Raw genomic sequence first — 56,851 nt, 5'->3', positions numbered from 1 at the left:
GTCGTCGTCGAAGGGAGTACGACCATGCGGTACCGGATCGTGGAGAAGGAGTCGTTCCGGGTCGTCGGCAGGAAGGCCCGGGTCCCGCTCGTGCACGAGGGAGTCAACTCGGCCGCCACGGCGCACGCGGAAGGCCTGGACGAGCAGGCGATCGTACGGATGAAGGAGCTGGCCGGCCGGGAGCCGGAGGGGATCCTGTCGGCCGTGGTGCACCTGACCGACAGCCGGAAGGAGGGTGCCGAGGTGGACTACTGGATCGGCGTGGCGACCGGTCCCGACGCGGCCGCCGGGCAGCTCGACGCCCTCGACGTGCCGGCCGGGACCTGGGCGGTCTTCGACAACCACGGGCCCTATCCGAGCGCCGTCCAGGAGCTGTGGCGGGACGTGTTCACGCAGTGGTTCCCCTCGAACCCGTACGCGAGCCGGCCAGGTCCGGAGCTGCTGCGGACGCAGCCGGTGGAGATCGGCGCGGACACCGGCTCCCAGCTGTGGATCCCGGTCGAGCGGGGCAGCGGGAGCGCCGGGGCGTGAACACCGGTACCTGCCCCCGGAGGCCTGGCTCGGACAGTCCCGTCGGTCCGGGGCACGGTCGTGTCGGTCGCGCCCCGGACCGACGCCGGAGAGCGTCCCGTGCTACGAGACCGTCACGGGCGGTCCTGGGGGCCATCCGCCGGGTACGGTGACGCAGGCACCGCCGCCTCGTGGTAGGCCTTCCAGATCAGCGGCGGGAAGGCGCTGCCCCGCTCGGTATCCGGGCCGCCCACATCCTGCATGGGCAGCAGTTGTGGGACGTCGGGCTTCGTACGGAACATCGCGACGGAAGTGCTCAGGTCGGGCGTCGCGCCGATGAACCAGGCCGAGTTCATGCGGTCGTTCGGGCCGGTCTTGCCTGCCCAGGACGGGGCGGCCGGCTGGCCCTTCGGCGGTCCGACGGTGCTCCCGCTCACCTGGCGGAGCGCCGCGCCGACGGTCGAGGCTGCCTCGGAGCTCATGGCCCGGCGCGGTTTGGGCCGGCTCAAGCCGCCCACCACGACGCCGTCCCGCTCGACCTTGGACACCGAGTAGGGTTCGGTGGCCCGGCCCTCGTTGACGAAGGTCGTATAGGCGCTGGCCAGCCGGACGGCGCTGGGGGTCGAGGTACCGATGGAGAAGGTCGGCTCCAGCTTGGCCATGCTCTCCTCACGCAGTCCCGACGCGACCGCGAGCTCTTTGACCTTCTTCAGCCCGATCTTCTTGCCGATCTCCACGAACGGCGTGTGGTCGGAGTCCACCAGGGCCGAGTGGAGGTTCGTGGATGCCGCGGGCGCCCCTGTCGGCGCGGGTTTCGGGGGGTTCGGGTCAGTGCCCCCGGCGGAGCGGTCCTTGTCTTCGAGCTCCTTCTCCAGGGCGGCGGCGTACACGAAGGGTTTGAACGCCGAGGCCGCAGGGACGCCTGAGGTATCCGCGTTGTTGGTGAAGTGTTCGATCGCATCGGAGCCGCCGTATACCGCGACGACCGCTCCGTCCTTGGGGCGTATCGAGGCGGCGCCGACCTGCACGTGTTCGTCGTCCGGGCGCTTCTTCGGGTCCAGTCGGTCCGCACGTACCTGTTCGACGGCCTTGGTCAGCGCGAGCACCTTGTCCTTCTCGAAGGTGGTGTGAACGCTGTAGCCGCCACCGGCCAGATCCTTGCCCGTGATTCCGCTGCGGCTCTTGAGGTACTTGTTGGCGATGTCGACGAGGTAGCCGATCTGCCCGGCCTGGCTGGTCGGCTTGGCGGGAGGCTTCGGCTCGGGGAACTTCGTGTACTTCGCGCGTTCCTCGGCGCTCATCGAACCCGTGCTGACCTGACGGTCCAGAATCCAGCTCCAGCGGTCCTCGGCGCGTTGGCGGTTGTCTGCGCTGAGGGACGGGTCAAAGCTTTCCGCGCCTTTGAGGACGGCGGCCAGCAGAGCGCCCTGACTGGGGTTCAGCTCCTTGGCGGGGATGCCGTAGTACGCGTACGCGGCTGCCTGGACGCCGTACGCGTCGCGGCCGAACCAAGAAGTGTTGAGATACCCCTCGAGAATCTCCGTCTTGGACTGCTGGTTGCTGACCTTCAGGGAGAGGAAGAATTCCTTGACCTTCCGCTGGACGGTTTGGTCCTGGCTCAGATAGGTGTTCTTCACGTACTGCTGGGTGATCGTCGAGCCGCCCTGGGTCTCCTCGCCCTTGACGATGTTGACAGCGGCGCGGCCGATGCCCGTCACGGAGACGCCCGAGTCTTTGTAGAAATCCGCGTTCTCCGCCGCGATGACGGCACGCTGGACGAAATCGGGCACCTCGGAGAGCTTCACGTCCTGCCGGTTCACATCGCCGACGCTCACCATGCGGCTGCCGTCCGCCCAGTAGTAGACGGTGGCCTGGCGGCGCGCGGAGTCGTGCGGGTCCGGGATCTCGACCTGTATGTAGACGGCGGCCAAGAGGCCGGCGAGGGCGCCGGCGAAGAGCAGGAACAAACCGGAGGTCAGTTTCCAGGAGGGCATCCAGCGCCGCCAGCCCCGCCGGCCGCGCCTGGGGAAGTCGATGAGGGGGCGACGGGCCTTGCGGGCGGCTCTCCTACGGCGCTTCGCTCGGCCCGCAGGGCGCCGTGTGCGCTTCTGACCTTCCTCCCGCTCCGGTCCTCCGATGTCGTCCGGACTACCGGTGCGATCCGTGCGGCGTTTGCGGGGCGGGCTCATGGGGACGCAAACCTCCTCGATCACGAGCCGTCACCTCGGGGGCGGTGACGGACTCGGCCGAGAAGATGATCAGATCGCGTTCAAGGTTGGGCCATTCATGAAATTTTCATACACGGCAAGAGGCTTGGAGGTCGTTTTTCGTCCGACGCGGCGAACAGCACCGCTATGACGTTCACTTCGCCGGAGGCCGGGGGCGGGGGCGGGGCGGCGGAGCCGTGGTGTCGGCGGCGTGTCGGGGGCTGTCGGTCCGATGTCGGTGAAGTCCTGCACCTTTTGAAGGGCCGGGTGACCGTCCGGTTGCGGGTCTGCCGCTCTCTCTCCTCGTCGACGTTCAAGGAGCACACGTGACGATCAGTGTCCGACCGGGAAGCACCGTGCTGTTCGCCGGTGATTCGATCACCGACTGCCAACGGCTGGAGAGCGAGGACGGTCTCGGGTTCGGCTACCCGCTGCGCGTTGCGGGCGAGTGGGGACTCCGGCACCCGGACCGGCCCGTGACCTGGCTGAACACCGCACACGGGGGCGACAAGGTGAGGGACCTCCAGGCCCGCTGGCAGACGGACGTGCTTGACGCGCGCCCGGACCTGGTGACCCTCCTCGTCGGGGTCAATGATGTGGGCTGGCACACCCTGGACCCGCAGGGGTACGTGATCGCTGTGGAGGAGTTCGAAGCGGGATACGACCGCCTGCTCGCGCCCCTCGCCGAGGCGGGCACGCAGCTGATCGTCATCGAGCCGTTCCTGCTGCCGATCCGGGGCGTCGTCGAGGCCGGTGCCGGCGTGCTCATCGGAGAGGAAGAACGGAAGGAATGGCGCGCCGACCTGGATCCGAAGATCCAGGTAGTGCGCGAGCTCGCCCGCACGTACGGTGCGCAACTGCTCGCCGCCGACGGCATGTTCGCCGCACTCGCCGCGACGGCCGGCCCGGAGTACTGGGCCGCGGACGGCGTCCACCCGACACCGGCCGGTCACGCCGCACTCGCGGCGGCCTGGCTGCGCCTGGTCGCTTGAGCGGGCCTCGGGATCCGGCGCAGTCGTCAGCGGGCGTTGCTCAGGGCGCGTCGGAGAAGCACACCCGAACTGCGACGAGATCTCCCGAGGCATCAAGATCGGCAATCACCGGGAAGTAGCCGTCGCCCCAACTCGTCATTGCGCAGAGCACTCGGGCATCGCCGATTTCCACGGACCCGGCCTCGACTGGTGAGGCACGGACCTTGCGCATGATCTGCCAGTGATGGGAGTGCGGTCGGAAGTCCACGACCATGCGCCGTCCGGTCTCGTCCTTCCATCTCGACAGAGCACGTGCCCTGTCCGCGGCCTCCGAGACGGGCAGCCCGGTCCACCCACGAGTGCGGTCCTCGCCGGGCTCGCCGAGTGCCGGTGCGGCAAACGTTGCGGCTGCTTCATCTGCCGCGGCACCCCAGAATGCAACATCGGCCAAGCCGTCCACGGGCTCATCGTGCTGCCAGGCACTCAGGGCGTCGGCATCGCCGAAGAGCACACGCGCCCAGTCGACGCCGACGTCACCCAATGACACCGATGACCGTACCTGGCCTTCGCTCATCCGGATCGACATCTCGGACCAACGTGCCCCGACACCGTTGCCGTAGTCGACCCGTGTGGCCAGGACCGGCAGGTCCCGGCTGCGAGGTACGCCGCCCACTGCGACGACAGGCACCCCGAACATCAGGAAACTGCCGCCGCCTTCACCGGCTGTCCGGCGCGCCCTATGGGCATGCGGCTCCCGAGCCGGCAAGGCCTCCAGCCGGGCATCGAAGCCGGCGGTTCGGCAGTGCTCATCGAAAGCCGCCTCGAATTCCGCGGCTTTGGAGGCCGGGATGTCATGGAGCCTGGAGCCTGGCTGCCGGTCGAAGGTCCGAACGGCTTCGGAAGCGTCCGGCCCGGTGACTGCGAAGTCAAGGGCGCCCATGACGTCGGCAGCCATTTCAGGGTCTTCGATACCGAGGAAGGCCGGATCGATATCCGCCGGCGAACGCTCTCCGCTCCACAACCCCAGGTGACCACCGTCAACGAGGACCAGGTTGCCGGACGGGCAGCTGATGGCCCCCAGCTCGAACATCTCTTCCATGGCGCGCGAGTCTACGGCCACCCGGCACGTCGTCAGCCAGATGCCTCCCGCCGGGTCCAGGACGTCCTGGACCCGGCGGCGCAGGACAGCGCCGGTACGAGCCGTGCGCGCAGAACGCGCTCGCGACGACGCTGTGGCCTCCGCCTGTGACCTACCGCGGCATCTGGACAGCGGGCCCTCAGCCCGACGGGCTACCCCACCATCAGGATCTCCTGGACGGCACGGACTGGGCATCGCTCGCCCCTGCATACGGGACCGGCGCATCCCTGCCGGGGGCGCTGACAGACCTCCTCGACCTCGACCCGGCCGTCAGGGCAGCTGCCGCCGTGGACGCTCTCGATGAAGTGACCCACCAGAACACCATTTGCGAAGCCACCCTGCCCGTGGCGCTGTACGTCGCAGCCGTCCTCGGCCATTCGTCCACAGCAGCGGGCGAGCCCGACCACCGCACCGACCCGTCACCGCGCCACCCCACCCGCGCGCGACTGGAGCGACCGCTTCGGGGCCGGGCCGGCCTTCAGGGCCGGGCGAGACGGGGGATGAGGAGTTCGGCGTTGCCGCGGTGGACGGCGTGGAGCTGCCCGTCCTCCCAGTGCGGGTAGCCGTCCAGCCCGTCGTCGAAGCCGCTGCACCACTCCTCGGGCACCATGGGGAAGTCGCTGCCGTACAGGATGTGACCAGGCGCGGCGAAGGCGAGGAGCGAGGGCAGCGAGGCGGGGCCCGCGCAGAACGCCGTGTCGAAGTAGAAGCGCCGCAGCTCGGCCAGGAGGTCCTCGGACGTGGTGCCCGGACGCAGCCGGGCGGCGGCCGCGAAGCGGTGGGCGGCGTACGGCAGGAAGCCGCCTGCGTGGGGGAGGATCATCTTCAGCCGGGGGTACCTGCCCGGGACACCGGCGACGGCCAGGTGCAGGGCGGTGCGGGCGGTGTCGTACGGGAAGTCCACGAGCGGGCTGGGCAGGCCGGGGACCATCGCGCCCGGCGGCGCGGTGGGGTGGACGAGGACCACCGCCGCACGCGCGTCCAGCTCGCCCCAGAGCGGCTCGAACTCCCGTTCGCCGAGGTAGTGCCCGTGGGCGTTGGACAGGACCATCACGCCGTCGGCGCCCAGCTCGTCCAGGGCGTGGACGGCCTCGGCGAGCGCTCCGTCCACGTCCGGCAGGGGGAGGACGGCGAAATTGCCGAACCGGTCGGGCCGGTCCTTGACCAGCTCGGCGGTGAACTCGTTCACGTCCCGGGCCGTGGCCCGCGCTCCCTCGGCATCGTCGGGAGCCCCGAGCGGAGCGGCGTACGACAGGATGCCGGTGGCGATCGAACGCCGGTCCATCATTGCGATCGCGCTCTGCCGGTCCCAGGCGGGTACCGGCCAGCCGAGTGCAGCGGCGCGGTCGGCGATCGCGCGGCTGCGGTCGGGCGGGATGACGTGCTGGTGGACGTCGATACGGGCGTGTTCGCTCATGCCGGTCCTTGCCTCCTCCCGTCGATCTTCGGGCGGCCGGTACACGGTGAACGGAAGCGCGGCGGGCCGGCCGCAGTCCATGAGACTCCACACACGCGGACGGCCACCTGCACACGCGGGCGCCGCCCCGCCCGGTCCACCCGTCCGGCCCACGCACCCCGCGTCCTGGCCGAGGCGGACCAGGACGCGAGCCCGGGCGGGGTGGCAGACGGCCGGAGACTGTCCGTCCGCTGGCGTTCGGAGCCGGATGACCAGGGCTGACGCACCCCTGACCCATCAGGCAGCGTCACAGGCAGACCAACGACCGGGCGACGCCGGCAAGGAAGCCCGGGTCGATTGTGGTCAGTCCGCGCGGCGACCGACGACGAGACGCTCACAGATCTCCCGGTGCTCCGGAAAGCGCAAGGCGACCTCAGCAAGCCGTGCGGACATCTCTGTACGTGTGGGCAAGGGGTAGTACTCGTGATGCAGCGCGATGCCCAGACGAAGAGTGTCGTCCGCCTTCCGCACCCACTCGTCCAGAGTCCGGGTCATGGAGGCACCGTTGTCCCTTCCCGACCAGGCTGCCACGTTCAGGAACACGATCGCCTGCTCCACCGTCGCCCGGTCGGCCACCACGGCATCGGCGACGATCTCGGCGATGTCGTCGGCACCGTGGGCGTCAATCAGAGCGTCCACACGGTCGAAGAGCTCATCGGGGAAATCGGCATCATCGTGTTCCGACACCTGCACGGCACACAGCCGGTCGAGCGCCTCGTCCCATGCCGACGTCGTCATCCGGCCCCCCTCTTGTTCACCACTCGGATTTGCGGTGCGCTAAGCGCCGTCGCCGGCCCGGCTGTGGGCGAGGGCGCCGAACAGGTCGCTCTCGCCCGGGGTCGTGAACAGGCGCCTGGGCAGCACCAGGAGGCAGGTCCGGCGGCGCCAACGACTCACCAGCACGTGTAGCCGGGGCGTCTCGTGGTACCAGCGGACGTCGTCCCACGCGAGCCGCATCGACTCCTCGCCGCGGAACGCCGTGATGCCCTCCTGGTCGACCACGGCCCGCTTCTCCTCGGCGGCCCGGCCGGTGCGGAAGCCCCGGGCGACCGCCCACCGCGGCAGGACCAGCAACACGACGAGGCCGTACACCACCGCGATACCGAGGGAGACCGGGCGCACGGTGAGGCTGTCCGGGGACAGCGACACGCTCGCCGCGGCAAGGAAGACCGTGCCGAGGACGGCCACCGCCCGCCCTCGCCGGAACAGCCCGGCGGCCTTGGCGGCCTCGATGTACTCGTCCCGGGTCACGCGGCCCGTGACGCTGAAGGATGCCTCGCGTATGTCGCTCACGTGGGCGGATCCTATCCCTCCACGGAGCAGCGCGTTCACCGGAGCGGCGAGGTCCGGCATGGCCCCATCGCGGTACCTCCCGTCGGTCCGCTGCTCTACGCGCTGCGGGTTCGATCGCTCCGGACCGTCACCGCTTGGTGAGGAGCAGCTCGGTGCCGTCCGGCCCTGGAATCACGACGAGCGGAATCGCCAGCATGCCCTCGGCGACCGGAAGCCGTACCTGCGGTGGGCCGCCCAGGCACGTGGCTCCCTCACGCCGGAGCCAGACGTGGACCGAGGTCGACATCTGTGGGTGGTCCAAGTGCCATTCCCCCTCTTCCGTGCACGTCCCGACCTGCAGGGTGTAATGCCCGTCGCCGGCGTTCATCGTCAAGGAAGCGGCGCCCTGACGGGCGGTCCAGGTTCCTGCGTAGTCCACGTCGCTTCCGGGACCTGAAGCCGACCACGCCGCCCATGCCAGCGCGACCAGGGCCACCGGGATTGCGGCCTTGGAGGAAAGGAGCGGAGGCCGTTGCGTGCCGAACAGGGCGACCAGGGTGGCTGCGTAAGACGCGAACAGCGTGACGGCGCAGCAGGCGATCCAGGGGCCCGTCCCAGCTGCCGCCAGCATCGTCACGAACACCAGGGCAAGGATTCCCGAAGCCGCGGCCCAGCAGGCGGCCGTGCCCTTGCGGAGGTGCACCGCGAAGACGAACACCGGGACTGCCACGGCCGCGCCGGGCAGCACCACAGTCGCGTAGGCGAAGACCCCCTCGTACTCCGGTTTCAGCGCCGTGCTCTCGGCCAGGGTGACCATCGCCCCTACGACTCCAGCGACTTCTACCGCGAGCGCCGACCGCAGCACGATGCCGAGCCGGCGTCTCGACGCCTCCCCCATGAGCCCCCCCGAATTGAGCGCGTTCAAATCTTGAAGGGCATAGTACTGGGCCTCATGTGATGTCGTGGCGGTGGTCGGCGCGGGACGTGCAGGCCTTGTCCGCCGTCGGACGATCCGGCCGTGAGGCCGCCTCGGGAACGGCCTGAGGATGCGTCTGATCGACGACCGGCGCGGGCTCGACTCCAGCCGTACGCACCGCGGTCCCTGTTCCGCACGCCCTCGGGCGGGGGCCGGGGGCACCGCCCCTGGTGGCGGGGCACCGGGTCGCAGCCGCCATACTGGGCGTATGGAACGGATCGGGGGGTACGGCGTCGAGCGCAAGCTCGGCGAGGGCGGCATGGGGATGGTCTACCTGGCACGTTCCCGCGGAGGCCGGGCGGTGGCCGTGAAGGTGGCCCGGCCGGAGCTCGCCGCGGACCCCGCGTTCCGGGAGCGCTTCCGGGCCGAGGTGGCCGCGGCCCGCCGGGTCGGCGGCTTCCACACGGCACAGGTGGTGGACGCCGACGTCGACGGCGATCCGCCGTGGCTGGCGACCGCGTACATCGCCGGGCCCACGCTGGCCGCCCGGCTCGCCGCAGGCGGGCCGATGGACGAGGCGGGGCTGCGTTCTCTCGCGGCGGCGCTCGCCGAGGCGCTGGAGGCGATCCACGCCTGCGGCCTGGTCCACCGCGACCTCAAGCCGGGCAACATCGTGATGGCCGACGACGGGCCGCGCGTCCTCGACTTCGGCATCGCGCGCGCCCTGGAGTCCACCCGGATGACCGCGACCGGCACGGCCTTCGGCACGCCCGGCTACCTGGCGCCCGAGCAGGCCCTGGGCCATGACGTCACGGGCGCCGCCGACGTGTTCGCGCTCGGCGCGGTGCTGGTCGCCTCGGCCGGCGGCAGCGCGTGGGGCGAGGGGACCCCGATGGGCCTGATGTACCGCTCGGTGCACGAGCCGCCGAACCTGGACGCGGTACCGGAGGGACTGCGTCCGGTGGTCGCGGCCTGTCTGGCGAAGGATCCGGCCGAGCGCCCGACGCCCTCGGCACTGCTGGACCTGCTCACCGCCGACGGCGGGGTTCCGCGACAGGACACCGCCGCCGGCTGGACGCCGACGGTCAGCGCGCCCGCGACGCCCCCGGCGGCCCTGCAGGTGCCACGGCCGCCGCAGGCGCCTCCCGCGTCCGCTCCGCCCCCGGCGTCCCCTGCGCCCTCGGTGTCCCCTGCGCCCTCGATGTCCCCTGCGCCCTCGGCTCCCGCCACGCCGTCGACGCCCTACCCGCCGCAGCCGGTACCGCCCCTCCCCCACGGCATGCCGCCGATTCCGGCCGCGGCGCCCGCCGTCCCGGGGGCGGTTCCCGTACCGGTGCAGGGCGCGCCTGACATCGTGATCGCCGACCGCAAGAACAGCGTGGTCGCGGACGGTTCGGGCGTCGTCTTCGAAGTGGAAGGGGTGGAGGCGGACTTCGGGTGGGACGAGCTCGCCGGGATCACCTACGGTCCTGGCCACCGCGGCAGCCACCTCGTCGTGACGGTCCGGCTCCACGACGGCAACACGTACTCGTGCCAGATCCACAACCGGCGCGCCGCCCGGCTCCAGGAGTGGCTGGTGCAGTTGCACGCCGTCGTCTCCCACTACCTCGCGCCGCGGCTGGGCCCCGCGCCCGCCCCGTACACGGCCGGTCCGAGCCCGTGGGGGCCGGCAGGCGGCCACGTCGGCTTCGGCGGCTTCGGCGGCGGCACACCGGTCTTCGGCAGCACCCCGCAGTTCGGCGGCCCCGCCGCGCCGGGCGGGTTCGGCCCGCCGCCGCGCTAGCTTGATCTTCACCGCCCGGCGTCGAACGATGCGCCGTACTTGATCACTCGGTTCGGTAACCGCCGTACACGGAAGCGGCCTTCGTCCGGATCACGCGAGTGGCCTTGTGCGGAAGTCTCGAAGCGGCGCGCGGCAGTGCGGTACGCGGCCGGCCGCCCCCAGGGCCGGGCCCGAGGCGCACGACAGCTGGACCGGCCGCCCTGTTGGGACGAAAGCTCCTCGCAATCGCCGGGCGTGTTGTTGACTGGCCGTTACGTGATGGCCCGGCGCGGGGAGCGCGGCGGGCCTCTGATCCGCGGCGCGAAGGGGCGAAGGCATGCTGGTCGATGCATTGACGGCGTTGGCTGCGGCAGGCGGCGGTGCGGTGGTCCAAGCGGCGGGCACCGATGCATGGAACGGGCTGCGCGGGCGGATCGCGGAGATCTTCGGCCGCGGCGACGCCGCGCGGGGGCAGGCTGAGCTCGAGCGCCTGGACCAAACGGGGCAGGCCCTGAACCAGGTCGCCACGGCCGATGTCATGACCGCGGGGGTGCGTCAGGAGGGGCTGTGGCAGGGCCGGTTCGAGGCCCTGCTGGAGGGTCTCGACACCCAGGAGCGGGAGCGCGCGACCGAGCAGTTGCGTGAGCTGGTGTCGTTCGTCGCCTCCTCGGCGGGTAGCGCGGTGATCGGGACAGGAAAGGCCGTCGCCCGTGACGGAGGCAGTGCCGTCTCCGGCATCAAGAACGTCGGCGGCGGCGTGGGCGCGGCACGGGCCGTGCTCACCGGGGACGCGGAGGCCGACGGAGGGGACTCCAGTGCCGTCAGCGGCATCGTCAACGTAACCGCCCTGGATCGCAGTAACTGATCAAGAAGTTTCTTTTTTTGGGGGGACGGCGTGGTCGGGGAGCCATTGAGCAGGGGCAGCAGCGGCGATGCCGCTTCTCCGGACGTCCGGGACGTCCGGGACGCCCGGTCTGCGGCACCTGGCGATCAGCGCGGCATGCAGCGGGTGTCCGGCAGTGGGAACGCGACCGCCACGAACGGTGGAATCGCCGTCTCGGGCGTCTACAACGCCATCACCTCGGTGAGCCTGCCACCTGAAGTACTGCGGCCTGCCGCCGAGGTGAACGCTCCCGGGGGCCTGGACGATCTGCGCGACCGCCCCCACCACTTCGTCGGCCGCGGGGACGAGCTCGACCTCCTCGATGCCGCCCTGAACACTCCCGGCAGCGCCTTGGTTCAGGCGGTGCACGGGCTGGGCGGGATCGGCAAGAGCGCCCTGGCGGCCCACTGGGCCGCCACCCGCCCGCACGGCCACACACCCGTCCGCTGGATCACCGCCGACAGCCCGGCCGGCGTGCAGCAGGGCCTGGCCGACCTGGCCACCGCCCTGCAGCCCGCCCTCACCAGCCTGCTGCGGCAGCCGGCCGAGGCGCTCGCCGAGTACGCCCTGCAATGGCTGGCCACCCACACCGGCTGGCTGCTCGTCCTGGACAACGTCAACGACCCCGCCGACATCGCCCACCTCCTCGCCCGTGCCCCCGCCGGCCGGTTCCTCATCACCAGCCGTCTCGCCGCCTCATGGCCCGCTGCCGCCACCGTGGTCCGCCTCGACGTCCTCGGCCCGGCAGAATCCCTTGCCTTGCTGACCCGGGTCACCACCGCCGCCGGCCCCCGGGACCTGGACGGCGCTGCCGAGCTGTGCGAAGAACTGGGCCACCTGCCCCTCGCCCTCAAGCAAGTGGGCGCGTACCTGGCCCAGAACACGCTGACCACCCCCCGCGCCTACCTGGCCCTCCTCGCCGGCCACCCGGCGGCGATGTACCGCCAGGGCTCGGCCACGACCCGGGCCGACGACACCATCGCTCGGATCTGGAACATCACCCTGGACCGGATCACCGCCCTCGAACCCCTGGCCACGGATCTGCTGCGCATCCTGGCCTGGTATGCGCCCGAGAACATCCCCGTCACCCTGCTCGGCAGCCTCGCCGACCCGCCAGCCGTGAACAACGCGATCGGTCTCCTGATCGCCTACAGCATGATCACCCCCGAGCCGGAGACGGGCACCGTGGCCGTCCACCGGCTTGTCCAGGCCCTCGGCCGCACCCCGGAGGAGGGAGATCCGCACCGGAGCCCCGAAGCCGTCGCCGAAGGGCGGACCGCCGCCGTCGCTCTGCTCGCCGCCGCCGTCCCCGAGGACGCACCCCGAGCCGACGCATCCGTCCGGCACCTTCTCCCGCACATCGACGCGTGGGTCGCGAACTCGGCCGGCCACGACCCGCTCCCCTCCGCCGACGGCCTCTTCCTCAGCACCGCCACCTCCCTGATCAGGCAGGACCTGCAGCACCGCGCCGTGCCCTACCTGAAGCGCGTACTGCACGCGTATGAGCACGAGATGGGCACGGAACACCGCTTCACCCTTGCCCTGCGCGTCGCGCTCGCCTCGGCGTACGAGGAAGCCGGGGACATCACCCGTGCGATCCCCCTGTTCGAGTCGGCCCTTGCCGGCCGCCATGACCTGCTCGGGCCGGACCACCCGGCAACCGTCGTCACCCGGATCCTTCTCGCCGGGGCCCACGAAGCAGCGGGCAGAACCGAGCCGGCCATCGACCAGCTCAAGGCCGCGCTCGACGACTCGCTCCGGCTGTTCGGCCCCGACGACCAGCGGACCCTGATGGCACGCAACAACCTCGCGCACGCCCACGGCTCGGCGGGCCGCCCGGACCTCGCGATCCCGCTGTACACCGAGGTCCTGGCCCGACAGGAGGACAAGGCCGGCCGGGACCATCGGAACACGCTGACAGCCCGCAACAACCTCGCGTACGCCCATAGCTCGGCAGGCCGCCCGGACCTCGCGATCCCGCTGTACACCGAACTGCTCAGCGACGTCCGCTGCGTGCTCGGACCGGACCACCCGCACACCCTCAGCATCGCCCACAACCTGGCCTCCGTGTACTGCGACATCGGTGACCTGGCACAGGCCACAGCGCTGTACGAGCGGACGGCCGACGACCGCGCACGCGTGCTGGGCACGGCCCATCCGGACACGCTGACCTCCCGCAGCGACCTGGCCCTCGCCTACAACGATGCCGGTGACGAACGCGCGGTCGCCTTGGCGGAGGCGGTCCTCGCCGACCGGCGCCGCGTGCTGCCCCCCGACCACCCGGACGTCATGACGTCCGTCAACAACCTCGCGGCGTGCTGCAGCACCGCCGGTGCGTCCGAACGGGCAATCGCCCTGTTCGAGGAAGCCTTGGAGAGCCGGACGACGGTTCTCGGACCCGACAACCCCGACACGCTGACAGCGCGCAACAACCTCGCCTGCGCGCACGCGCAGAGCGGGCGGCTCGACGCCGCGCTGCCCGTGCTGAAAACCGTCCTGGACGACCGGGTTCGCGTGCTGGGCAGGGACCACCCCGATGCCATCGCCTCCCGCGGCACGCTCGGCGGTGCCCACCGCCTCGCCGGCGACATCGCCCAGGCACTGATCCACTACGAGGAGGCACACGGCGACGCCCGGCGCGTCCTCGGGGAGAACCACACGCTCACGCGACAGCTCAAAAGCCGACTGGACGCCATGGGGCACGAGCGGTAGCTCGACAGCCCCCGCTGCTCCCCCGGCGGGCGAAGGAGAGGTTCGTGGCCCCGTGACCTCGTCGTCGATCGCGAACAACTGCCGGTCACGTATCCGGGCGCGGGGCGCCTTCCCCTCTGTTCCGGTCAGCGCAGGCTGCTGAAGAACGCGCGTAGGTCGGCGACGAGTGAGTCGGGGGCTTCCATGGCGAGGAAGTGGCCACCGCGGTCGAGTTCGGTCCAGCGGACGACGTTGTGGTCGCGTTCGGCCCAGCGGCGGATCGTCACGTCACGGGTGGAGAGCAGGACGGCGGTCGGGACGGTCCCGCGCCCGCCGGCCGCCGCCCAGTCGCCCTCCCGTCCGTCGCTTTCCGCGCAGTCGTGGGCGGGAGCGGTGTCCCGGCCGTTGTCCCGGTCGTCGTCGGCATCCCCGCCCCAGGAGACCGCGGAAACCGCGGAGACCTCCTCGTAGTAGACCTGCGCGGCCGAGGCGGCGGTTCCGGTCAGCCAGTACAGCGAGACCTGCGTCAGGATGCGGTCCCGATCGATGCTGTCCTCGGGCAGCCCGTCCTCGGGATCGGTGAGCTCCTTGAACTTCTCCACCATCCATGCGAGCTGCCCGACCGGCGAGTCGGTGAGGGCGTAGGCGACGGTCTGCGGGCGCTTGGCGTTGCACTGCAGATAGCCGTCGTTGAAGTTCTGCATGGCCTGCCAGCGCCGTTGTTCGGCTTCCGTGAGGCCGTCCGTTTCGCCTTCCTCCCCCGCCGGGAAGGTGATCACCGCGTTGGCGTGGACGCCCATGACGTGCTCCGGTTCCTGTCGGCCCATCTGCGGCGCGACCCAGGAGCCGGTGTCGTAGCCGTGGACGCCGTAGCGCGTGTAGCCGAGACGGGACATCAGCCCGGCCAGCACCGAGGCCATTGCGGCCGAGTCCATTCCGGGCCCCGCCAGCGGGGTCGAGAAGCCGAATCCCGGCAGTGAGGGGACGACCAGGTGGAAAGCATCGGCGGGATCACCGCCGTACGCCCGGGGATCGGAGAGAGGACCGATCACGTCGAGGAAGTCGACCACCGAGCCCGGCCAGCCGTGCAGCAGGAGCAGCGGGGTGGCATCGGGCTCGGGGGACCGTACGTGCAGGAAGTGGAGGCTCTGCCCTGCAATGGTCGTGCGGTACTGGGGAAACGCGTTGAGCGCCGCCTCGTGCGTCCGCCAGTCGTAGGCGGTGAGCCAGTGCTCGGCCAGGTCTTTCAGATAGGCCACCGGTACACCGCGGCTCCAGCCGACCCCGGGCAGTTCGTCCGGCCACCGGGTGGCGGACAAGCGGGAGCGGAGGTCGTCGAGCTGGTCCTGCGGGACGTCGATGCGGAACGGGTGGACAGCGGAGGTCGTGGGCGTCGTCGTGGTCGTGGTCGTGGTCGTGGTCGTGTTCGCCATGGCCGTGACGCTACGGCTCGCTTAGGTCAGTTCCGTTCCCAAGCCTGCGGCACTCTGGTCCCATGTTGGGAACCTCCGGACGGCTGCTGAAACTGCTGTCCCTGCTGCAGACCCCGCGTGAGTGGTCAGGGAGCGAACTGGCGGAACGCCTCGCTGTCAGCCCGCGCACGCTGCGCCGGGACGTACAGCGGCTGCGCGACCTCGGCTACCCGGTCCAGGCGACCCAGGGCACCGCCGGCTACCGGCTGGGGCCCGGATCCAAGCTGCCGCCGCTGCTGCTCGACGACGAGGAGGCCGTCGCCGTCGTCGTGAGCCTGCGTACCGGGGCGGACGGTTCGGTGGTGGGGATCGAGGAGTCCGCCCTGCGCGCCCTGACCAAACTGGAGCACCTGCTCCCCGCCCGGCTTCGGCACCGGGTCAACACCTTGCGCAGCGCCACCGTCCGGGCCGGCGTGGCCCCGGCGCCCAAGGTCTCCGCGGACACGCTCGTGGTCATCGCCGAGGCGTGCCGCCGATACGAGCGGTTGCGCTTCGACTACACGAGCCCCCGCCTCGGCACCAGCGTCCGCTCGGTCGAACCGCACAGCCTGGTCAGCTTCGACCGCCACTGGTACCTCGTCGCCTGGGACACCGACCGGGACGACTGGCGCACCTTCCGCGTCGACCGGCTCGCCCCTCGCACGCCGACGGGCCCGCGGTTCACGCCCCGCGACGTACCCGACGGTGACGCTGCCGCATACGTGGCCCGCCGTCTCTCCGCGCAGGCGTGGCCCTTCCGGGCAACGGTCACCCTGCACGAATCCGCAGCCGTGGTCGCCGACCGCGTCTGGCCCGGGATGGGGGTCATCGAGCCCGTCGACGACCACAGCTGCCTGCTGCACCTGGGGGCCGACACCCCGCGCGACCTCGCTTGGATGATCACCTCGGTGGACACCGACTTCACCCTCGTCGACTTCCCGCCCGGACTCGCCGCAGCCCTCCGCGCCCAGGGCGACCGCTGCCTCAACTCCATACCGCCGACCTCGGCCCCTCCTCCGTGACGTTCGGCGCCACGCCCTCCGCCCGGCGCCACGCCCTCCGCCCGGCGCCGAGTTCCGGACGCAGCCAGGATCGGCCGCCGGCGGGGTCGCCGGTGCGGAGCCCGGGCCCTGCAAACGGTTCAGAGCGTGATGCCGTTGAACTGGACGTCCCAACGGTCGGCGCGTGAGGTGACGGTCACGATGGACAGGGGCGGCACCTTGATGTGCCAGAAGGCCCTGGCCGGAACGGACAGGGCGTGCAGGATCGTGGCGCGGATGACGCCCGGTTCGGTGATGGCCAGGGCGTCCTCCTCGTCCTGCGGCAGGTCGTGCAGCCAGGCGGCGGTCCTGCGGCAGAGCTGCCGGACGGATTCCCCTCCGTGCGGTGTGGCGTCGGGGTCCGTGAGCCATGCGCTGAAACCGTAGGGGTTGGTGGCGGCGATCTCGGCCATCTGGCGGCCGCTCCACTCGCCGTAGTCGAAATCGCGCAGGGCCAGCTCGGGTGTGGCCTTCAGTCCGAACTCGTCGGCCGTGGTCGCACAGCGACTCGAGGGAGCCCGGAGGGTGGACGAGTGGGGTGGTGGCGGGAACATACCGGCCGTGGTCGCCGAGTACGGCGTCCGCGCGCTTTGGGGCCGGTCGCCGAAGATGCCGGCGGTGTTCCCCGCGGCCGCACACACGAGTGTCAGGCGGACCGTCATGTGGATGCCCTCCTTCCGCGTCCGGCGTGGCGCCGGAGCGTGACCGTCGCACCGGCTGGGCGACGGGTGTGGCGGGAGTGTTCGCAGCGCATGGGCCGTACGTCGTCGCGCCTCGGCAGAGCCACCGGTGCAGGGGACCGGGGAGCGCCGGCGCCGGGATGCGCGCACATGTTCAGGTTCGGCGACCGTTGCCGCCGCAACCATCCGCCACATGTCCCGAACGCCCCCGCCGATCGGCTGGTGGGAACCTGCTGAGCGGTGGGTCCTGCCACCGGGAACCGGTGCAAAAAGTTCTAGAGTGGTACGAATCGGACTGTGGTCCAGATGTCGAATGGAGCACACGTGATCCGGGTTCTGGTGGTAGACGACGAAGCGTTGATCCGCACGGGCTTCCGGCACATCCTTGACGCCGCGGACGGGATCGAGGTCGTGGGGGCCGTTTCCGGCGGGCGGGCGCTGCAGGTGGTGCGCGAGACGGCGCCCGATCTGGTGCTCCTGGACATCCGGATGCCGGATATGGACGGACTCACCGTCCTGGCCGAGCTGCGCCGGCTCCCCGCTCCGCCGGTGGTGGCCATGCTGACGACCTTCGACATGGACGAATACGTGGAGACGGCGCTGCGCTCCGGTGCGGCCGGTTTCCTGCTCAAGGACACCGACCCGGAGGAGCTTCCGTTCCTGGTGCGCTCCCTGGCCGAGGGCGGCACCGTACTGTCGTCGAAGGTCACGCGGACCGTGGTGGACGGCTTCCTGACCGCCGGGGCTCAGGCTCCCGAGGCACGCCTGCTCGAACGGCTGACCGTCCGGGAGCGCGATGTGCTGGTCCTGATCGGCGAGGGACTGTCCAACGCCGACATCGCCAAACGGATGCACCTGGGTACCGGCACGGTGAAGGACCACGTCAGCGCCATCCTCATCAAGCTCGAGGTGGGAGGCCGCGTCCAGGCAGCCCTGCTGGCCCAGCGGGCCGGCCTCCTGGGGACGGAGACGCAATGATCAGCCGCCGCACACCCGCGTTGCTGGACGCCGCCGTGGTGGCGGTCGCACTGGCGGACGTCTGGGTCCACTGGGACAGCGACGAGCCGATGCGCATGGCCTGCGCCCTCGTCGCGGCCTTGGCCCTGCTCCTGCGCCGTCGCCTGCCGCTCGTGACCTTCGCGCTCACCCTGCCCGCAGTCCTGTTCTCGGACGCGGTCTTCGCCTGCCTGGTCGCGCTGTACACCCTCGCCTCGCTCAGCCGCCACCGCATCCTCCTGGCGGGATGCGCCCTGGCCTTCACGATCAGTGACATCACCAGGACGCCGGCGCTGCTCACACCGACCCTCGACCTGACGAGGGCCACGACGCTGATCACGTTCGGGTACACGGCGGCGACGGCGGCCGCCCCGATCTTCCTGGGGCAGCTCGTCCAGACCCGGCGGGACCTGTCGGCGCGACTGGCGGAGATCTCGGAGGCGCGCGACCACGAGCAGATGCTGACCGCCCAGGCCGTCCTGGCCAAGGAGCGTGCGCAGCTCGCGCGAGAGATGCACGACGTGGTGTCCCACCAGGTCGGCTTGATCGCCGTACGGGCCGGTGCACTCCAGGTCGGCACGCGTGACGCGCAGGTCAAGGAGGCGGCGGCCACGATCCGGCGGCTGAGCGTCCAGACCCTGGACGAGCTGCGCCACATGGTCAGCGTGTTGCGGGCGTCCGGGGGACGGCCCACGGAACTCACCCCGCAGCCCTCCCTCGCCGACATCCGGCAGCTGGTCGACAGCAGCGGCATCGAGACCGAGCTGAGCTCGCAGCTTCCCGACGGACTCCCGCCGACCGTGCAGCGGGCCGTCTACCGCACCGTCCAGGAAGCGCTGACCAACGCGCGCAAACACGCCCCCGGCGCCACCGCGAAGGTCGACCTGCGCCACGAGAGCGGCCTGATCCGCGTAACGGTCACCAACACCGCGCCCAGCCGGCCCGCGCTGCCGCTGCCCGGTGCCCACTACGGCCTGGCCGGCCTGAGCCAGCGCGCCGCCCTTCTCGGCGGAAACGTCACCTCGGGACCGACGGCCGACGGCGGCTTCCGGCTCAGCCTGGAGCTGCCGGTCGAGGGCGTCCCGCGATCCGCCGGGGTCGCGCCCGGGCACGCAGGGTAGCGGCCGGGGGCACAGCTCGTATCGGGTGCGGCGTCCGCGGCCGGCGCCGGCATCCACGGTGTTACCGGCGGTTTCCCGCGGGCCGTCCGAATCGGCGGTTCTCGCGCGTCTCAAATGATGGATGGCGGCGGCGGATTTGACGGTGACGTGCGCCACAAAGGCAGCGGCCGGACCGTATACGAATTTCAGCCCGCCATCCGGATTCCAACCCCGTCGAGAGCGGATCCGAGCGAATCATTTCGGCCCGCGGCACCGACGGGCCGGACGCCCCTCCTCAAGCGAATCCGGGAACCGCAGACCGAAGTAGGGTGCATTTCAGGTCACGGCGCGAACTGCCACCGCGTCCGACCAGAACAGGACAGGCGGGGACAGAAGACGACTCATCTCGCTCATCAATGCGTCGCCCAAGATGGGCATAACGCGCAAACAACCCGCTTGCACCACCCCCCTCCCCCTGTATGTTTCATAGTGCAACAAACCGAACGCTGTATCAGCGAGAGGGAGAAGCACCATGAAGGACTCCACGCGCCAGCAAAGCTGGAAGATCCGGACGGAATTACCCGTCGAATACGAGATCGTCAAAGCCCACGGCCTGCTGAATCCGGCGAACCCCGAACTCCTCACCGTTCCGGGTGGGGGTCGCGGCGCAGGAACACGGCTCGTCATCCTCGACCATTCCGTGGACGACTTGTACGGCGCGAAAATCCGCGCCTACTTCGCAGAGAATGCAGTGAGCGTCGACTATTTGACGCTTCCCGGCTCGGAGGAGAACAAATCCATCGAGCGCGTCCTGGAGGTGGTCGACAAGCTCAACGAGGTCGGCACCAACCGCCTCAGCTCCCCGCCGATCGTCATCGGCGGCGGCGTCGTCGCCGACGTGGTGGGGCTCGCCGCGAGCCTCTACCGGCGCGGCATCCCCTTCGTCCGGGTACCGACCACCCTCCTCGGCCAAGTGGACGTCAGCGTGGCCGCAAAGTCGGGAATCAACTACGGCGGGTACCGCAACCGCCTCGGCGCCTACACACCCCCGCCGAGGACGCTGATCGACCGCTCCTTCCTCGCGACCGTCCCCGACCGGCAGCTGCGCAACGGCATGGGCGAGATCTTCAAGATGGCCCTGATCAAGGACCTCCGCCTGTTCGAGCTCCTGGAGGAGTACGGCGCGGAGCTCATCGAGAAGCGCTTCCAGGACCCGGAGCCCGGCAGCGGGGGTCTGGAGGCAACCGTTGCCGACGAGGTCATCGGCCGGGCCATCGCGGGAATGGCCGAGGAGCTCCAGCCCAATCTGTGGGAGAAGGACCTGAAGCGGTCCGTCGACTACGGGCACTCGTTCTCGCCCCTGGTGGAGATGCGGGCCCTCCCCGAGCTGCTGCACGGTGAAGCCGTGGCCATGGACTGCGTCTTCTCCGCGCTCATCGCCGTCGGCCGGGGCCTGATCGACGGCGACCGGTTCGACCGCCTCGTCGCCGTGGCGCGACGCCTGGGGCTCGCACCTTCGCACCCGCTCTTCTGCGACGTGGAACTCGTCCTGGAGGGCCTTGCGGACACCGTGCTGCACCGCGACGGCAAGCAGAACCTGCCGATCCTCACCGCGATCGGCGAGGTGTGCTTCCTCAACGACGTGACCGACAGCGAGATCGAGCGGGCGTGCGCGGGCATGGGCCGCCTGCTGGGGTCGGACGCCGGCCGGCCGCAGCAATGCGTCGGAGCCGACCGATGAGTGACGGAGCCGACGCCCACCAGCCGCCGCAGAACGCGGTCGTGGTCGTCACCGGCGGCAGCACGGGAATCGGCCGGGCCTCCGCCGCCGCGTTCGCCGAAGCCGGAATGCGCGTCGTCATCGCGGCCCGGAGCGAGGAGCGCGGCGCCGAGGCCGAGCGCGAAATCCGGGCGCACGGGGGTGAAGCGCGCTTCGTACGCTGCGACGTCACCAGCCCCGCCCAGGTCCAGGACCTGTTCGCACGGGCCGTCGAACTGTACGGAAGGGTCGACTGCGCCTTCAACAACGCCGGGATTCCCGGCGACGGGCGCCTCGCGGACCTGGCTCCCGAGGACTTCGACCGCACCTTCGCCGTCAACACCCGCGGGCTGTGGCTGTGCATGCGGGAGGAGCTGCGGATCATGTCCGCCCAGGGCGGCGGCAGCATCGTCAACAACACGTCGGTGCACGGCATCCGCACCGTCTTCCCCGGCATCGGCGCGTACGCCGCCTCCAAACACGCAGCGGTGTCCCTGACCCGCATGGCGGCCGTCGAACACGCCCGTGAGGGCATCCGTGTCAACGCCGTCGCCCCCGGCCCCGTCGAGTCCGACATGCTGACCGCCTCCGAGGCGGCCGTCGGCGGGGCGACGGCCTGGCGGGGCCTGATCCCGTCCGGGGAGATCGGCACCCCGCGGCAGGTCTCCGATGTGGCGCTGTGGCTGTTCTCCCCCGCCTCCTCGTACGTCAACGGGCAGGTCATCGGCGTCGACGGCGGATTCCTCGCGACCTGACACCGACGCACCACCCCCCTCCCCCTGCTCGGAAGAGCGAAGGACACACCCATGGAAAGCTCCACCCCCTACGACTACATCGTGGTCGGCGCGGGCGCGGCCGGCAGCATCGTCGCCGCCCGGCTCAGCGAGGACCCCCGCCGGCGGGTCCTGCTCCTGGAAGCCGGACCGGCCGGCACCGACGCGCGGATCGCCCGGCCCTCCGCCTGGCCGTCACTGCTCGGCGGCGAGCTGGACTGGGGCTACCGCACCGTGCCGCAGGCCGCCCTCGACGGCAGGCGCCTCGCCTGGCCCCGCGGCCGGGTCGTCGGCGGATCCGCCGCGATCAACGCCATGGTGCACATCCGCGGCGCCGCCTCCGACTTCGACGCGTGGCAGCGCTGGGGTGGCGACACCTGGAACGCCCGCCACCTGCTGCCGTATCTGGAACGCCTGGAAGGCCCCGCCCACGAGGCGCGGTACGGCAGCCTCCCCGTGGCGGAGAACACCGAGCCCCATCCGTTCGCCGCGGCGTTCGTCGAAGCCGCGCAGAAGTACGGGCTGCCCGGCAACCCGGACTTCAACGCCGGCCGGCAGGAAGGCGTGGGCCTCTACCGCACCACCCGCACCGCCGCCGCCCCCGGCGCACCGGCCCGCCGCGGCCACACCGCCCACACCCACCTCGGCCCCGCCCTGGAACGCCCCAACCTCACCCTCGTGACGGACGCGACCGTGCACGGCCTGCTGCCGGAGGCCGGCCGCGTGGCGGGCGTACTGATCCGGCGCGGCGCCGCGGTGACGCCGATCCGCTGCACCACCGAGGTCGTGGTGTGCGCGGGAGCCGTCGCCGCCCCCCAGCTGCTGCTGCTCAGCGGCATCGGCCCGGCGGCCGACCTGGCGGCGCTGGGCATTCCCGTGGCCGTCGACCTGCCGGGCGTCGGCTCCAACCTCCACGACCACGTGCAGGTCTCGCTCGCCTACGACACGGCCGAGGGCCACTCCGTCGCCGACTCCTCCAACCTCGGCGAGGCCGGGGGCTTCGTGTGCCTCGGCAGCACCTCGGACACACCGGAGGTGCAGCTGTCCTTCGCTCCGATGAAGGACCTCAACAACGCGGCCCGCCTCGGCCACGGCTTCACCATCGGCCCGGGCGTCACCCGCCCCGCCAGCCGCGGCCGGCTGACCCTGACCTCCGCCGACCCCGGCGAGCACCCCCTGATCGACCCCGCCTACCTCACCGACCCCGCCGACCTCGACGTCCTGGTGGAGGGGGTGCGCATCGCCCGTGACATCGCCGCCACCGACCCGCTCGCGGGCCTGACCACCGGCCGCGCACCGCTCGCCGCGACGGCCACCCGCCGCGAACTGGAGGCGTTCGTACGGGCCAACGCCCAGACCCAGTTCCACCCGGTCGGCACCTGCCGGATCGGCGTCGACGCAGACGCCGGCTCGGTCGTCGACCCGAGGCTGCGGGTGCGGGGCACGAGCGGGCTGCGGGTGGCCGACGCCTCCGTCATCCCGAACATGATCACCGGCAACATCCACGCAGCCGTGGCCGCCGTCGCCGAACGCGCAGCCCGGTTCATCCAGGAGGACAACGCATGAGGCAGGACACCGCACGACGGCCGGAGCACGCGCTTCGGCAGAAGCAGGATCACGTACTTCGGCAGAAGCACGCACTTCGGCAGGAGCACGCATGACGGCCCGCGACGAGCGGAACGCCACCCTGCGCTGGGGTGTCCTGGGCGCCACCTCCTACATCGCCGGCCACCTGATGCCCGCCATCGCCGCGACACCCGGCTGCACGCTGGCCGCCGTCGCCAGCCGGCCCGAACGGGCGGCCGCCGCGGCCGGGCTCGGCCGTGCTCTCGGCGCCACGGCCCACCGCGACTACGCGACGCTCCTCGCGGACCCCGCCGTCGACGCCGTCTACGTACCGCTGCCCAACACCGAACACGTCGAGTGGACGTTGCGGGCCCTGGCGGCCGGCAAGCACGTCCTGGTCGAGAAGCCCATGGCGATGGACGAGGACGGCTGCGCGCGCATCGAGAAGGCGGCCGGGGCGGCATCGCGCACCGTCATGGAGGCCTTCATGTACCGCTTCCACCCGCAGCAGCGGCGCGCCGCCGAGATCCTCGCCTCCGGCGAGATCGGCGAGCTGCGTCTCGTACGGGCGTCGTTCGCGTTCCGCATCGAGGCCGGCAGCGGCAACATCCGGCTGGACCCTGCGCTGGGCGGCGGAGCCACCTGGGACGTCGGCTGCTACGCCGTCGACGTCCCGCTGCTGTTCTTCGGGCAGGCCCCCCGGCAGGTGAGCGCCCGATTCAGCAGCCGCCCGGGCCTCGGCGTGGACTCCAGCGCGGTCGCGACGATGGACTTCGGGCAGGGGCGCTCCGCGGTCGTCGACTACAGCATCGACTACGGGCCGCGCGCCGCCTACGAGCTCCAGGGGACCCGCGGCACCCTCACGGTGCGCAATGCGTGGGCCATGGGCGGTGAGGACGGGGTCATCACCGTCCTCACCACGGACGGCGTGCGCGAGGAGACCATCCCGGCAACGGACCACTACCAGCGCCAGGTCGAAGCCTTCGCGCGGGCCGTGCGCGGGGGCGGGCCCGCCCCGATGTCGCTCGCGGAGTCCCGGCGCACGGCCCGGGTGGGCAGCGCGCTCGTGGCCTCGGCCGCCGCCGGCGGCGCCGCCGTGGACATCACGGGTGTCTCGGACACGGTGCCGGAGGGCCTGTGAGCCCGACGAGATCACCGGCGGCCACCCGCACCCTGACGGTCTGCGTCGCCTCGGTCGGCGGGCTGCTCTTCGGCTACGGCACGGGCGTCATCGCCGGCGCCCTGCCGCTCGTCACCGCCGACTACGGCCTCTCGTCCTGGGCCCAGGGCGCCGCCGTGTCCGCCGCCCTGCTGGGAGCCGCCGTGACGGCTCCCAGCAGCGGCCGGCTCGCCGACCGCTTCGGACGGCTTCCCGTGATCGGTTCGGCGGCCGGGGTGTACGCGCTGGGCACCCTCGCCTCCGCGGCCGCCACCGGCAGCGGGCCGCTGCTCGCCGGGCGCTTCCTGGTCGGCCTGTCCCTGGGAGCCACGTCCTTCGCGGTACCGCTGTACATCTCGGAGATCTCGCCGCCGGCCCGCCGAGGCGCCCTGGTCACGCTCAACCAGCTCATGATCACGGTCGGGCTGCTGCTGTCCTACATCGTCGCCTACGCCCTCGAACCGGCCGGAGCCTGGCGCTGGATGCTGGCCCTGGGCATCGCCCCCGCCCTCCTCCTGCTGGGCGGAGTGTTCCTCGTACCCGAGTCGCCGGACTGGCTGCACAGCCGGGGCCACGGCGCCCGGGCGGCACTGGCGGCTGCCCGGCTCGGCATCGCGACGCGGAGCGGCCCCGCAGTGCGGGCCCCGGTGCGCGTGCGCGGCACCGGCCTGCGTCAGGCCTGCGCCAGGGCAGGGCGCCGGTGGGTGGCGCTGGGCCTGGCGATCGCCGTGCTGGTCCACCTGACCGGCCTGAACACCGCCATCTACTACGCGCCGACCATCCTGGCCGCCGGCGGTCTGACATCGGCCGGCGGGATCGTCGGTTCGATCCTGGTGGGGCTGTGCAACGTCGCGGCCACGGTGGTCACCGTGCTGTTCCTGGACCGCTGGGGCCGACGGCCACTGATGATCGGCGGACTCGTCGTCATGGCGATCACCGCCCTGGGCATCACTGCCGCCGGGCTCCTCGGCCACGACGGCGCGGTCACCGCCGCCCTGCTGTGCGTGTTCATCACGGCCGGAGCGATCGGCCCTGCCGCGGTGTTCTGGGTGTACATATCGGAGATCTATCCCTCCGAGGCACGAGGAGCGCTCATGAGCCTGGCCACCGCGGCCCACTGGGCGGCGGACTTCGTGGTCGCCACCACGTTCCTCCCCCTGGTCCAGCAGCTGTCGCTGGCCGGGACGTTCGCCCTGTACGCGGCCGTCACGGGCGCTTCGGCGCTGGCTTTGGCGCGGTGGATGCCCGAGACCAGGGGCAGGCCGCTGATGGCGGCCGGCCAGCCGGAAGCCGCTGTGCGCCACGCCGGCTGAACGCCCTCTGAACACCCTCCGCGCCCCTTCGACCCGCCTGTCCCGGACCACCCTGCCGGACCGGCCCGATCACAGAACCCGCACCGGCCCGCCACCGACCCGCACCCGCACCCGCACCCGCACCCGCACCCGCACCCGCAAGGACCTTCGCATGCACCCCGACCTCACCCCCCACCACGCCGACTGCCTGCTCTTCGACTGGGACGGCACCCTGGTCGACAGCCAGTACGCCAACTACCGTGCCATGGCGGCCGTCCTGGCCACGGAAGGCGTACGCCTGGAACAGGAGTGGTTCGACGCCCGTACCGGCCTCTCGTCGGGGGAGATGATCCGCACGCTGATCCGCGAACGCGCCCTCGAACTGTCCCGCCCCGTGGGGCATCTCGTCGCCGACCGCGACGAGATGTTCCTGAAGGAGGCCCACGCCGTGCGGCCGCACCGGGAGGTGCTCCAGGTCGTCGAGGCCATGCACGGCCGGGTCCCCATGGCGGTGGCGTCCGGCGGAGCGCGCCGCGTCATCGAGGAGACCTTGCGCCACCAGCCGTTCAGCGGGCACTTCGACACGCTGGTGACCCGCGACGACGTCGACCGGGGCAAGCCCGCACCCGACATCTTCCTGCGTGCGGCCGAGCTCCTCGCGGTACGTCCTGCGCGCTGCACGGTCTACGAGGACAGTGACGAGGGCATCGAGGCTGCCCGCTCGGCAGGCATGACGGTCATCGACGTCCGCCCCCACACCCGCACCCGTCCCCGGTCCGGTGCCTGACCGCACTGTGTGTCCCCCGGTGCCCCGGGCGAAGGTGAGGGCGAGGGTCGACCCGACCTGTTCCCGCCCTCTCCCCAGACTGTCTCTCGATGCCATCTGTGTCGTCCCCCTGGAGAGCTACACACCGATGTGGCTCTCCAGCGCGATGCCTGCCAAGGCGTTGCTCCGTAGATTCGTCAGGGATGAACAGTGAAGTACTGGCGATGTCAGATAATGAACACGTGTCCGATACGCTCGCTGCGATGGCAGACCGCCCCGGCCTTCGCATCCTGCGGGCTGATCTGATCCCCCTACGGGGCTGCCCCATGCCGCCGTTGGCCTGGCCGCGCTGGCTACGCTGGCTGCCCCACAGCCTCGTGTGCTTCGCAGCCGTTCTGATCACCGCTGCGGCGGCGGGCACGACCGCCCCGATCCTGGCCACCGGGCACGCGGCCATGTTGGTGGTGGCGCTGCGCTGGCCGGCGGCCGTCTGGTGGCTGTCGATGGCCTTCGTCACCGGCATCACCTTGGCGTATCCGCCCACCCACGACACCCGGATCTACGTGTGGATGGTGCACGCCGGGGTCCTCTTCCTCTTCGCGCTGCGGGTGCGCTTGTTCTCGGCGATCACCGCGGCCGTACTCAGCACCGTGCTGGCCGTTGCGCTGAAGCTGTCCGGCTGTACCGTCGGCTCCTGGACGATGATCACCGGAGCCATCTCGCTGTTCGCTCTGGCCCTGCTCATCGGAGCCGTGGTGCGCGGCCGCCGCGAGGACCATGCACGCCTCACCGAGCAGATGGCCGCCACGGCCCGGGAACGGGCGCTGCGCACCGTCCTGGAAGAGCGCACCCGAATCGCCCGCGAGCTGCACGACGTGGTGGCCCATCACCTGTCGCTCATCTCCATCCAAGCCGATGCCGCGCCCTACCGGGTTCAGGCTCCACCAGCGGCGCTGGTCACCGAGCTGGCCTCAATCCGCGCCAACGCGCTGGAGGGGCTGGCCGAACTGCGCCAGATGCTCGGCCTCCTGCGGTCGAACGGTCCGGGCGACAGCACAACCGGCACGAGCCCGCAGCCCTCCCTGGCGCAGCTCGACGGGCTGCTCGGCAACGTGCGAGCTGCCGGCCTCCGCGCCACCACCCGGATCGAAGGCACCGCTCGTCATCTGCCCCCGGGCGTGGAGCTGTCTGCCTACCGCATCATCCAGGAAGCCCTCAGCAACGTTCTGCGCCATGCCCCCGGTGCCGCGACGAGCATCGAACTCACCTACGCACACGATGCGTTGTGCCTGAGGGTCGTCAACGGGCCCGCCACACTCCCCGCTGCCCCGTCACCCGGTGCCGGGCACGGTGTCATCGGCATGCGGGAGCGCGTCGCCATGCTCGGCGGCGAACTCGCCGTTGGCCCCACCCCCGACGGCGGCTACGAGGTGAGCGCGGCCCTGCCGGCCTGCCCCGCACCCGCGCCTACGCCCGAGCCCGCCGCCGACAAGGAGACCTACGCATGACCATCCGCGTGCTCATCGCCGACGACCAGGCCATGGTCCGGGATGCCTTCTCCGTCCTGCTCGGCGCCCAGCCCGACATCGAGGTCGTGGCCACGGCCGGGGACGGCACGCAGGCCGTCGCCCGGGCCGAGGAGCTGGCGCCCGACGTGATCGTGATGGACATCCGGATGCCCGGCCTGGACGGCATCGAGGCCACCCGCCGGATCACGTCCACCCCCGGGACCTCGACGAAGATCCTCATCCTGACCACCTTCAACCTCGACGAGTACGTATACGAGGCGCTGCGCGCCGGGGCCTCCGGCTTCCTCCTCAAGGACGCCTCCGGCATCCAGCTCGCGGAAGCCGTAAGGGTGGTGGCCCGGGGCGAGGCCCTGCTCGCCCCCGACATCACGATGCGGCTCATCGCAGAGTTCTCCCGCGTGAGTCCCAGCGCCAAGCAGCCGACCGGCGTGCGCATCGATGCCCTCACCGACCGCGAGACCGAAGTCCTCGCACAGGTGGCCCAGGGCCTGTCCAATGCGGAGATCGCCCAGGTGTTGGTCGTCGCGGAGGAGACGGTCAAGACCCACGTGGGCCGCATCCTGCGCAAACTGCAGCTGCGCGACCGCACCCAGGCCGCCGTCTTCGCCTACGAAACCGGCCTGGTCGCACCCGGCAACGCCGCCCACCGGACCCCCTCGCTCCGAACCGCCACCTGTCCGTAGCCGTTCCCTCCGGATCACTGCGCCCCGCCTCTGATGCCGCATCATGCACCGTTCACCTCGCCGATGGGGCCGAGGAGGAGTAAATCGGTGGGGTGATACAGCGCAATCTGCCACGCTCATCGGATGGGTGCATTGGATGCAGTGGCGGGCAGGGTTGCCGGCGGAGCCACCGTGACGTTCCGGCCCAGTGGCTCCTCGATGGTCCCGCTGATACGCAGTCGACAACAGGTGGTCGTTGCTCCGGTCGACCCGTCGACGTTGGAGGTCGGGGACATCGTCCTCGCCCGGGTCGCCGGGACGGTCTACCTACACCTGGTTTCGTCCGTGGACCCCGCCAGGAAGCGGGTGCAGATCAGCAACAACCGTGGCAACGTCAACGGCTGGACCGGCCACGGCCGCGTTTTTGGCATCTGTGTGGAAGTCGACGGCGTCCCCCGGTCAGGAGCCGTGCGCAAGACGCTCGCAGCCGACTCCGACGACTCTTCAGCCTGAAGCCGTCTTCGGTACGGACGAGTTCCGACCGCTCCCCGGGGACCGGCGTAGCCCTGGAGGGCTACGCCGCAGGTTGGCCCCTGCGGGGGACGCAGATCACCGGCCCTGAAAGCGAACCTGGTGGAGCCCTGCTCGGAGGCACCGTCCTCCCGCGCCCCACATCTCCAAGGAACGCCGCCATGTCCATCGCCCCATGCCCGGTACCTGACTCCCAGGCCTCGCCTCCCGGCAAGATCAAGAGGTGCCTACGTGTCGTTCTCGCTGCGATCGCCTCGGTCCTGGCCTTCCTCACGGCTGCGATCACGCTGGGTGCCTACTTTCCGGCCATCCCCAAGGCCGGCGTCATCGGCCCGGTCATCGGCGGACAGTACCCCTTCCACGTGGCGCTCCTCGCCCTGGTTGGCGCCGTTCCGGGAGCCGTGGCCTGGCGTGGCGGCTTGGTCCGCTGGGGGCGCGCCCTCACCTCAGTGACCGCACTGTCGGCCATCGCCGCTCTGGGCATCGGGGGTGTTCAGTTCACCGCCGCGCGCGACGCCGGTACGAAGGTCTCCTTCAGCCAGGTCTTCAGCCGGCTCGCCTCCCCCGGCGGTGCCGCACCGGACACGACCCGGATCTATGCCACCCGTGACGGCGAGGCGCTCGAAGCGGACGTGTACCTGGCCACGAAGAGCCGGGGCAACAAGGTGCCGGCCATCGTGCTCGCCCATGCCGGAGGCTTCCACACCTTCGACAAGAGCGACCTGCGGGGTACCGGCCGTTGGCTGGCGGACCGCGGTGTGGCCGTCATCGCGGTCGACTACCGACTGGCCACCCCCGACCGCCCCACGTGGGACAAAGCCCCACAGGACCTCATGACCGCCCTGGGTTGGACGCGGGACCACGCCGACGAGTACGGCATAGACTCCTCCCGCATCTCGCTGGGCGGCATGTCGGCCGGCGGCACGCTCGCCATGAACACGGCCTACCGCCTCCAGAACGGCACCATGCGGGCCACCGACGGCACCATTCCCAAGCCCCCGTTCTCCGTCGTCGGCTTCTACCCGGGCACCGACGTCGACGACATGTGGAAGGAAGACGTCGCCGGCACCCGTGAGGCCGCAGAACTCTTCACCGGCGGCACGCCTGCCCGCTACCCCGAGCGCTACCGCGAGGTCTCCCCGACCACCGACATCCGAAAGGGCCTGCAGCGCACCCTGCTCGTCGTGGGAGACCGCGACCGCAGTGCCCGCCCCGAAACCATCAAGGACTTCGGCGCCTCGCTCCAGGCCAAGGGCGTGGACACGACGGTGAAGGAACTCCCCTTCTCCGAGCACGCCTTCGATGACGCCTACGGCAGCCTCACCTCCCAGACCAGCCGCCGGATCCTCCTCGACTTCCTCAACAAGAACACGTGACACGGCCCCCACGGTCGCGGCCTTGCGGGCCTCGCCCTCAGCGCCTGCACCGGACCACTGACCGCGACCGGCTCCACCCCGACCAACTCGCCGCGCTCGCCCAGCCGGGAGTGAGCTGGGCATAACCGCGACGCAGAGGCCGTGCCCCAGCATGCGGATCCGTGCCCGGTCAGCCGGTTGGCCGCCGGGCCGACTCGCGGCTGACCACGTCCTCACACCGACCGTGCAGGAGGTCGTCAGTCCTCCAGGAGGGCCAGCTCCTCGTCGGTGAACCGCTCGGCGCAGGCGTCCTCGGTGCCAGTGATCGTGACCATGCTGAACAGGCCCATCTCGGTGTGACGGACGATCAGCGTCCACCCCTGCTTCTTGTAGTTGGTACTGATCATCGACTCTTTCTCGCCGACCGGCACCTTCTCGATGGCACGGGTCTCCTGCCAGCCGAGCCGCGCGAGTTCCGGGAGAACAGCGTGGAACTGCCGCTGCGTCTCCGCGGTATCGGCCTGCCCCCGGGCGCTCATACCGTCGCTCGACCAAGCGACCGAGCAGGCCGCCACCCGCGCGACGACCTCCTCCCGCTTCCGCTCCGTGTCGGTGGCCGGCGGGTCGTCCGAAGAGGTGGGCGTCGGCAGTCCGTCCCCCGTCCCCGCCGGTGCGCCGCCGGCGACCGTGACGGCAGCGTCCAGGTCGGCCTGCGCGGCCGCCTTGTCGAAGGCCCCCGAGGAGAAAGGCGATGCCGCGGCCGACGCCGGGGCTGAGGGCGCAGGCGGGTCAAGCGGCTCTGCGCCGCTCCGGCATCCGGCGGCGAACACCGCGCAGAGTACGGCGGCCGTCGCCACCGCGACGGATCTGGTCGTGCTGGTGTGCATGTGTGGAGTCCCCCATGCCGCAGTGGGCCCGGAGACCGTTCCCCCGGTAAATACCGCAGGAGTCTCGCACGCGCCTGCGGGGGCCCGGACAGCGGCCTGCCGACCGGCCCGACGCCGTCCGCCAGGTCGGTCTGCTCAGCCTCCACACCCTCACACCGGGCATTGACCAACGGCTGGCCCAGACACGCCGCCCCGCCCACCACCCACCACAACCGAACCTCACAGGACGGGCCCGTCCGGCTTCGCCTCCAGGACCAGGGCCCGCCGCCCTGCGGGCAAGCCGTTCAGTCCTCCGCCGCGGTGAAGGCCTCTTGTTCACCAACCCAGACGTGGGCGCCTCGCTCATCGAACCAACCAGTGACCTCGGGTCGGACGGTAGGCAGTGCCCAGGGCTCCAGTGTGCCGGCACACAGCTCCGCCAGGAACTGCGCCATCCCGCCCTCGTAATGCCACCAGGGACCATTACGCGAGCAGACAGTGACCAGCCAGTGCTCAGGCCCCTCCGCCACGGAAGTCCACAAGAACCGGTCCCCCTCCATCGACTCCCCCCAGGACGACAGTCCGCCCGGCACCAGACCGGCGGGAAGCAGATCCCCATACGCTCCGGAAGCCCACCACTCCCTTTCCTCACGGATCTGACGGGCCAGGTCCGTCTCCTGCCCTGAATGGATGAGGCCGGCAGACATGAAGTCGTCCAGCACGAACGCGGGGTACCACTCGCAGAGACGCTTGAAATCGGCAGGCAAAGCAGTTCCGAGGGCATCCTCAGCTGCCGTCCAGTCGTACACGGCCGGCTCCCGCCGACGCAGAACCACCAAACCCGGCACCACGCGCTCCAACGCGGCGACCGCCTCATCCGCATCCAGGATCCTGCGCGCCGGCCTCTGAACTCCCAAGAACTCTTCCACAGCACGCACCCTGCCAGACAGGTCCGACAACCCGGGCGACGGACCTGCAGAACTGGCCCAAAGGGCCGTCCGCCGACCGCGGATCCTCAGCTTCGTGCACAGGCGTTGACCCGGGCGGTCACCGAGCGCTCCGTGTTCCACGGAGGTCCGACGTCGTCACAGGTTTCGATCGCCGAGGCAACCGGGCGATCAGGGCGCCTGGTAGGGAGTATCACGAAAGCGGTGTTCACCACTCGGTTGGCGTAGAGGTTTCTCGTTGATCTGGTTGGCTCACACTCGTTCGGTCGAGAGGCGGCCGTCGAAGGCGATGTCGAACGCGTTCATCGTTTCCTTCCAGCGGCTGGTCCAGCGCTTGCGGCCCTTGCCGGTCGGGTCGAGGGCGAGGGTGGTGAGGTAGAGCCGCTTGAGGGCGGCGGTCTCGTTCGGGAAATGCCCGCAGGCGTTGACCGAGCGCCGGTAGCTCCACGAGGCGAGCGCGAGTTCCAGCACGCGGCGTTGTCCGTCGGCCGCAGCGCGCGCCGGCAGCCGTCCACGGGGGAAGTCGACGGTCGCCGACCATTTCTGGTGTGTGTCATGGGGCCGGGAATCGGGGATGGGTCTTCGAGGCCGAGCATGCGGACGGACCCGATCTGGAACCCCTCATCGGCTTCAGCCCGACATCTGCCGTGGACGTCGTCGCCGGGTGCAACAGGCCGGTCGACCACCTCGCCACGGCCCTGCTGACGGCTGCCGTCATGGACGTGGTCGGCGGCGTTGCCCATGCTGAGCTGCTGGATGGCAGGTTGAAGCCGTGGCCGGCCTTCCGGGCGTGCTCGCAATGACGGACGGTCCGCTGCCGACCGTTGTCGGTACGGCGGAGTTCCTGCGCGCGTGGGCTGCTCAGCCTGGCTTCAGACTGGTCAAATAGTCGACTGCGAGGCGGCGTTCAGTCCTGCTGGCAGGCCGCGCTTTCGCAGGAGATCGAATTACGCCGGCCCCCGGACGCTGCCGTCAGCGAGCAGAGCTCCACCCGCCCCCGATGCGACACACCGGAATCGGCCGGCTCCCAGGTCTGCTCCATGCCTGATCCCTCTGCTCGACATGCCGAGGACCCGGGTCGGCAGCCGCGCCCCTCGCGCACCCAGCCCCGCATGGCAGACGGGCGAGCGCCGGTGCAACGCGGAAGTGGTAGCTGGTCCCGGCTGGCCCAGCCGTCGCACCCCCGGCGGGCCGGCGGTCAGATGGGCGTCCTAGAGTCCTGCGCATGTCCCGTCACACGCCCAGCCGTCCGGTCGATGTGGAGAGCCTCTTTCCTGAGGTGCTGCCCTTCCGCCGTCAGGCCGTCCGCCTGCACCCGCGTCCCGGTTCTCCGACCTGCAGGGAGAATTCCGTCGGAGGTCCTCTGCTGTGGCCTGCCGAGGAGCCGTGGCCGGTGTGCCGGGAAGAGCACTACGACATGGACACCACGAGTCGGCTGGAACCCGCCACGCCCATGGTCCCCATCGTCCAGGTGCACCGGGCCGATGCCCCCGGCGTGCCCTTCCCTGACGGGACGGACCTGTTGCAGGTCTTGTGGTGTCCCTACGCCCACGGCGAGTTCTGCTACCCCCTGCCCCAGGTCCACTGGCGGGACTCCGGCGCCATCGGCGAGGTACAGCCGACCCCTGCGCCGGCGCCCGGACTGCCCGTGGACTGGTACCCGGCTCCCTGTGTGGTGCACCCGGAGCAGGTGACCGAGTATCCGAGCTGGGACCTTCCCGATGACGTCTATGACGCGCTCAGGGGCCGCTTCGACGCACTGCTCGCCGAAACCGGCCTGCGGTACTCCCACCACCTTGCGGAGGCCCCTGGGATCAAGCTGGGCGGCTATCCGGGCTGGACGCAGGAACCGTACTGGCCCGACTGCGAAGGGTGCGGCAGCCGGATGGAGCACCTCCTGACGGTGGCCAGCTGGGAGTTCGACGGCGAGTCCTGGCGCACCTGGCTTCCCGATGAGGACCGAGCCGACGCCAACGACCCGGCCGGCCGGCGCTGGGAGTCCGACGCCCACGACCCCGCCGGATTGTGCCTCGGCGACGCCGGAGGCGTGTACATCTTCGAGTGCCGCGCCTGTCCTGATCGCCCCATTGGGCACTGGTTCGACTGCTCGTGACCTCCGGGTGCCGGTGCGCGGCCGCTGCGTAAGCGCTGCGGGACGAATGCTCCTGCAGCCGTCGCACGCGACCACCGCAACCAGCCTGCAGGCTCAGTCGGCAGCCGGCAGCCGGCAGCCGCAACCGGGCCCGCGCCCGTGCCCCGGACGGCGATCGTGGCGTCGGCTCCTGGGCGAGACTTCTCTCCATGAGAGTCAGATGCTTGGAGATCATCCATCCCGACGGCGACTTCCCCGTCGCAGAGTATGAAGGAATCCGGGTGGGCGGTGTCTATCCGGTTCTGGAGATGGTCACCTACGACATCGACTGCTACATCCGTGTACTCGGCCCGGGCTCACCCGACCCCGGACTGCTCTGGGACCCCGCCGGCTTCGAGACAGTGGACACCCGGATACCGCCCGGCTGGACCCTGGCCATTGCCGACGGCCGTACCCGCCTCGCGGACGCCCGCTGGCAGCGCCCCGGATTCTGGACCGCCTACGACCGCGGCGACCCGCAGGCGCTGGCCGACTACGACCACGTGAAGAGCGAACTGCTCGCGGCTGCCCCGCCGCACGAGAACTGACCCGTGCATCCGGGCGTCATGGCACGAGGCGATTCCCGGAGACCGGTTCTACAACACGGCCTTGCCCTTGCCCTTGGCCGGTCGTGCGGCCGAGCAGAGCGCCTTGTCCACGATCTCCTCGATGTGCTTCTGCGTCGTCTTCCCCGGCTGCGTGGTGACGGCGATGTTGACGGCGTGGCCGTCCTCGGTGATGCCGCCCCGGGTCTCGTACCCCGTCATGCTGCCGCCGTGCCCCCAGTAGACACCGTCGCTGCAGGAGAGCGGTGTGCTGACCAGGCCGAGGCCGTAGCGGGCGCCGTCGGCGAAGGGGTGGCCGGCGCGGACCGTGGTGCGCATCTGGTCGAGCTGTGGCTTCGGAACGAGGTGACCGCGCAGGAGCTCGGAGTGGAAGCGGTTGAGGTCGGAGTTGGTGGACACCAGCTGCCCCGCCGCCCAGGCCCAGGAGGGGTCCCACTCGGTGGCGTCGACGAAGGGCGCGCCCGCGGAATCCCGGTGGTAGCCCTTGGGGTGGCGCTCGCGGATGCGCAGCTCGCCGGGGACGGGGAAGTAGGTGTGGCGCAGCCCGGCACGCCGGATGACGCGCTGGTCGATCTCCACGGGGAGGGGGCGTCCGGTGACCTTCTGCACGAGGAGTCCGGCGACCAGGTAGTTGGTGTTGCTGTACTTCCAGTCCTTGCCGGGTTCGAAGTCGGCCTTGTGCCGGAGGGCGAGGTCGAGGAGTTCGCGGGGTTCGTAGTGACGGATGTCGTCGCTCAGGTGGTCGGTGTAGTTCGGGAGCCCGCTGGTGTGTTGGAGGAGCTGGCGGACGGTGATGCGGCCGCCGTCGATGCCGTCACCGTGTACGAGACCCGGCAGATACGCATCGACGTGGCCGTCGAGCTCCACCTTGCCTTCGGCGACGAGCTGCAGCACGACCACGGCCGTGAACGTCTTGGTGTTGCTGCCGATGCGGACCTGACCGTCGCGGGGCACCTCGTCGCCGGTGGAGACGTCGCCGACGCCCGCGGTGTACGTACGGGTGTGTCCCTTGCCGTCCGTGACACTGGCCAGGGCGGCGGGGATGCCGTCGGAGCGCACGAGTGCGTTCAGAGCCTGCTGCACGGTGTGGTCCCGGGCGGCGGAGGGCGCTGCCGCAGCGGGCGGCACCGCGGCCGCCGCAGCGAGCACGCCCACGGCAACGGCGACCGCGACCGCTCCCGGCACACCCCCGCGCCGCCCCCTCCCCCACCGTCCGGATGGGCGGAACTGCTGCTCTGCCGGATCGCGCATGCGCCACCAACTCCCATGAACTGGACAGGCCTTCCGGAACGTGCCGGAGGCCGCTGGATCACTTCGGCGGGGACGGTTCCCCGGACCGGTCCCAGCTTCTCCGCGAAAGCCGCCCTCGGCGATCCTGCTGACCGCCCGGTGCCGGGTAGGGCCAACCCCCGGATACCGAAAGAGCGGCCAGGGGTGCTGGTTCGTTCGGTCAGGCCGGCGTGTGACACGGGCCGACACTCACGCGGTAGAGCCCTCCACTGACATGGCGCCGGCGAGCACGCGGTCAGGCGCTCGGCAGCGTGCCTGACCGGCTTGATCTTGGCGATTTGGCTGACCTGGTACTTCACTACCGGGGTCGGCCGGTTGTTACTCTTTCCGATCATGCGAGCCCTCTTCCCAGGATCCTTCGACCCGATCACTCAAGGGCACCAGGACGTTCTCCGCCGCGCCGCCCTCCTGTTCGACGAGGTCGTCGTCTGCGTGATGTTCAATGCGAGCAAGACCGGCCGCTTCCCCATCGCCGAACGGCTGGACCGGCTCCGCGCGGCAGCAGCCGGCCTGGGCAACGTCACGGTCGACTCCCACACCGGCGGCCTGCTGGTCGACTACTGCCGCCGAGTCGGGATCGACGTCGTCATCCGCGGAGTCCGCGGCGTTGCCGACCTGGACTACGAGATGCCGATGGCCCGCATGAACCACGAACTGGCCGGAGTCGAAACGTTCTTCATCGCTGCAGACCCCGCCCTGGCCCACATCTCCTCCACCCTCGTCACCGCGATGGGTCAACACGACCGTGTCCCGAACGATGATCTGGGCGATCGCGAAGCCGCTGATCCGGCCGTCGAGGGTGCGGCCGCAGGGCGGCGGCACGCAGGACACGCCTGATGAGACGCTGTTCGCGGCGATCGTCTACGTGCTGGTCAGCGGCTGCGCCTGGCGGGCCCTGCCGCCCTGCTTCGGGATATCGAAGCCCATGGCCCACCGCCGGTTCCTGATCTGGTCGAGGGCGGGAGTGTGGGGCCGGCTCCACACCTGAACGAATTCGTCGTGCCCCTCGACCGACTCGGATCCCGCCAGGCATCCGGAACCGCCGGCGAGTCCACCGTCGGCAAGTTCATCGCCGACTGGGACGTCGCTCGGCGATTGGCCCGCGCCCGGCACGTCATCAGCGACGGTCACACCCGGACCGGTCGGTTTTCCTCGGGAGTACGCCCTTGCGGCACGCGCCGGCGCCCGGGACGGCCTGAACGTACTGCACGCCTCACATCGGAACCGGACGTACCCGAGACGTACCCATGTGAAGCCTAAACAATATTTATTGCATATTTTTGCAACCTGGGGGTCGAGAAACGCCTCCCAAGAGGAGGACCCACCCGTTCTGCCCGCCCAGGGCAGCCGCACTGTTCGGAGCGAAGTTCGTGCACGAGTACCCGCAGTCGCAGCAGCCCAGGCGATCCCGCAAGAAGGTGTGGATCGGCTCCGCAGTGGCCGTGGCCCTGCTGGCCGGCGCCGGTGCCGGGTTGATCCACTGGAAGACGGACTGGTTCGACGGGAACGGCGAGTCCGTCAGCTACGGGAAGCCCTCGGCCGGACCGGGCAAGGAGACCGGCGGCGGGAAGCAGGCTTCCGCGCCGAGCGCGGACCCGGACGTGTCCCTCCCCACCGGTCCGTTCGCCGACTTCAAGCAGGCGGTCAAGCTGGACGACGGCACCCGCATATCCAAGGCCCGGGTGAAGGGCGCCAAGTCCGGCTTCGAGGGCAGCGTCTGGGTGTGGACGCCCAAGGAGTACGACCAGCCCGAGTACGCGAAGAGCGCCTTCCCGGTCATGATCGCGCTGCCCGGAGGCAACGGGAACGCCGACAACTACTGGGCGACCATGCCGAAGCTGGGCCTCCAGAAGGCCGTCGCCGAGGGCGCCGCAGCCGGGAAGAGCCTCCCGTTCATCCTGGTCATGCCGATCCTCAACCCGGACAACAAGTACTACTACGACGGCTCCGACATCCCCGGCCAGGCCAAGATGGGCACCTGGATCGGCGAGGACGTACCCGACCTCGCCCGGGCCAACTTCCGTACCTACAAGTCCCGCGACGGCTGGGCCTTCATGGGCAACTCCTCCGGCGCCTTCGTCGGCCTCAAGCAGCTCCTGCAGCGGCCGGACCGCTTCCGGGGCGTCATCGCCAACGGCGGCGAGATCGTCCCGGACTCCCCGCTCTGGAAGGGCCACCAGGCGGAAATGGACGCGAACAACCCCGAGAAGCTCGCCCCGAAGCTGATCAACAGCAAGGGCCCGGAGGTGAACGTCCTCTTCCAGTACGGCACCAAGGAGGGCGGCCGCGACCGGATGGAGAAGTTCCAGCAGCAGTTCGGCAAGGGCCCGATCAAGGTCACGATCCACGAGATCCAGGGCGGCGACCACAACGGCTGGGACTACGTCCGAGGCATGAAGGAAGGCCCCCTGGAGCAGCTCAGCAAGCTGATGAAGGGCCCGAAGCCGCAATAGGGGCGGTGAAGGGGAGCGGGGAAGGGGGCGGCTGCGGCCCCGGCCGCAAAGGGGTTGGGAGGTCGCGGAGGGTCTGCGGCAGGATGGGCGGATGAGCAGCCTTTCACAGCATTCCGCCGCCGAGCGCGAGCCGGACCCGGCCCGCGATGACGACACCTCTGCACCCGTGCCGGTGCGGGCTGCCGGGGCTGACGAGGCTGACAGGGCCGCCGGGGCTGCCGCGGAGCGGCTGCTTTCCGAACTCGCCCCGCTGCCGCACCACCGGCGTGTGTGCGCCGCCGTCGACCACGTCCGCGCCCTGCCCCCGGCCGAAGTGCCCGGCCTCCTCGGCGTTCTCGCCGACCCCGACCGGCAGGTTCCGCACGTCCGCGCCCTCGCCCTGATCTGTGCCCGGTCCGTGACCCCCGATCCCGCGCACGGCTCCGGCCTCACCGCCGTGCTCACCGCCGGCCTGACCGACCCGCACCGGTACGTCCGCACCCAGGCGCTGACGGCCCTCGCCGCCGGGCTGATCACCCCTGATCCCGCGCTCCTCCTCGCCGACCACGTGACCGGGGCGGCCCGCCGCGATCTGATCGGCCGGCTGCGGCGCCCGGCCGCCGATTCCGCAGATCCCGGCGCCGTCCGCCGCCTCGCGGACACGCTCGTGGAACCGCTGCGCGAGACCTGGGGGGATCACGAGGCGGCGCGGCTGCTGCCGGGCTGCTCTGCGGAGACGGTGCGCCGTCTGCTGCCCCTCCTGCACCACGCCCTGGGATGCTGGCCCGCCCTGACCCGCCGGCACCCCCTGGTGGTGTGGGAGTGGCTGGCCGGGGAGGCGGAGGCCCTCCCGGAGGCAGCCCGCGAGAACTGGTGGCGGTTCCGGGCCGCACCGGCCCTCACCGCGCTGGCCGCGGTCCAACCGGTCCGGGTCCTGGACCTGTTCGCGCTCCACGGACCGGCCCGGCTTCCCCACGGGCTCCTCCCCCACCTCCCCCGCTTCCTGACCCACGACCCCCGCCGGGTCGCCCGGCTGTGGCGGGAGGATCGGCTCGACCTCGTCCTGACCTCCCTCACCGATGCCGCCGCACGGCGATTCGTCCGCTCCCTGCCCGAGGACGAACTGCTCGCCACCCTCCGGCACCCTCGCTCCACCGTCACCGCCCTCGCCGCCGTGCTCCGCGCGCTGCCGCCCGGCCGGCGCGGTCCCGTCCTGGACGCGACCCGCAGCCGCAGCCCGCGCGACGCCCGGCTCGCGGACGCGATGTCGGCCGCCGGCCTCGAACGTCCCCCGATGCCCCAGGACCTGCTGCGGCTGCTGCCCTGCGATGCCGCCGCACCCCACGTCCGGCACGCCCTCTCGGCCGCCCGCGAGCGCGGCGCGACGCCGGCCGAGCTGTTCCTCCTGCGCGGCCTGCTCCCCTACGAGGACGCGGCCCCGGCGCTGCTCGCCGGAACCCGCCGGTCCGACGCGGACGAGCGCGGCGCGGCCTGGCGGGCACTGGTCGCCTGTGCGGCACGCTCGCGCCGCCCCGCCGCCGTGGCCGGGGTGGTGGCGGAACTGGCCGACCGGCTCCGCTCGGAGCAGGACCCGATCCGGACCCAGGCCCTGGGCGCGCTGTCGAGCGTGCCGCCCGGACTGTTCGCCGAGGCCGCGCCTGCGGCGCTGCACCGGATCGTCACGGACACCCTGGAGGCCCGCGACCGCTCGTTCGGCTCCGTGACGGCCCTGGCCACCGTCGCCCGCCGGGTGGCCTGCGCCCATGGCGCGCACCCCGGTACGCCCGGTGCGGCGCTCCTGGCCTGGGCCGTGGAGACGCTGCTGCGCGTGGACGGGGCCGGGCGCACCCCCGCCTGCGGCCCCCACACGCTCGGCACGCTGCGCCGGAATCCGCCGGCCGAGGCGGTCGAGGCGCTGGTGGGCGGCCTGCGTCCGCTCGTGACCGCCGCCCTCGACGCCGGTGACCCCGATCCCGTGCTCACCCTGGCCGAGACCCTCGCCGGCCCGGGCGGGAGCGGCGCCGCCCGTCGCGGAGCCCGCAGCCGGCCGGAGGGAACGCCGTGGCTTTGGACGGCGGTCGAACGGGTCCTGACCGGCACGTCGGATGAGCGCGTGGCCCGCCGCAGCGCGGACCTGTGGCTCGCGCCGGGCGCCCTGCGCCGAAGCCGGGTGCGTGCCCTGCTCGCCGAGGAGCCGAGTGCGATCGTCCTGCCCCAGGTCGTCGAGACGGTCGCCAGGCATGCGGACGACCTGCTGCCCGTCCTCCTCGCGCACCCCCTCGACACCCCGCCTGCCGGCCGCTTCCACCCGGCGGAGCACATCGGCCGCCCCCACGAGCGGTATCCGCTGCCGCCCGTGGTGCGTGCGGCCCACCGCTGGACCGGCGCCGCCTGCACGGCCGTCGCCGACTGGCTGGTCGCCGGCCTGCGCACCCGCCACCCCGACGCCGTGACGGCCACGGGCGGGGCCGGGGCCGGGAGCGTCAGCGTGCCCGGCGACGCCCTGCTGCGTGCCCTGGCCGCCGTCCCCGGCTCCGCCGGCATCGCGGAGGTACGCGCCCTCGCCACCGCCCGGGACGTGCCCACGGCCGAGGCCGCGCTGGCCGCGCTCCCGTACGCGGACCGCCCGGCGCTCGTCCTGCCCGACCTGCTGGCGCGAGCGGCCGACGACCGGGCCAGGGTGGCGGTGTACGCGATCGGTCGGGTCTGCCCCCACGTGCCCCCCGTGGACCTGGCCGCGCGTTTCCGGCCGGTGCTGGCCCGCAGTGAGGGTTCGAAGGTGACCAGCCGCAAGGAGATCGTGCGGCTGGCCGCCGACCGGCTGCCCGCCGCCCTCGCCGGCGAGGCGCTGGTCGCCGCGTTCACGGCCTCCGGGCAGCACCCGGACGTACGGGCGGCGGCAGTGGCGAGGGCGGCCGCCCTCGTGGCCCTGGAGCCGGTCGCGGCCTGCCTGGACGGCATCGCCCGCCAAGGCTCCGCCGCCGAGCGGGCGGCCTTGCTGCGGGTCTCCCCGTGGCAGCTGTCGGGGCCGGCGCGACAGCGGTACGCGACCCTGGTGAACGGGGTCTGCCACGCCCTGCTGACGGCCCCCGGTGCCGTACACGCCGAGGGGGCCGCGTCCACGGCGGCGGCGGACGAGGGCCAGAAGGACGGTCCGACACCGCAGCAGACGGCCGAGACCTGCCGGGTCCTGTACCGGTGGGCGCAGGCCGAGCCCTCGACCGTGCACTTCGGGCTGCTGCCCCGGCTGGTCGCCGACCCGCGCACCGCGGGACCGGTGTGGGAGGCGGCCGCCGTGACCGTGGTCGACGCGGCCCGGCAGGATCCCGGCGGCGCGGGAACCGTCCTCGCCGAGCTGCTCGCCGAGCTGCTCGCCGCCGGCGCGGGAGAGCAGCACCACGCCGCGGTGCGGCACCGGGTCGAGGCGCTGACCCGGGAGCTGGAACGGTGGGCGGGGCAGCGGCTGCCCGACACCTGCCGCCCCGTCTGGGAGCGGGCGTGCGCCCTGCTCGTCGCGCAGGACGCCACGCTCCGGCTCGGCGTGGGGCTGCGCACCACTTTGGGACCCGGCGCCGGTTCGGATCACGAGGCCTGGTTGCGCACGCAGGCCCGGCTGGTCCGGGACCGTCCGCTGCTCGCGGCCCGGACCGCCCGGTCGGAGGCCCGCCGCGCCGGCCGGCCGACCGCGAGCGGCCTGCGCGGGGACCTTGCGCGGTCCCGTTCAGCCGCCGCCCCGGACGCCCTCTTCACCGGCCTGTACGTGCTCGCGCGCGCGGAGGAGGAGCTGGGAGCGGCCCGTTCCGCCGGCGGCGACACCGCCACGCCCCTGACCGCCCTGACCGAGCTGTGCGGCCACCCCTCTCCGGACGTCCGGGACGCGGCGGCCGAGGCCGCCGGCCGGCCCTGAGCCGGGCACGCGGCGCACAAACCGGGGAAACACCCGGCGAAGGTCGCGGCGCCTCCAGGCGCCGCGACCTTCGCGCGTGTCCTTCTCGTCTTCGGCCGACAGCCCGGGTCACACCGCGAGCTCTACGGTGGAGCTGCCCGTGGGGCTCTGCACGACGGGCCTCTGCCGGTCCGCGCACTGCTGGGGGGTGTCGATTCCCAGGCAGAGGACCGATCCCTGGGGGACGGTGACGGTGCCGTCGCCCTTCGGCAGCGGCTTGCCGTCGACGCACAGTCCCGGGAGGCCCTTCGGGTCGTTGCAGTAGCTCTCCGGAACCACTCCGGACTCGGAGTCCGTCGACCCGGGCTGGTCCGCGCCCTCGGCGGGGTCCTGCTGGTCGGTGCCGTCCGTCTCGCCGGTCCTGTCCTCGGTCGTGTCCTCGGTCGTGTCCTCGGTCCTGTCTTCGCGCTCGTCGTTCTCTTGGCCGTTGGCGCCGCGGTCAGCCGGGAGGGTGACCGTGTGCGGCGTCGCCGGGGCGGCGAGCGCACTCGTGGGCAGCAGCGCGCCTCCTGCCGCCAGCGAAGCCGAGGCGGTGAACAGCGCCAGACGCAGAGTGCGGGAGGTACGAGACATGGGGAAACTCCTACGTGGGGGGTGGGGAGGAGGGGCCACCGGTTCTGCGTGAACCCGTGTCTCAAGTAAGCCCCGGGCGGCCGCACCGCGTCATGCCCCTGCATTTCGGGACTTGACGTAGCCCGGAATCCCTGACTCGCCGGGTGAAGCGGTGAGAGGCTTGGGGCAGGCGCCCGGGCCACACGCATCGGGCCGCTGTCAGTCGACCGGGACCGAGCGGGGGGGGCGGCGTGGAGACGGAACCGGAGACCCCCGAGCCCGAGGACGTCGTACGCGAGCTGCGGCGGGCCGAGGCGGCCGGTGCGGACCCGGAGGCGCTGGCAGAGCTGTGGAGCCGGGCGGCCTCCGCGTATCGCAGGCGCTTCTGGCGCGGCGGGGACCGCGCGGACCTGGACCTGGCAGTCGACGGCTGCCGAACGGCGCTCGCCACCGGCGCGGCGGGCACGACCGGCCGGGGAACACGCGCGAATGATCTGGCCGTCGTCCTGACCGACCGTTTCGATGTGACCGGTGACGACGGCGACCTCGCCGAGGCCATGCGGACGGTGCGGACGGCGATGGCGGAGGCAGCGGAGGACTCGGCGGTATGGGCGGAGTGCGCCGCCACGTTGGCGCTGTGTCTGTGGGACCGCTACGACGCCACGGGCTCGCTCACCGACCTCGATCAGGCAATCGCCCTCGGCGGCCGGGCCCTGGCCGTGCTTCCCCGCACCGCCCTCGGCTGGGCCAGGATCTGCAGCAACCTCGCCATGCTGCACATGGACCGCTACGAGCGGCTCGTCGAGGACGGTGACCTACGGGAATCGGTCCGCCTCGCCGAGGCGGCGGTGGAGGCCGCCCACGCGGACGATCCGGAGCTGGGAGGGTGGTTCAACAACCTGGGGAACGCGCTGCTGACCCGCTTCGGCATGCAGTTCGGGGACCGGGGGTCGCCCCGACCGGACGAGCACGTGGATCCGCACGACCTGGACGCGGCGATCGCGGCCTACCGCAGGGCGATCGAGGTCTCCCCCTGGGGCGTCGCCGGCCGGGCCACCTTCCTGTCCAACCTCGGGAACGCCCTCGTCGACAGAGCCGAGACGGACCGCCTCGCCGGGCGACCGGAGCGCGGCGAGCCGGTGCTGCGTGCGGCGGTCGACGCCCTCGCCGAGGCCGTGTCCATCACGGAGGCCACCGCACCGTATCTGGCGAGCCGCCTGAACGTCCTCGGGGCTGCCCAGAAGGCCGTCGCCGACGCGACGGGCTCGGCCGACGACATCGCCGCGGCGCGGCGGACGCTGCTGCGCGCCTGCACCGCGGGACTCCTGACCGCCCCCGAGATGACCGTGCACGCCGCCGACAACTGGATGCGCTGGGCAGTGCAGCGGTCGGCGTGGGAGGACGTCGGCGAGGCCGACGGGTACCTGCTCCAGGCGGTGGATGCGCTGCGGCGGGCACAGTCCCTGCGCCGCCACCACGAGGCGTGGCTGGCCGCGTTCCGCGGACTCGCCCAGGAGGCGGCGTACGCACTGGTCCGGCGCGGGCTGGCGGAGGATGCCGCGGCCCGGTTGGAGCGCGGGCGTGCGGTCCTCCTCAGCGAGGCGCTCGACCTGGTTCCCGCGGCAGTGGACCGGCTGCCCGAAGACCTGCGGCACCGCTACCTGCAAGCCGTCCGACGGGTGGAGTCAGCCCACGAGGACATGGGGTAGTGGGTTGTCATGACAACGCGTCGCCCCCTCGACGAGATCGTCCGCGCCTACCTGGCGGAGGACGACTTCCCCCTGGTCGGCCTGATCGTGCGCGCGCACCCCGAAATCCTGGACGAGCCAGCGGCCCGTACGCTCAGGCGGCTGGCGCCGGGAGGGCCGCGGGGCGGCCGGCTCCTCGCCGAGCAGCACACGCGCTTCCTCACCCGCTGCCGCGCCGACCCCGAGGCGGTCTTTCCACACGACAGCCCGGTCATTGATCCCACGTGCTATGCGCTCGTGGCCGACCGGCACCGGGAGGCGGAGCGCGCCGAGGTGAGGTTCACCGAGGCGGACTCACCCGGCCGCCGCGCCGAGCACGCCGCGCAATGGGCAGAGGCCTGGGGCAGGGTGATCGCGGAACCGGCCCTCGCCGACGCGCACCCCGCCCTGCTCGCCGCCCTGCTCAACGACGCCGGGCGGGCACACCTGCTGTGCTTCTTCGCCGTGGGCGGCGTCCGGCACCTGGAGCAGGCCCGCTCCTGCCTCGAGTCGGCGGTCGTGCTCACCCCCGCAACGTCTCCGCGAGCCGCCAGCCGCCGCAGCAATCTCGGCCTGGTCCTCAGCGAGCTGGCCGACGACCCCGGCACCCCGGATCCGGCGGACTGCCGCGCCCGGGCGTTGCGGCTGCTGCGCGACGCCGCTCGGTCGGCGCGGCCCGGCACCTCCGGCTGGGCCGACTGCCACGTCCGGCTGGCCCTGGGGCGGCTGCAGGCGTACTGGGAAACCGACCGGATCAGTCACCTGAACGCGGCGGTACGGGATCTGGCCTCCGTGTGGGGGACGGAAGCAGCCGGGGCGGACACGGCGCACACACTCGGCTGCGTGCTGCGCCAGCGGTATGCCGCCCGGGGCCACGGCGAGGACCTCGACCTGGCGGTGGCACTGCTGTCCGTTGCGGCCGACGCCACGCCCGCCGCTGCGCCCGAGCGGCTTCGCCGGCAGCTCGACCTCGGCATAGCCCTGCTCGACCGGCACCGGCGCGATGCCGCCGGTGCCGACCTGGAGGAGGCCGGCGAGGCACTGCACGCCGCAGCAGCCGCAGCACCCGAGACGTCCCGCGACCGCCCCGCCGCCGTGGGCCACTGCGCGGGCTACTGGTACCGCAGGTTCGAGGCGACCGGGTCGATGTCGGCCCTGGACGCCGCCCTGCAGCTCGCCCGGGAGGCCGCCGGGTCGCCTGTCGCCCGGGCCGGGGAGCGGGGCGCCCTGCTCGTCAACCAGGCGGTGATCACCGAGGAGACCGCGCGGCAGTCCGCGGACCCGGAGCTGTTCGACGAGGCCCTCGCCACGTTCGCCAAGGCCCTGGACGCCGATCCCCCGGCCGCCGTCCGGCGGGCGGCGCTGGCCGGCATGGGCAGCGCCTGGCGCGACCGGTTCGCCGTCAGCCGGGACGAGGGCGACCTCGCGCACGCGGTCCGCTGCCTCCGGGAGGCCCACGCCGACGTCCCGCCCCGCTCACCGGACGCCTCCAGGATCGGGCTCGCGTTGGCGTTGGCCCTGTTCGAGCGGTACGTGTTCACCGTGGACGGCCGGGAGGGGCTGCTCGACGCGCTGGCCATGGTGCGGGCCCTCGCCCGGCGGCGGACACCTCGCCTGGACCGCCACCGCATCCGTGCCGCACAGCTCATCCTGACGCTCGCCGCCGCGGAGGCCGGGCTTGTCCGGGTGTCGCTGCGGGCCACTCGCCGGGCGATGCGGCACGTGTGGGCCGACGAGGCGCGGACCGACCCGGAGATGCTGTGGTGGATCGGCTCGTTGTGGGGACGCTGGGCAAGCGCCGAGGCTCGCCCGAAGGACGCGGCCCTGGGGTTCCGGATCGCCGTCGAAACCCTGCACGGGCTGGCACGCAGCCAGACCGACCCGCGACACGGCACGTGGTGGCTGCGCTCCGGCGGCGAGCTGACCGGCGAAGCCGCCTACGCCAGCGCTGCGGCCGGCCGCCTGCAGGAGGCGGTACGGCTGATGGAGACCGGCCGCCTGGTCCTGCTGACGGAGGCGCTGACCCTGAGGAGCGCGCGGATCGGGCACGGTCCCGCCGGCCTTCCGCACGAGCTGCTCGACCGCCTGGCGGACGCGGCGCAGCGCGTACGGGCCGGCGAGAACGCGGCCCGGAACCCGGTCACAGCACCTTGACCCGCGCGAACTCCGGCAACCGGTCGGCTGCCGCGGCTGCCTCGCAACGGGCCAGAACGGACTCGTCGACGGGATCCAACCGCAGGTACCCCGGGTCGTCGGCCTGCAGGGGAGCCGCGTGGGCGGGGGCGAGCTCCGGCACGTCGACATGGATGTCGTCGCCGAGTGTGGCCGCGAGCGCCCCTGCCGGGGTGAGGGGCAGTCGCACCGGCCTGCCCGCGAGCCAGTCGAAGACCGCCGACCACACTGCGGGGACTCCGGGCAGCCCGCCGTGTTCCGCCCGGACGTAGCGGGTGTCGCCCACGGACTCCAGCTGCGCCGACGCCAGCGGAACGCGGCCGTCGCCCTCGCGGTGCGGATCTCCGGGCCTTCTCGTGGTCACGCGGTCCATGTGCTCCCACAGGAATCCGAAGGCCGGCCGGTAGGCCAGCCGGAACAGCGTCCGGTACCCCACGCCGGCGATCACCAGCATCCGGTCCCGGCGTTCCTGGGGCAGCGATCCGTGCCACGCCGCCAGCCGGACGTGGAAGTCCCGGGCCCCGTCCAGTGCCCGCTGCAGCCGGGACTGCTCGGACGGATCGAGCCCGAGGCGGTAGGCGCCCGCATCGTACAGGTCGAAGTTGGCGCAGGGGTGCGTCTGCGGATCGGCGTCTGCGGCCGTCGGGTCCGGTGCCGCCCTGGTGCCCGGGTAGACCCCTGCGGGTGCCGGAAGCAGGTCGAGGACGCCCCAGAGCGACCGGAAGGTGGCCCGGGAGAGATGGCGGCCGAGGAGGGCGAGCAGTTCGAATCCCCACAGGTGGTTCTTCAGGTAGCCGGCGATCGCGGGAGAGCCGTAGTGCGGCGTGCCGAGGAAGGCGATCCGGCCGACGCGGTCCCAGAGGTCGGGCGCCTGCCTCAGTGCCTCCCGGACGACGAGGCCGCCCATGCTGTGGGCGACGAGGTGTACGGGCCGGTTGCCGTTCCGGCGGAACGTGTCGTTCACCAGGTCCCGCAGCCCGCCGGCCACAGCCGGGACGGGCCGGCGCCAGTCGTAGGGGAAGGTGAGGTGCCCGACGTCGTCCTGCGCCAGGGCCGCGGTGCAGAAGGCGTCGTAGCTCGCGTCCACGGCGACTGGGGTGATGCGCGCACCCGGGGTGGCGTCCTTCTCCCCGTCGGCGGTGAGCCCGAGCTGGTCCAGCCGACGGCGGGTGCGGACGTCGAGCCACCACACCCCGCCCAGTCCCGTGCTGGCGAGGATGCTGCCCATGACCCCCGGCACGAAGACGAGGTTGGGCGCATGGTCCTCCCCGAGGTGGACGGCGCCGCCCGGGATCCTTCCGGCGAGGCGGAGGTACGCGTCGACGGCCGGTGTGCCGAGGTGGGGCCGAAGTTGTTCGCGGACCGCCGCATCCCGGATCATCTCCAGGCGTCGGGCGGCCCCGCCGGACCGGAACCGTTCCCAGGGGTCGGTGCTCATCGGTCCTTCCCTTCTTCCGCGGTGGAGGCGGCGCCGAGACGCCGCACGTGGTCGTCGTCCGCCTGGTAGAGCAGACCGTCGTTGACGTAGCCGTAGAAGAGGCCGCCGAGGTTGCGATAGCGCTGCCACAGGAAGCGTCTGGCCTGGGCCAGCGACTCCCCCACCGGCGCCCGGTCCGTGCCCGTCGTGCCGTAGAGGAAGCTGAAGAACGTCGTGGCGAACCGGGCTGCGAGACCGGGTGGGACGCGGCCCTCGGTTCCGATGTAGGCGCGGCACTCCCGGTCCAGGAAGCCGTCCATGAGCTGGTTGACCAGCAGAGGGTCGCTTTCGTTGGTGCCGCAGGCGTTGACGAAGACGACCGGCCTGTCGGTGAACGGATCACTGCCCATGTCGACCCGGCGCAGTACGTCGCCCGCGTCGTTGGTCGGGCCGAGCCGCAGCCGCGGATCGCTGCCGGTGCCGCTGGTGCAGTGGCAGTAGAAGTACAGCAGGGACACCGGGCGCGGCTCCGGGGCTGCCAGGAACCGTGACAGGTCGGTGATGCTCGGTTCGCCGTCCGGCAGCAGGAGTGCCGGCTGCCAGCGCCTCAGCTCCTCGGCGTGCCGCCGGGCTTCGGCGCCGACGGTGTCGGACGGATCCTGAACCCAGTAGAGCAGGTGCGCCCGGGTGGTCCGGCGCCAGTCGCCCAGCGCACGCGAGCCCCTGGTCTGCCGCCTCATCCACCCCAGCCGGAAACGCAGTCCGAGGAAGGCCGACGGGTCGACCGGCCGGCCCGGAGACACCGGGTCCAGGTGAAGCAGCGGCAGCGGCACGTGGGGAACCCGGTCCGTCACGCCTTCCAGCCAGTTCACGGTCAGGCGGTCGCCGTGCTTCAGCCGTTCCACGTACTGCCGGAGCTCCTCGTCCGCGAAGAGGGCCCGGTAGAGCTGGTAGCCCTCGAACGCCAGCTCGCGCAGTTCGTCGCTCTCCGCGACTGCGGACCAGGCCGAGGCGAACGGCTCGCGCGGTGTGTGCTCGTCGGCCACCCAGTCGGGTGACGGCACGTGATGGGCGAGGTCCGCCCACAGGTCCTCCGCCGAGACCAGATCGAACTGCTCGCTGTACGCCTGCCGGAGCCGGTCGAGCGCGCCGCGGACGTTCGCCACCCGGGCTTCGAGGCTGCCCGTGGTCGCCGTCCACGGAACCTGGGCGAACACGCCGAAGTCCTCGCAGCGGACCATCGCCGTGCCGGCGGAGACGACGGTGACGTCCAGGTGGCTTGTGGGCCGCTGCCAGGCGGACGTCGGGACCAGCCCGGCGTGTGCGGCCGGCAGGCTCCCCACGGTGAGGACGGCGACCGCCGGCTGCGCCTGCGGCTCGTCGTCCTCCTCGCATTCCGCCGGGGCCGACGCGGGCCGGACGTCGATCGACACGGCGAGGCGTCGGTACAGGTCGTCGCCGACGAAGAGGAAGGCGTCGAGCCGGGCGTCCGGAGCGGTCACCGGTGTCAGACGGATCCTGCGTCGTGCCGAGTCGCTGTCCGCGGGGATGACGAGCGGGAAGGCGGCGCACCACTGGGTGCGGTCGCCTGCCTCCACGGTGGAGCACAGGATGTCGGGGTCTTCCGGGTCGGCTTCGAGCCGTACCGACGTCGAGGACAGTACGCAGCGGGTCACCAGTCCGCCGGCCGGGACCTCGGCGGCGGGCACGTGCACCTCGTCGGAGTAGCGGGCGTCCGGGCCGTCGGCGGTGGCCATGAGGACGGCCGTGTACGGCTGTCCCTCGTCCAGCGGGCGCAGGTCGTCCTCGTCCCGCTCCTCGATCCAGAGGGTCACCACGCGGCCGTCGACACCCGGGCGGTCGTCCGAGGCCGTGCGGCCGTGGCCGTCGGAGACCCGCACCGGGTCGAGGTTCGGGCCCTCGGGTCCGGCGGGCCCGCCGAGCCGGGCGATGACCCAGCGGCGGACCTCGGGCGACGGGGGCGAGAGCAGCAGGAGCCGCCGAAGCACCGGGAGAGCGCGGCCGGGCGGACGCCTGAGCGCCTCGGCCAGTGCTTCGTCCAGAGTCGCGGCCTCCTGCGGTGGCAGGAACCGGTGCGCAGCGGACCGCAGGGCGGCTGCCAGGGTTCTGAGCTGCATCTCGTCCAATGGCGGTTCCCACTCCTCGTCGTCAGACGCCGATGTGGGCGAAGGCGGCCCACCCGGTCATCGACCCGTCCTGCCGGTCCGGCGAGCCGTCCTCGGCAGAGGCGAGGAGGGACAGCCTGTCCAGGACCTCCTGCGCGACCGAGGGGGGTGGCCACTTCCCCATGCCGTCGAAGTGTTCCGCCCTGGTCCGGAGTGTGCTGTCGCGCAGCCAGATCTGGGCCTTCCGCAGGGCCGCCGCGGGGTCGTCGGGTGCCTCGCGCCAGTGCCGGTAGAACTCGATCATCAGCATGGCCGACGCGAGGTCGGGAACGGCCCACATGGAGGCGATCACCCCGGCCGCGCCGGCCTGGATCAGCCCGGTGGGCAGCGATACCACCTCGTCGGGCAGTTCGGTGCCGGGCAGCAGCGTCTCGCAGGCCGACAGGACCGCCAGCCGGATCCGCACCTCCTGCGCCATCAGCATGGAGAGGGTGACCTCCTCGCCGGGTGCGAGGATCAACCGGCTGTTGAGCGGTGCGGCCAGGTCGGCCAGCCCGTGGCAGGCGACATGGAGGACGTCGGCCTCCGCCAGCCGGGTGAGGAGGCCGTCGGCCGTCAGGCGCCGCTCCAGCGAGCCGCCGGCGAAGGCCAGCCGAGCGGCCCGGGCTTCCGCTGCGGACATCGGAAGGTCGTTGGCCCGCGGGGGCGGTGCGACGGCGAGGACCCTCCTCCCGGGGACGGCGTCCGCGACGGCACGCGCCGCCGACAGGGTGCGCGCGTTCGGCGCGTAGGAGATCTGGAGGCGGTCCAGCGCGTACTCACGGCCGGTCGGCCGAGCCGGGTCCGGCCGCCATGCGGCGTGCAACGGCAGCAGCCCGAGCAACCCGCCCGGGATCAACGTCACCTTGGATGCTGCCCGGCCGTCTGCCTCCGGACCTGCGAGTTCCTTCACCAACGGTCCCATGGCCGTCGGCCACAGCCAGCCCGTGAGGTCAGCCAGGGCGTCGTCCCACCGCCGCCGGGCGGTGGCGAGTCCCACGCCGCCCTCCGCGTCGGCCGCCCGGCCGGATGGCCCCGCGGACTTCGTCTCCGCAGCCCGGTACTCGGCGTATCGATCCAGATAGCCGCGCAATCCGTCCGCCACGGCACGCCTGGAGAGCTCGGGCAGGGCGACTTCGGCGACATCAGCGCCACGCACCACCAAGGCCACACCGCCTCGCTCGGCCGCAGCGAGATAGACGACCGGCTGCGCTCGCGCAGCCTCGGCGACGTCGTCGAAGGAAGGCGCCGCCAGGAAGTTCCGAAAGCGCGGCACCTGCTGGATCTCGGCGATGACCGCGTCGAGGGCGGCACGCGCCTCCCGCAGGGCCTTTGCAGGATCGGTCACGGCGCTTCCCCCGCCGCCAAGCCGCCACGCACGGGCCTGTGTCCTCCCCCTGGCCTGCGATCCCCAGGCCTGCGATGCCGTTTCAGCCCTTGCCTCCGCCCCGGTGCGCGGCTCTCCGCCCCGTCACGGTCGAGCGGCATGCAACCCCCAGACTCAGGTGGCCCGATGACGCTTGCTCACTCCAGTATGGCCGCGCCCGACCTGCTCTGTACGAAGAACCGCATACCGGCCCCGGCAGGCCTCGGCCTCGGCCGCAGCCGCAGCACTCGCCGCCGGAATGAGCGATCATGAACTTCGATCCACGGAGGAATGGGGCCATGGGGAACCTGGAAATGAGCACCGGCGACATGCGGGCCGTGATCCGGCTGCTGACGGCGGTGGAGCGGACGCCCGAACAGGACCGCGTCCTCGGCATCGCGCGGGAGCGGTGTGCACAGGTCGACGCCCGCCTCGAAGACGCGCGCATCACGCTGGGGGTGCCGGTCGCCCAGGCACTGGAGGAACTCCTGGAAGGCAATCCCAGCGCGGACCTGGAGCCCGGCTACACGTATGCCTTCCAGGCGCTGGTGGCGGTGAACTTCTCCGACACCTACGACCTCGGCTACTGGCGGCGGCCGTCCTGGTTCCACACCGTCGACGAAGAGATGACCCGCAACGGGGTGCCGGCCGACCTCGCGCCCGCCGCGCTCCTGTTCGGCGGCCCGCCGATCCTGCTCCCGCATCCGGGCGACGCGGTCCCGTGGATCGGCACGTTCCCGGCTTCCCGGGCCGCCGAGCTGGTCGAGGCGTACGAGGCGGTCCTCGACCGGCTCGACCCTGACGTACGCGAGACGGCGGAAATGCTGCTGGAGCCCATGCGGGTCGAGGCCCATGAGTGGGAGGCGACGAAGAAGGCGGGCCGCACCGAGGACACCGTCTTCTTCTGGCTCCACTGAACGTCAGGGCGCAACGATGTCCGACAGGCACGATGAGACAGGTTTCCGGCTCGGCTGGCGCGGCACCCACTACTCCGGCATGCCCGTTGAGGACCTGTGGCTGGCGGTTGGCAAGGCCCCGGACGGGTCCTGGTGGTTCGACGCGTACTCCATCGGGCGCGTGACACTGCCCGGTGGCGCACCCCGGGCCGCCGCATTCGCCCACTGGCTGCTGACATCCCCGCCCGAAGGCCCGTACGAGAAGGAGTTCATGCTGATCCACGGTGAGCCGCAGCGCGGATCACGACGGCTCACGGACGGTACCCGGCTCACCGTGGAGATCCTGATGGGTCGTGAAGAAGCGGGTGGACCCGAGTACCTTCAGATGCTCCTGACCGGCGAGATTCGCGCCTTCGCCTTCGAGGTGTGCGCACCGCTGGAATGCCGACCGGTACCCCGCGCCGATCTCGAAGCCGCCGCGGCCCGACTCCTGACGATCGCCTCCGGCTGAGGCCCGAAGGCGACGCTGCTGCCGCAGGACCGCCCGGGGGGACGGGCGAGACACACCGTCCCCTTACGCCGCGTACACAAAGCACTCGATAGACTACACAGCGTGACACACAATGTCGGCGGCGCGCCGCTTCGCTCGGATGCCCCCAGTCACATCTACTCCTTCGACGTGGGGGCCGGCAGCTGGCAGGGGCTGTTCGCCTCCCGGGTCACCTCCTGGCGCCATCTCCGGGACGCCCGCGGCGCCGGGGTGCAGAACCGGGCGCTCGCCGCGGCCATGGCAGTCACCCAACGGCTGACCGGGCCGTCCCGGCTGGAGTCGACCATCGTGGCGGATCCGTCCGCAGGCGCCTTCGGCGTCGCCGACAACGCGGTCAGGCTCTCCCAGTTCGGCGTGACCCTGTACCGCCGGATCTCATGACGCAGGACGCCACTGCCGTCGCCGCCGCGAAGGTCGCGGGAGTCGTCCGGGAACTCACCGCCCGCGTCATGCAGTACGACGCCACGCGGGATCGCCGCGCGGTCTTCGCGTACACGTACTTCCGGCTGACGTCCGACCTCGCCGCGAACCTGCGGACGAACACCCTGTCGTTCAGGGAGCCCGAGTGGGTCGCCGACCTGTCCGTCACCCTCGCCGCGGCCTACTCCACCGCAATGGACGCCATCGACAGCTGGCTGGGCCTGGGTGCCGCCCGTCCCGACGGCGCGCCCGGCGGCGAAGTCCGGGCCGCCGACATGCCGGAGAGCATCCCGAAGCCGTGGCGTGACGTGTACGCCGCCTCGACCGTGCGGCACTCCTACGTCCTGGAAGAAGTACTGTTCTCGATGATGGCGCACATGTCGTACGACCTGCCCCTGGCACTCCGGGCCCTGGACCCGGCCGCCCACGGTGACCTGCGCCGTCACATCGCCGACTTCCACCGCATGAACGACCTGCTGGCTTCCTCCGTCGACGGGGTCCAGGACGAGATCTCAGCCCGCTACTGTCGTCGACTGCACTCGCTGGACCGCCTGTTCACCCGTGACGACGAGCTCTTCACCAGCTACGGGATCCGGGTTGCGCGGGGCATGGCCTGGTTCAACTGCCACAGACTCCTGGATCCGGATGCGGCGGCCGAGGCGCAAGGCTCCATCAGCAGGTCGACGGCTGCGTTCATCGCCGAATTCCGCTCTCCCGACGACTGGAAGCGCCGCCACGCCTTCCGCGTCCTGCGAGCCCTGGTCCCCTCCCGCAGGCAGTGGCCGCCGGCGGGCACTCCGCCGGCCTGACCATCCGGCCGGGCCGGACGGGAGGAAGGAAGCGCGTAGGCCTCCAGGTGGAGCCGGACGAGCTGTGCTGCAAGTCGGCGGCGCATACAGCCAGACCGGAGGCCACCGAAGCCAGCCGCCCGCTTCCTTTCGCTGGATGTGACGCGTCGCAACTCAGAATTCGGCATCAACGCCGTACGTGCGTACGGCCAGTACACGGCAACCCACGCCTGATGGCCACGCTCCAGCTGTTCCTCAACGATGCGTCACCGAGCCGGTGCCGCGGCGGATGATCCGCATCGGGATGTCACAGTGCCCGGCGCATGCAGGCCCTCGGCCACCGGTCCAGGCCGTGTGCCGCTTCGTGCTCGCGGATCTGCCGCAGACCGGGAGTGAGGCTGCTGTCGTCCATGAGTCGGAAACCGCAGCGTGCGTAGTAGGGGGCGTTCCACGGGACCTGGGTGAACGTGGTGAGGGTGAGGGCGGGCGCCCCCGTGCTGGTGGCGTGGGCCGCCAGATGGTCCAGCAGCAACCGGCCGATACCGCGACGCGAGCTGTCCGGGTGCACCGAGACCTGCTCGACGTGGAGGTTGCCGTCGACGCGGTCGGCGATCAGGTAGGCGGCCGGTGCGTCGGTGTCGTCGGCCGCGACCCAGGCCAGCCCGGCGTGGCGGTAGCGGGCGAGTTCATCCAGCGGGAGTGGCTCGTCGTCGGCGACCTCCGGCATGCCGATGTCCCGGAAGCACTGCCCGGCGGCCCTCTCGATGTCCTGGAGCAGGGGCAGTTCGTCCAGGCGTACGGCTCGGATATGCATGGACGCATTCTCCCCGGCATGCCGGTCAGCGCCACCGATTAAAGGTTTCATGACGACGGTCCACCGTCGGTGGCTGCGCGGCGCAGGCCCGCGTCGACAGGCCCGTGCGGTGCTCACGCCGGATGCCGATGCCGCTGGGTGCAGCACCGTCGTCAAGGTCCAGGCCGCGGAGGGCGCGTTCACGGGGATGAGGGAGGCCGTGCTGCTGGCCGAGGCCGGCCCGGAGCGCTTCTTCACGCCGCACCCGTACGGGCCGGACGTCGCCGGCGGGCTGCCGTACCACATCGGAGACCTGGAGCAGTGGGACGCGCGGTTCCCCGACCATCCGCTGACCCTGGTCCGGGCCGAGCTGAACCGGATCGCGCCCACGGTGACGCTGCACCTCTCGTTCAAGGCCCTGCCGCCGTTCGGCCAGGCCGAGCCGCCGCAGCCCCACGCCGCTCCCTGAGCGGATGACGGGCGCCGTCGCGGCATCCTTCGCGTGTGTCTCTTCGCGGTGGGTGAGGATGACGAGGTCGGCGTCATCCTCCGGCCGGCATCAGCACGTGCCGTGCTGCCGTCCGTCGTGTGGGGGAACCCCAGAGCGCTGTGCGCGCCCCTCCCCCGCCGTGCCCGGGAAGCTGGAGGCGTGGCTGACGGAGCCCGCGCCGTGGCCCAACCCTGTTCAGTGGTCTGCCCGTTCGCGGGCGTCCGGCCCGCGCGTTGCGGCCTAGGCTGCGGGCATGGATTCGCATCGCTATCTCTCGGAACTGTTCTCACTGGACGGCCGGGTCGCCGTGGTGACGGGCGGCAGCTCCGGCATCGGACGAGCCGTCTCCGGTGCTCTCGCGCGGGCGGGGGCCAGCGTGGTGCTCGTGGCGCGCAAGGAGGCGGAACTGGCCGCCGCGGTCGACGAACTGGCATCGGAGGGCTGCCGGGCAGCCTGGGTGAGTGCCGACCTCGGCACCCGCGACAGGGTGCGCGCGGCGGCGGAGCAGGCAGCCGAGGTGTTCGGCGAGCCTGACATCCTCGTCAACAGTGCAGGGATCAACCTGCGGCCGCCGATGGGCGAGCTGGGCGAGGACGTGTGGGACGCCACGATGGCGCTGTGAGGTTCCCCCGCTGCGCGGGAGTGGCTGACTAGCTGGTCAGGGCGGGTCGACGTGGTTTCAGGTTCACTTGTTCAGCGGCTGCCTGGTTGGCGTAGTGCTTCTCCTCGAACTCGATCGGGCTGAGGTAGCCCAGCCGTTTCTGGATGCGGCGGGGATTGTAGAAGCCGTCGATGACCCTGTTGCCTAATTGATGTCATGCTGCGAGGTCGAGGGCGGCGAGTCGGGAGGCACGGGTGCGGGCGAGCGGGGT

At 71.7% G+C, this 56,851-nt stretch carries 48 protein-coding genes and 3 pseudogenes (1 of these 51 cut by a window edge); 34 read left to right on the top strand and 17 right to left on the bottom strand.

Annotated elements, in window-relative coordinates:
- Nucleotides 1–531, top strand: partial view of a GyrI-like domain-containing protein gene (locus ACIQUT_RS21780; RefSeq protein WP_403564804.1) — the 3' portion only. It extends 351 nt beyond the left edge of the window; the window shows 531 of its 882 coding nt (coding positions 352–882); its start codon lies off the left edge, out of view; its stop codon occupies nt 529–531.
- A 113-nt stretch (nt 532–644) separates the two neighbouring features.
- Here ACIQUT_RS21780 and ACIQUT_RS21775 read toward each other — a convergent pair whose 3' ends face one another.
- On the bottom strand, nt 645–2,699 hold the full coding sequence (locus ACIQUT_RS21775) for a transglycosylase domain-containing protein (RefSeq protein ID WP_403564802.1): 2,055 nt from the start codon (nt 2,697–2,699) through the stop codon (nt 645–647).
- A 344-nt stretch (nt 2,700–3,043) separates the two neighbouring features.
- Between ACIQUT_RS21775 and ACIQUT_RS21770 the strand changes: the two genes are divergently transcribed.
- Nucleotides 3,044–3,709 carry an SGNH/GDSL hydrolase family protein gene (locus tag ACIQUT_RS21770; RefSeq protein WP_403564800.1) on the top strand — a complete coding sequence of 222 codons (666 nt, stop codon included), beginning with the start codon at nt 3,044–3,046 and terminating at the stop codon, nt 3,707–3,709.
- A 40-nt stretch (nt 3,710–3,749) separates the two neighbouring features.
- On the opposite strand, the gene ACIQUT_RS21765 is transcribed toward ACIQUT_RS21770, so the two are convergent.
- From ACIQUT_RS21765 to ACIQUT_RS21745, 5 genes are all read right to left on the bottom strand, one after another.
- On the bottom strand, nt 3,750–4,787 hold the full coding sequence (locus tag ACIQUT_RS21765) for a hypothetical protein (RefSeq protein ID WP_403564798.1): 1,038 nt from the start codon (nt 4,785–4,787) through the stop codon (nt 3,750–3,752).
- 517 nt (nt 4,788–5,304) lie between these two features.
- Nucleotides 5,305–6,243 carry an amidohydrolase family protein gene (locus ACIQUT_RS21760; RefSeq protein ID WP_403564797.1) on the bottom strand — a complete coding sequence of 313 codons (939 nt, stop codon included), beginning with the start codon at nt 6,241–6,243 and terminating at the stop codon, nt 5,305–5,307.
- Nucleotides 6,244–6,585: 342 nt separating this feature from the next.
- Complete coding sequence (locus tag ACIQUT_RS21755) at nt 6,586–7,020, bottom strand: hypothetical protein (protein WP_403564796.1); 435 nt, start codon at nt 7,018–7,020, stop codon at nt 6,586–6,588.
- Between the two features lie 39 nt (nt 7,021–7,059).
- A complete protein-coding gene (locus tag ACIQUT_RS21750) occupies nt 7,060–7,575 on the bottom strand; it encodes a YcxB family protein (RefSeq protein ID WP_403564794.1) in 516 nt (171 codons plus the stop codon).
- 127 nt (nt 7,576–7,702) lie between these two features.
- Nucleotides 7,703–8,479 (bottom strand): hypothetical protein, encoded by a 777-nt coding sequence (locus tag ACIQUT_RS21745; RefSeq protein ID WP_403564793.1) that lies wholly within the window; start codon nt 8,477–8,479, stop codon nt 7,703–7,705.
- 259 nt (nt 8,480–8,738) lie between these two features.
- Here ACIQUT_RS21745 and ACIQUT_RS21740 point away from each other — a divergent pair, with 259 nt between their 5' ends.
- The 3 genes from ACIQUT_RS21740 to fxsT all read left to right on the top strand — a co-directional run bounded on the left by ACIQUT_RS21740 (nt 8,739) and on the right by fxsT (nt 13,827).
- A complete protein-coding gene (locus ACIQUT_RS21740) occupies nt 8,739–10,253 on the top strand; it encodes a serine/threonine-protein kinase (RefSeq protein ID WP_403564792.1) in 1,515 nt (504 codons plus the stop codon).
- 316 nt (nt 10,254–10,569) lie between these two features.
- A complete protein-coding gene (locus ACIQUT_RS21735) occupies nt 10,570–11,097 on the top strand; it encodes a hypothetical protein (protein WP_403564791.1) in 528 nt (175 codons plus the stop codon).
- Between the two features lie 144 nt (nt 11,098–11,241).
- Nucleotides 11,242–13,827 (top strand): FxSxx-COOH system tetratricopeptide repeat protein, encoded by a 2,586-nt coding sequence (gene fxsT / locus ACIQUT_RS21730; protein WP_403564789.1) that lies wholly within the window; start codon nt 11,242–11,244, stop codon nt 13,825–13,827.
- 125 nt (nt 13,828–13,952) lie between these two features.
- Here fxsT and ACIQUT_RS21725 read toward each other — a convergent pair whose 3' ends face one another.
- Nucleotides 13,953–15,239: an epoxide hydrolase family protein gene (locus ACIQUT_RS21725; RefSeq protein WP_403564787.1), complete on the bottom strand. Its 1,287-nt coding sequence runs from the start codon at nt 15,237–15,239 to the stop codon at nt 13,953–13,955.
- A 62-nt stretch (nt 15,240–15,301) separates the two neighbouring features.
- Between ACIQUT_RS21725 and ACIQUT_RS21720 the strand changes: the two genes are divergently transcribed.
- Nucleotides 15,302–16,279, top strand: coding sequence for a helix-turn-helix transcriptional regulator (locus tag ACIQUT_RS21720; RefSeq protein WP_403564785.1), 978 nt, complete (start codon nt 15,302–15,304; stop codon nt 16,277–16,279).
- A gap of 119 nt (nt 16,280–16,398) precedes the next feature.
- Here the strand turns inward: ACIQUT_RS21720 and ACIQUT_RS21715 are convergent, their stop codons facing one another.
- Complete coding sequence (locus ACIQUT_RS21715) at nt 16,399–16,959, bottom strand: histidine phosphatase family protein (RefSeq protein ID WP_403564783.1); 561 nt, start codon at nt 16,957–16,959, stop codon at nt 16,399–16,401.
- 342 nt (nt 16,960–17,301) lie between these two features.
- Here ACIQUT_RS21715 and ACIQUT_RS21710 point away from each other — a divergent pair, with 342 nt between their 5' ends.
- The 12 genes from ACIQUT_RS21710 (at nt 17,302) to ACIQUT_RS21655 (ending at nt 30,486) form a co-directional block, all read left to right on the top strand.
- Nucleotides 17,302–17,955 (top strand): response regulator, encoded by a 654-nt coding sequence (locus ACIQUT_RS21710; RefSeq protein ID WP_403565068.1) that lies wholly within the window; start codon nt 17,302–17,304, stop codon nt 17,953–17,955.
- Entirely contained in the window at nt 17,952–19,094 is a 1,143-nt protein-coding gene (locus tag ACIQUT_RS21705) for a sensor histidine kinase (RefSeq protein WP_403564781.1), read from the top strand. The genes ACIQUT_RS21710 and ACIQUT_RS21705 overlap by 4 nt, the downstream gene beginning before the upstream one ends.
- A 511-nt stretch (nt 19,095–19,605) precedes the next feature.
- A complete protein-coding gene (locus tag ACIQUT_RS21700; RefSeq protein WP_403564779.1) occupies nt 19,606–20,814 on the top strand; it encodes a sedoheptulose 7-phosphate cyclase in 1,209 nt (402 codons plus the stop codon).
- Nucleotides 20,811–21,587 carry an SDR family NAD(P)-dependent oxidoreductase gene (locus ACIQUT_RS21695; protein WP_403564777.1) on the top strand — a complete coding sequence of 259 codons (777 nt, stop codon included), beginning with the start codon at nt 20,811–20,813 and terminating at the stop codon, nt 21,585–21,587. Before ACIQUT_RS21700 ends, ACIQUT_RS21695 begins: the two co-directional genes overlap by 4 nt.
- A gap of 51 nt (nt 21,588–21,638) precedes the next feature.
- Nucleotides 21,639–23,171 (top strand): GMC family oxidoreductase, encoded by a 1,533-nt coding sequence (locus ACIQUT_RS21690; RefSeq protein ID WP_403564775.1) that lies wholly within the window; start codon nt 21,639–21,641, stop codon nt 23,169–23,171.
- Nucleotides 23,172–23,262: 91 nt separating this feature from the next.
- Nucleotides 23,263–24,312, top strand: a complete 1,050-nt coding sequence (locus ACIQUT_RS21685) for a Gfo/Idh/MocA family protein (protein ID WP_403564773.1) — start codon at nt 23,263–23,265, stop codon at nt 24,310–24,312.
- Complete coding sequence (locus ACIQUT_RS21680; protein WP_403564771.1) at nt 24,309–25,643, top strand: sugar porter family MFS transporter; 1,335 nt, start codon at nt 24,309–24,311, stop codon at nt 25,641–25,643. The genes ACIQUT_RS21685 and ACIQUT_RS21680 overlap by 4 nt, the downstream gene beginning before the upstream one ends.
- A 151-nt stretch (nt 25,644–25,794) precedes the next feature.
- Nucleotides 25,795–26,409 (top strand): HAD family hydrolase, encoded by a 615-nt coding sequence (locus tag ACIQUT_RS21675; RefSeq protein WP_403564769.1) that lies wholly within the window; start codon nt 25,795–25,797, stop codon nt 26,407–26,409.
- A gap of 182 nt (nt 26,410–26,591) precedes the next feature.
- Entirely contained in the window at nt 26,592–27,896 is a 1,305-nt protein-coding gene (locus tag ACIQUT_RS21670) for a sensor histidine kinase (protein WP_403564767.1), read from the top strand.
- Nucleotides 27,893–28,600, top strand: a complete 708-nt coding sequence (locus ACIQUT_RS21665) for a response regulator (RefSeq protein ID WP_403564765.1) — start codon at nt 27,893–27,895, stop codon at nt 28,598–28,600. Before ACIQUT_RS21670 ends, ACIQUT_RS21665 begins: the two co-directional genes overlap by 4 nt.
- 123 nt (nt 28,601–28,723) lie before the next feature.
- Nucleotides 28,724–29,092, top strand: a complete 369-nt coding sequence (locus tag ACIQUT_RS21660) for a S26 family signal peptidase (RefSeq protein ID WP_403564763.1) — start codon at nt 28,724–28,726, stop codon at nt 29,090–29,092.
- A gap of 179 nt (nt 29,093–29,271) precedes the next feature.
- Nucleotides 29,272–30,486: an alpha/beta hydrolase gene (locus ACIQUT_RS21655; protein WP_403564761.1), complete on the top strand. Its 1,215-nt coding sequence runs from the start codon at nt 29,272–29,274 to the stop codon at nt 30,484–30,486.
- A gap of 236 nt (nt 30,487–30,722) precedes the next feature.
- Here ACIQUT_RS21655 and ACIQUT_RS21650 read toward each other — a convergent pair whose 3' ends face one another.
- From ACIQUT_RS21650 to ACIQUT_RS21640, 3 genes are all read right to left on the bottom strand, one after another.
- Nucleotides 30,723–31,352 carry a hypothetical protein gene (locus tag ACIQUT_RS21650; RefSeq protein ID WP_403564759.1) on the bottom strand — a complete coding sequence of 210 codons (630 nt, stop codon included), beginning with the start codon at nt 31,350–31,352 and terminating at the stop codon, nt 30,723–30,725.
- Nucleotides 31,353–31,636: 284 nt separating this feature from the next.
- Nucleotides 31,637–32,260 (bottom strand): hypothetical protein, encoded by a 624-nt coding sequence (locus ACIQUT_RS21645; RefSeq protein WP_403564757.1) that lies wholly within the window; start codon nt 32,258–32,260, stop codon nt 31,637–31,639.
- Nucleotides 32,261–32,530: 270 nt separating this feature from the next.
- The gene (locus ACIQUT_RS21640) at nt 32,531–32,749 is read right to left on the bottom strand and encodes a hypothetical protein (protein WP_403564755.1); all 219 of its coding nucleotides are present in this window, start codon (nt 32,747–32,749) and stop codon (nt 32,531–32,533) included.
- A 77-nt stretch (nt 32,750–32,826) separates the two neighbouring features.
- Between ACIQUT_RS21640 and ACIQUT_RS21635 the strand changes: the two genes are divergently transcribed.
- From ACIQUT_RS21635 to ACIQUT_RS21620, 4 genes are all read left to right on the top strand, one after another.
- Nucleotides 32,827–33,081: a DUF6368 family protein gene (locus ACIQUT_RS21635; protein WP_403564753.1), complete on the top strand. Its 255-nt coding sequence runs from the start codon at nt 32,827–32,829 to the stop codon at nt 33,079–33,081.
- On the top strand, nt 33,078–33,167 hold the full coding sequence (locus ACIQUT_RS21630; protein ID WP_403565066.1) for a DUF6368 family protein: 90 nt from the start codon (nt 33,078–33,080) through the stop codon (nt 33,165–33,167). Before ACIQUT_RS21635 ends, ACIQUT_RS21630 begins: the two co-directional genes overlap by 4 nt.
- A gap of 528 nt (nt 33,168–33,695) precedes the next feature.
- On the top strand, nt 33,696–34,391 hold the full coding sequence (locus ACIQUT_RS21625; RefSeq protein ID WP_403564751.1) for a DUF1963 domain-containing protein: 696 nt from the start codon (nt 33,696–33,698) through the stop codon (nt 34,389–34,391).
- Nucleotides 34,392–34,579: 188 nt separating this feature from the next.
- Complete coding sequence (locus ACIQUT_RS21620) at nt 34,580–34,957, top strand: hypothetical protein (protein WP_403564749.1); 378 nt, start codon at nt 34,580–34,582, stop codon at nt 34,955–34,957.
- A 48-nt stretch (nt 34,958–35,005) separates the two neighbouring features.
- On the opposite strand, the gene ACIQUT_RS21615 is transcribed toward ACIQUT_RS21620, so the two are convergent.
- Entirely contained in the window at nt 35,006–36,226 is a 1,221-nt protein-coding gene (locus ACIQUT_RS21615) for a serine hydrolase domain-containing protein (protein ID WP_403564747.1), read from the bottom strand.
- 372 nt (nt 36,227–36,598) lie between these two features.
- On the opposite strand from ACIQUT_RS21615, the gene coaD reads away from it, so the two are divergent.
- The 4 genes and pseudogenes from coaD (at nt 36,599) to ACIQUT_RS21595 (ending at nt 42,604) form a co-directional block, all read left to right on the top strand.
- Nucleotides 36,599–37,102, top strand: a complete 504-nt coding sequence (gene coaD, locus ACIQUT_RS21610) for a pantetheine-phosphate adenylyltransferase (RefSeq protein ID WP_403564745.1) — start codon at nt 36,599–36,601, stop codon at nt 37,100–37,102.
- A pseudogene (locus tag ACIQUT_RS21605) lies at nt 37,023–37,247 on the top strand (transposase); the annotation flags it as partial. The gene coaD and the pseudogene ACIQUT_RS21605, both read left to right, overlap by 80 nt.
- 388 nt (nt 37,248–37,635) lie before the next feature.
- Nucleotides 37,636–38,718: an alpha/beta hydrolase gene (locus tag ACIQUT_RS21600; protein WP_403564743.1), complete on the top strand. Its 1,083-nt coding sequence runs from the start codon at nt 37,636–37,638 to the stop codon at nt 38,716–38,718.
- A gap of 91 nt (nt 38,719–38,809) precedes the next feature.
- Nucleotides 38,810–42,604: a hypothetical protein gene (locus ACIQUT_RS21595; RefSeq protein ID WP_403564741.1), complete on the top strand. Its 3,795-nt coding sequence runs from the start codon at nt 38,810–38,812 to the stop codon at nt 42,602–42,604.
- A gap of 108 nt (nt 42,605–42,712) precedes the next feature.
- Here the strand turns inward: ACIQUT_RS21595 and ACIQUT_RS21590 are convergent, their stop codons facing one another.
- Nucleotides 42,713–43,216: a hypothetical protein gene (locus tag ACIQUT_RS21590; RefSeq protein WP_403564739.1), complete on the bottom strand. Its 504-nt coding sequence runs from the start codon at nt 43,214–43,216 to the stop codon at nt 42,713–42,715.
- A gap of 230 nt (nt 43,217–43,446) precedes the next feature.
- Here ACIQUT_RS21590 and ACIQUT_RS21585 point away from each other — a divergent pair, with 230 nt between their 5' ends.
- Together ACIQUT_RS21585 and ACIQUT_RS21580 are read left to right on the top strand one after the other, a co-directional pair.
- A complete protein-coding gene (locus ACIQUT_RS21585; RefSeq protein ID WP_403564737.1) occupies nt 43,447–44,904 on the top strand; it encodes a hypothetical protein in 1,458 nt (485 codons plus the stop codon).
- A 9-nt stretch (nt 44,905–44,913) separates the two neighbouring features.
- Entirely contained in the window at nt 44,914–47,076 is a 2,163-nt protein-coding gene (locus ACIQUT_RS21580; protein WP_403564735.1) for a hypothetical protein, read from the top strand.
- Here the strand turns inward: ACIQUT_RS21580 and ACIQUT_RS21575 are convergent.
- From ACIQUT_RS21575 to ACIQUT_RS21565, 3 genes are read right to left on the bottom strand one after another with little or no spacing between them, the layout of a single operon-like run.
- Nucleotides 47,063–48,532, bottom strand: a complete 1,470-nt coding sequence (locus tag ACIQUT_RS21575) for an esterase/lipase family protein (protein ID WP_403564733.1) — start codon at nt 48,530–48,532, stop codon at nt 47,063–47,065. The two genes, ACIQUT_RS21580 and ACIQUT_RS21575, sit on opposite strands and share 14 nt — an antisense overlap.
- Complete coding sequence (locus ACIQUT_RS21570) at nt 48,529–50,658, bottom strand: hypothetical protein (RefSeq protein WP_403564731.1); 2,130 nt, start codon at nt 50,656–50,658, stop codon at nt 48,529–48,531. The genes ACIQUT_RS21575 and ACIQUT_RS21570 overlap by 4 nt, the downstream gene beginning before the upstream one ends.
- A 22-nt stretch (nt 50,659–50,680) precedes the next feature.
- Complete coding sequence (locus ACIQUT_RS21565; protein WP_403564729.1) at nt 50,681–52,024, bottom strand: CHAT domain-containing protein; 1,344 nt, start codon at nt 52,022–52,024, stop codon at nt 50,681–50,683.
- Between the two features lie 317 nt (nt 52,025–52,341).
- On the opposite strand from ACIQUT_RS21565, the gene ACIQUT_RS21560 reads away from it, so the two are divergent.
- The 4 genes from ACIQUT_RS21560 to ACIQUT_RS21545 all read left to right on the top strand — a co-directional run bounded on the left by ACIQUT_RS21560 (nt 52,342) and on the right by ACIQUT_RS21545 (nt 54,717).
- The gene (locus tag ACIQUT_RS21560; RefSeq protein ID WP_403564727.1) at nt 52,342–52,959 is read left to right on the top strand and encodes a hypothetical protein; all 618 of its coding nucleotides are present in this window, start codon (nt 52,342–52,344) and stop codon (nt 52,957–52,959) included.
- 16 nt (nt 52,960–52,975) lie between these two features.
- Entirely contained in the window at nt 52,976–53,449 is a 474-nt protein-coding gene (locus tag ACIQUT_RS21555) for a hypothetical protein (RefSeq protein WP_403564725.1), read from the top strand.
- A gap of 102 nt (nt 53,450–53,551) precedes the next feature.
- Entirely contained in the window at nt 53,552–53,869 is a 318-nt protein-coding gene (locus tag ACIQUT_RS21550; RefSeq protein ID WP_403564723.1) for a hypothetical protein, read from the top strand.
- The gene (locus ACIQUT_RS21545; protein ID WP_403564721.1) at nt 53,866–54,717 is read left to right on the top strand and encodes a DUF5995 family protein; all 852 of its coding nucleotides are present in this window, start codon (nt 53,866–53,868) and stop codon (nt 54,715–54,717) included. The genes ACIQUT_RS21550 and ACIQUT_RS21545 overlap by 4 nt, the downstream gene beginning before the upstream one ends.
- A gap of 286 nt (nt 54,718–55,003) precedes the next feature.
- Here the strand turns inward: ACIQUT_RS21545 and ACIQUT_RS21540 are convergent, their stop codons facing one another.
- The gene (locus ACIQUT_RS21540) at nt 55,004–55,510 is read right to left on the bottom strand and encodes a GNAT family N-acetyltransferase (protein ID WP_403564719.1); all 507 of its coding nucleotides are present in this window, start codon (nt 55,508–55,510) and stop codon (nt 55,004–55,006) included.
- Between the two features lie 133 nt (nt 55,511–55,643).
- Between ACIQUT_RS21540 and ACIQUT_RS21535 the strand changes: the two are divergent.
- Nucleotides 55,644–55,958 (top strand): annotated as a pseudogene (locus ACIQUT_RS21535) (hypothetical protein); the annotation flags it as partial.
- A gap of 274 nt (nt 55,959–56,232) precedes the next feature.
- Nucleotides 56,233–56,598, top strand: a pseudogene (locus ACIQUT_RS21530) (SDR family NAD(P)-dependent oxidoreductase); the annotation flags it as partial.
- Nucleotides 56,599–56,851: the final 253 nt, after the last annotated feature.

It is taken from the genome of Streptomyces sp. NPDC090445, assembly GCF_044769385.1.
Lineage (GTDB): Bacteria > Actinomycetota > Actinomycetes > Streptomycetales > Streptomycetaceae > Streptomyces.
The sequence above is the reverse complement of the archived record's forward strand: the minus strand, read 5'-3'. Positions and strand labels throughout refer to the sequence as shown.

Excerpts from the sequence above, each read along its gene's own strand:
- ACIQUT_RS21760 (WP_403564797.1), bottom strand. The coding sequence starts at position 6,243 with ATGAGCGAACACGCCCGTATCGACGTCCACCAGCACGTCATCCCGCCC.
- ACIQUT_RS21580 (WP_403564735.1), top strand. The coding sequence starts at position 44,914 with ATGACAACGCGTCGCCCCCTCGACGAGATCGTCCGCGCCTACCTGGCG.
- ACIQUT_RS21670 (WP_403564767.1), top strand. The coding sequence starts at position 26,592 with ATGAACAGTGAAGTACTGGCGATGTCAGATAATGAACACGTGTCCGAT.
- ACIQUT_RS21575 (WP_403564733.1), bottom strand. The coding sequence starts at position 48,532 with ATGAGCACCGACCCCTGGGAACGGTTCCGGTCCGGCGGGGCCGCCCGA.
- ACIQUT_RS21655 (WP_403564761.1), top strand. The coding sequence starts at position 29,272 with ATGTCCATCGCCCCATGCCCGGTACCTGACTCCCAGGCCTCGCCTCCC.
- ACIQUT_RS21755 (WP_403564796.1), bottom strand. The coding sequence starts at position 7,020 with ATGACGACGTCGGCATGGGACGAGGCGCTCGACCGGCTGTGTGCCGTG.
- ACIQUT_RS21700 (WP_403564779.1), top strand. The coding sequence starts at position 19,606 with ATGAAGGACTCCACGCGCCAGCAAAGCTGGAAGATCCGGACGGAATTA.
- ACIQUT_RS21715 (WP_403564783.1), bottom strand. The coding sequence starts at position 16,959 with ATGACGGTCCGCCTGACACTCGTGTGTGCGGCCGCGGGGAACACCGCC.
- ACIQUT_RS21720 (WP_403564785.1), top strand. The coding sequence starts at position 15,302 with ATGTTGGGAACCTCCGGACGGCTGCTGAAACTGCTGTCCCTGCTGCAG.
- ACIQUT_RS21660 (WP_403564763.1), top strand. The coding sequence starts at position 28,724 with ATGGGTGCATTGGATGCAGTGGCGGGCAGGGTTGCCGGCGGAGCCACC.
- ACIQUT_RS21555 (WP_403564725.1), top strand. The coding sequence starts at position 52,976 with ATGTCCGACAGGCACGATGAGACAGGTTTCCGGCTCGGCTGGCGCGGC.
- ACIQUT_RS21765 (WP_403564798.1), bottom strand. The coding sequence starts at position 4,787 with ATGGAAGAGATGTTCGAGCTGGGGGCCATCAGCTGCCCGTCCGGCAAC.
- ACIQUT_RS21560 (WP_403564727.1), top strand. The coding sequence starts at position 52,342 with ATGGGGAACCTGGAAATGAGCACCGGCGACATGCGGGCCGTGATCCGG.
- ACIQUT_RS21740 (WP_403564792.1), top strand. The coding sequence starts at position 8,739 with ATGGAACGGATCGGGGGGTACGGCGTCGAGCGCAAGCTCGGCGAGGGC.
- ACIQUT_RS21665 (WP_403564765.1), top strand. The coding sequence starts at position 27,893 with ATGACCATCCGCGTGCTCATCGCCGACGACCAGGCCATGGTCCGGGAT.
- ACIQUT_RS21675 (WP_403564769.1), top strand. The coding sequence starts at position 25,795 with ATGCACCCCGACCTCACCCCCCACCACGCCGACTGCCTGCTCTTCGAC.
- ACIQUT_RS21540 (WP_403564719.1), bottom strand. The coding sequence starts at position 55,510 with ATGCATATCCGAGCCGTACGCCTGGACGAACTGCCCCTGCTCCAGGAC.
- ACIQUT_RS21775 (WP_403564802.1), bottom strand. The coding sequence starts at position 2,699 with ATGAGCCCGCCCCGCAAACGCCGCACGGATCGCACCGGTAGTCCGGAC.
- ACIQUT_RS21595 (WP_403564741.1), top strand. The coding sequence starts at position 38,810 with ATGAGCAGCCTTTCACAGCATTCCGCCGCCGAGCGCGAGCCGGACCCG.
- coaD (WP_403564745.1), top strand. The coding sequence starts at position 36,599 with ATGCGAGCCCTCTTCCCAGGATCCTTCGACCCGATCACTCAAGGGCAC.
- ACIQUT_RS21630 (WP_403565066.1), top strand. The coding sequence starts at position 33,078 with ATGACGGACGGTCCGCTGCCGACCGTTGTCGGTACGGCGGAGTTCCTG.
- ACIQUT_RS21690 (WP_403564775.1), top strand. The coding sequence starts at position 21,639 with ATGGAAAGCTCCACCCCCTACGACTACATCGTGGTCGGCGCGGGCGCG.
- ACIQUT_RS21685 (WP_403564773.1), top strand. The coding sequence starts at position 23,263 with ATGACGGCCCGCGACGAGCGGAACGCCACCCTGCGCTGGGGTGTCCTG.
- ACIQUT_RS21620 (WP_403564749.1), top strand. The coding sequence starts at position 34,580 with ATGAGAGTCAGATGCTTGGAGATCATCCATCCCGACGGCGACTTCCCC.
- ACIQUT_RS21735 (WP_403564791.1), top strand. The coding sequence starts at position 10,570 with ATGCTGGTCGATGCATTGACGGCGTTGGCTGCGGCAGGCGGCGGTGCG.
- ACIQUT_RS21725 (WP_403564787.1), bottom strand. The coding sequence starts at position 15,239 with ATGGCGAACACGACCACGACCACGACCACGACCACGACGACGCCCACG.
- ACIQUT_RS21705 (WP_403564781.1), top strand. The coding sequence starts at position 17,952 with ATGATCAGCCGCCGCACACCCGCGTTGCTGGACGCCGCCGTGGTGGCG.
- ACIQUT_RS21590 (WP_403564739.1), bottom strand. The coding sequence starts at position 43,216 with ATGTCTCGTACCTCCCGCACTCTGCGTCTGGCGCTGTTCACCGCCTCG.
- ACIQUT_RS21650 (WP_403564759.1), bottom strand. The coding sequence starts at position 31,352 with ATGCACACCAGCACGACCAGATCCGTCGCGGTGGCGACGGCCGCCGTA.
- ACIQUT_RS21615 (WP_403564747.1), bottom strand. The coding sequence starts at position 36,226 with ATGCGCGATCCGGCAGAGCAGCAGTTCCGCCCATCCGGACGGTGGGGG.
- ACIQUT_RS21625 (WP_403564751.1), top strand. The coding sequence starts at position 33,696 with ATGGACACCACGAGTCGGCTGGAACCCGCCACGCCCATGGTCCCCATC.
- ACIQUT_RS21695 (WP_403564777.1), top strand. The coding sequence starts at position 20,811 with ATGAGTGACGGAGCCGACGCCCACCAGCCGCCGCAGAACGCGGTCGTG.
- ACIQUT_RS21545 (WP_403564721.1), top strand. The coding sequence starts at position 53,866 with ATGACGCAGGACGCCACTGCCGTCGCCGCCGCGAAGGTCGCGGGAGTC.